Annotated in this window: 48 protein-coding genes and 2 pseudogenes (1 of these 50 running past the window's edge); 28 read left to right on the top strand and 22 right to left on the bottom strand. The window is 44.4% G+C overall.

Annotation, left to right across the window (positions count from 1 at the left end; all coding sequences use genetic code 11):
• The 3 genes from RAH45_RS07880 to RAH45_RS07870 form a co-directional block, all read left to right on the top strand.
• Positions 1 to 800: the 3' portion of a cytochrome c gene (locus RAH45_RS07880; protein WP_305935576.1), read on the top strand. 655 nt of this gene lie to the left of the window's left edge; 800 of the gene's 1,455 nt are visible here — the last part of the coding sequence; its start codon lies off the left edge, out of view; it ends in the stop codon at positions 798 to 800.
• A 209-nt stretch (positions 801 to 1,009) separates the two neighbouring features.
• Positions 1,010 to 2,611 carry a flavin monoamine oxidase family protein gene (locus tag RAH45_RS07875; RefSeq protein WP_102076755.1) on the top strand — a complete coding sequence of 534 codons (1,602 nt, stop codon included), beginning with the start codon at positions 1,010 to 1,012 and terminating at the stop codon, positions 2,609 to 2,611.
• Positions 2,612 to 2,687: 76 nt separating this feature from the next.
• Complete coding sequence (locus RAH45_RS07870; RefSeq protein ID WP_102076762.1) at positions 2,688 to 3,320, top strand: c-type cytochrome; 633 nt, start codon at positions 2,688 to 2,690, stop codon at positions 3,318 to 3,320.
• A gap of 188 nt (positions 3,321 to 3,508) precedes the next feature.
• Here RAH45_RS07870 and RAH45_RS07865 read toward each other — a convergent pair whose 3' ends face one another.
• The 4 genes from RAH45_RS07865 to tolQ form a co-directional block, all read right to left on the bottom strand.
• The gene (locus RAH45_RS07865) at positions 3,509 to 4,801 is read right to left on the bottom strand and encodes a beta-propeller domain-containing protein (RefSeq protein ID WP_306495109.1); all 1,293 of its coding nucleotides are present in this window, start codon (positions 4,799 to 4,801) and stop codon (positions 3,509 to 3,511) included.
• A 133-nt stretch (positions 4,802 to 4,934) separates the two neighbouring features.
• On the bottom strand, positions 4,935 to 5,951 hold the full coding sequence (locus tag RAH45_RS07860; RefSeq protein WP_306495108.1) for a cell envelope integrity protein TolA: 1,017 nt from the start codon (positions 5,949 to 5,951) through the stop codon (positions 4,935 to 4,937).
• A gap of 94 nt (positions 5,952 to 6,045) precedes the next feature.
• Positions 6,046 to 6,504 (bottom strand): protein TolR, encoded by a 459-nt coding sequence (gene tolR / locus RAH45_RS07855; RefSeq protein WP_198328847.1) that lies wholly within the window; start codon positions 6,502 to 6,504, stop codon positions 6,046 to 6,048.
• On the bottom strand, positions 6,501 to 7,250 hold the full coding sequence (gene tolQ / locus RAH45_RS07850) for a protein TolQ (RefSeq protein WP_198328848.1): 750 nt from the start codon (positions 7,248 to 7,250) through the stop codon (positions 6,501 to 6,503). Before tolQ ends, tolR begins: the two co-directional genes overlap by 4 nt.
• Positions 7,251 to 7,769: 519 nt before the next feature.
• On the opposite strand from tolQ, the gene RAH45_RS07845 reads away from it, so the two are divergent.
• The 3 genes from RAH45_RS07845 (at position 7,770) to RAH45_RS07835 (ending at position 13,888) form a co-directional block, all read left to right on the top strand.
• The gene (locus RAH45_RS07845; protein ID WP_191690933.1) at positions 7,770 to 9,065 is read left to right on the top strand and encodes an NCS2 family permease; all 1,296 of its coding nucleotides are present in this window, start codon (positions 7,770 to 7,772) and stop codon (positions 9,063 to 9,065) included.
• Between the two features lie 885 nt (positions 9,066 to 9,950).
• The gene (putA, locus tag RAH45_RS07840; protein ID WP_198328849.1) at positions 9,951 to 13,184 is read left to right on the top strand and encodes a bifunctional proline dehydrogenase/L-glutamate gamma-semialdehyde dehydrogenase PutA; all 3,234 of its coding nucleotides are present in this window, start codon (positions 9,951 to 9,953) and stop codon (positions 13,182 to 13,184) included.
• An 11-nt stretch (positions 13,185 to 13,195) separates the two neighbouring features.
• Positions 13,196 to 13,888 carry a 1-pyrroline-5-carboxylate dehydrogenase gene (locus RAH45_RS07835; protein WP_198328850.1) on the top strand — a complete coding sequence of 231 codons (693 nt, stop codon included), beginning with the start codon at positions 13,196 to 13,198 and terminating at the stop codon, positions 13,886 to 13,888.
• A gap of 200 nt (positions 13,889 to 14,088) precedes the next feature.
• Here the strand turns inward: RAH45_RS07835 and RAH45_RS07830 are convergent, their stop codons facing one another.
• Positions 14,089 to 14,736 (bottom strand): IS256 family transposase, variant Zn-binding type, encoded by a 648-nt coding sequence (locus RAH45_RS07830; RefSeq protein WP_306495107.1) that lies wholly within the window; start codon positions 14,734 to 14,736, stop codon positions 14,089 to 14,091.
• A gap of 928 nt (positions 14,737 to 15,664) precedes the next feature.
• Between RAH45_RS07830 and RAH45_RS07825 the strand changes: the two genes are divergently transcribed.
• The 4 genes from RAH45_RS07825 to guaD all read left to right on the top strand — a co-directional run bounded on the left by RAH45_RS07825 (position 15,665) and on the right by guaD (position 22,432).
• Entirely contained in the window at positions 15,665 to 17,320 is a 1,656-nt protein-coding gene (locus RAH45_RS07825) for a xanthine dehydrogenase small subunit (protein ID WP_198328851.1), read from the top strand.
• A gap of 40 nt (positions 17,321 to 17,360) precedes the next feature.
• Complete coding sequence (gene xdhB / locus RAH45_RS07820) at positions 17,361 to 19,931, top strand: xanthine dehydrogenase molybdopterin binding subunit (protein WP_198328852.1); 2,571 nt, start codon at positions 17,361 to 17,363, stop codon at positions 19,929 to 19,931.
• Positions 19,924 to 20,916 (top strand): XdhC family protein, encoded by a 993-nt coding sequence (locus RAH45_RS07815; RefSeq protein WP_286797744.1) that lies wholly within the window; start codon positions 19,924 to 19,926, stop codon positions 20,914 to 20,916. Before xdhB ends, RAH45_RS07815 begins: the two co-directional genes overlap by 8 nt.
• A 70-nt stretch (positions 20,917 to 20,986) precedes the next feature.
• A complete protein-coding gene (gene guaD / locus RAH45_RS07810) occupies positions 20,987 to 22,432 on the top strand; it encodes a guanine deaminase (protein ID WP_198328853.1) in 1,446 nt (481 codons plus the stop codon).
• A gap of 256 nt (positions 22,433 to 22,688) precedes the next feature.
• Here the strand turns inward: guaD and RAH45_RS07805 are convergent, their stop codons facing one another.
• On the bottom strand, positions 22,689 to 23,861 hold the full coding sequence (locus tag RAH45_RS07805; protein ID WP_198328854.1) for a cupin domain-containing protein: 1,173 nt from the start codon (positions 23,859 to 23,861) through the stop codon (positions 22,689 to 22,691).
• 152 nt (positions 23,862 to 24,013) lie between these two features.
• Here RAH45_RS07805 and RAH45_RS07800 point away from each other — a divergent pair, with 152 nt between their 5' ends.
• A complete protein-coding gene (locus RAH45_RS07800) occupies positions 24,014 to 24,205 on the top strand; it encodes an NF038104 family lipoprotein (protein WP_068408670.1) in 192 nt (63 codons plus the stop codon).
• 145 nt (positions 24,206 to 24,350) lie between these two features.
• On the opposite strand, the gene purB is transcribed toward RAH45_RS07800, so the two are convergent.
• Together purB and mnmA are read right to left on the bottom strand one after the other, a co-directional pair.
• On the bottom strand, positions 24,351 to 25,742 hold the full coding sequence (gene purB / locus RAH45_RS07795) for an adenylosuccinate lyase (RefSeq protein WP_198328855.1): 1,392 nt from the start codon (positions 25,740 to 25,742) through the stop codon (positions 24,351 to 24,353).
• Between the two features lie 88 nt (positions 25,743 to 25,830).
• Positions 25,831 to 26,943: a tRNA 2-thiouridine(34) synthase MnmA gene (gene mnmA, locus RAH45_RS07790; protein ID WP_306495930.1), complete on the bottom strand. Its 1,113-nt coding sequence runs from the start codon at positions 26,941 to 26,943 to the stop codon at positions 25,831 to 25,833.
• Between the two features lie 403 nt (positions 26,944 to 27,346).
• Here mnmA and ispF point away from each other — a divergent pair.
• The 6 genes and pseudogenes from ispF to RAH45_RS07760 form a co-directional block, all read left to right on the top strand.
• A pseudogene (gene ispF, locus RAH45_RS07785) lies at positions 27,347 to 27,823 on the top strand (2-C-methyl-D-erythritol 2,4-cyclodiphosphate synthase); the annotation flags it as partial.
• A 217-nt stretch (positions 27,824 to 28,040) separates the two neighbouring features.
• The gene (gene grxD, locus RAH45_RS07780; RefSeq protein WP_068408679.1) at positions 28,041 to 28,391 is read left to right on the top strand and encodes a Grx4 family monothiol glutaredoxin; all 351 of its coding nucleotides are present in this window, start codon (positions 28,041 to 28,043) and stop codon (positions 28,389 to 28,391) included.
• Between the two features lie 201 nt (positions 28,392 to 28,592).
• On the top strand, positions 28,593 to 29,141 hold the full coding sequence (locus RAH45_RS07775; protein ID WP_102077193.1) for a hypothetical protein: 549 nt from the start codon (positions 28,593 to 28,595) through the stop codon (positions 29,139 to 29,141).
• Positions 29,142 to 29,400: 259 nt separating this feature from the next.
• Positions 29,401 to 31,296, top strand: a complete 1,896-nt coding sequence (gene mnmG / locus RAH45_RS07770) for a tRNA uridine-5-carboxymethylaminomethyl(34) synthesis enzyme MnmG (RefSeq protein ID WP_193029967.1) — start codon at positions 29,401 to 29,403, stop codon at positions 31,294 to 31,296.
• 203 nt (positions 31,297 to 31,499) lie between these two features.
• Positions 31,500 to 31,703, top strand: coding sequence for a ChaB family protein (locus tag RAH45_RS07765; RefSeq protein WP_193029968.1), 204 nt, complete (start codon positions 31,500 to 31,502; stop codon positions 31,701 to 31,703).
• 223 nt (positions 31,704 to 31,926) lie between these two features.
• On the top strand, positions 31,927 to 32,886 hold the full coding sequence (locus RAH45_RS07760) for an AEC family transporter (RefSeq protein ID WP_068408685.1): 960 nt from the start codon (positions 31,927 to 31,929) through the stop codon (positions 32,884 to 32,886).
• Between the two features lie 119 nt (positions 32,887 to 33,005).
• Here RAH45_RS07760 and RAH45_RS07755 read toward each other — a convergent pair whose 3' ends face one another.
• The 3 genes from RAH45_RS07755 to RAH45_RS07745 form a co-directional block, all read right to left on the bottom strand.
• Positions 33,006 to 33,158 carry a hypothetical protein gene (locus RAH45_RS07755; RefSeq protein ID WP_156508559.1) on the bottom strand — a complete coding sequence of 51 codons (153 nt, stop codon included), beginning with the start codon at positions 33,156 to 33,158 and terminating at the stop codon, positions 33,006 to 33,008.
• Positions 33,159 to 33,206: 48 nt separating this feature from the next.
• Entirely contained in the window at positions 33,207 to 34,208 is a 1,002-nt protein-coding gene (locus RAH45_RS07750) for an LLM class flavin-dependent oxidoreductase (RefSeq protein ID WP_068408687.1), read from the bottom strand.
• Between the two features lie 328 nt (positions 34,209 to 34,536).
• Complete coding sequence (locus RAH45_RS07745; protein ID WP_198328858.1) at positions 34,537 to 35,466, bottom strand: LysR substrate-binding domain-containing protein; 930 nt, start codon at positions 35,464 to 35,466, stop codon at positions 34,537 to 34,539.
• Positions 35,467 to 35,940: 474 nt separating this feature from the next.
• On the opposite strand from RAH45_RS07745, the gene RAH45_RS07740 reads away from it, so the two are divergent.
• The 5 genes from RAH45_RS07740 to RAH45_RS07720 all read left to right on the top strand — a co-directional run bounded on the left by RAH45_RS07740 (position 35,941) and on the right by RAH45_RS07720 (position 42,601).
• On the top strand, positions 35,941 to 37,857 hold the full coding sequence (locus RAH45_RS07740; RefSeq protein WP_102077180.1) for an AmpG family muropeptide MFS transporter: 1,917 nt from the start codon (positions 35,941 to 35,943) through the stop codon (positions 37,855 to 37,857).
• A 65-nt stretch (positions 37,858 to 37,922) separates the two neighbouring features.
• On the top strand, positions 37,923 to 38,831 hold the full coding sequence (gene prmC / locus RAH45_RS07735) for a peptide chain release factor N(5)-glutamine methyltransferase (RefSeq protein WP_068408692.1): 909 nt from the start codon (positions 37,923 to 37,925) through the stop codon (positions 38,829 to 38,831).
• A gap of 102 nt (positions 38,832 to 38,933) precedes the next feature.
• Positions 38,934 to 39,728 (top strand): HesA/MoeB/ThiF family protein, encoded by a 795-nt coding sequence (locus RAH45_RS07730; RefSeq protein ID WP_068408693.1) that lies wholly within the window; start codon positions 38,934 to 38,936, stop codon positions 39,726 to 39,728.
• Positions 39,729 to 39,797: 69 nt separating this feature from the next.
• Complete coding sequence (locus RAH45_RS07725; protein ID WP_068408695.1) at positions 39,798 to 41,153, top strand: ABC1 kinase family protein; 1,356 nt, start codon at positions 39,798 to 39,800, stop codon at positions 41,151 to 41,153.
• A gap of 119 nt (positions 41,154 to 41,272) precedes the next feature.
• Positions 41,273 to 42,601, top strand: a complete 1,329-nt coding sequence (locus RAH45_RS07720; protein ID WP_068408765.1) for a YbfB/YjiJ family MFS transporter — start codon at positions 41,273 to 41,275, stop codon at positions 42,599 to 42,601.
• Here the strand turns inward: RAH45_RS07720 and RAH45_RS07715 are convergent.
• Complete coding sequence (locus tag RAH45_RS07715) at positions 42,598 to 43,086, bottom strand: Lrp/AsnC family transcriptional regulator (protein WP_068408697.1); 489 nt, start codon at positions 43,084 to 43,086, stop codon at positions 42,598 to 42,600. The two genes, RAH45_RS07720 and RAH45_RS07715, sit on opposite strands and share 4 nt — an antisense overlap.
• 227 nt (positions 43,087 to 43,313) lie before the next feature.
• Between RAH45_RS07715 and leuA the strand changes: the two genes are divergently transcribed.
• The 4 genes and pseudogenes from leuA to RAH45_RS07695 all read left to right on the top strand — a co-directional run.
• Positions 43,314 to 45,098, top strand: a complete 1,785-nt coding sequence (leuA, locus tag RAH45_RS07710; protein ID WP_201541422.1) for a 2-isopropylmalate synthase — start codon at positions 43,314 to 43,316, stop codon at positions 45,096 to 45,098.
• Between the two features lie 287 nt (positions 45,099 to 45,385).
• Entirely contained in the window at positions 45,386 to 45,997 is a 612-nt protein-coding gene (locus RAH45_RS07705; protein WP_198328862.1) for a hypothetical protein, read from the top strand.
• Positions 45,998 to 46,118: 121 nt separating this feature from the next.
• Positions 46,119 to 46,637 (top strand): helix-turn-helix domain-containing protein, encoded by a 519-nt coding sequence (locus RAH45_RS07700; RefSeq protein ID WP_198328863.1) that lies wholly within the window; start codon positions 46,119 to 46,121, stop codon positions 46,635 to 46,637.
• A pseudogene (locus RAH45_RS07695) lies at positions 46,622 to 47,464 on the top strand (IS3 family transposase); the annotation flags it as partial. The gene RAH45_RS07700 and the pseudogene RAH45_RS07695, both read left to right, overlap by 16 nt.
• Before the next feature lie 85 nt (positions 47,465 to 47,549).
• On the opposite strand, the gene accC reads toward RAH45_RS07695, so the two are convergent.
• From accC to RAH45_RS07670, 5 genes are all read right to left on the bottom strand, one after another.
• Positions 47,550 to 48,917, bottom strand: a complete 1,368-nt coding sequence (gene accC, locus RAH45_RS07690) for an acetyl-CoA carboxylase biotin carboxylase subunit (protein WP_306495106.1) — start codon at positions 48,915 to 48,917, stop codon at positions 47,550 to 47,552.
• Positions 48,918 to 49,075: 158 nt separating this feature from the next.
• Complete coding sequence (gene accB / locus RAH45_RS07685) at positions 49,076 to 49,504, bottom strand: acetyl-CoA carboxylase biotin carboxyl carrier protein (RefSeq protein WP_144296917.1); 429 nt, start codon at positions 49,502 to 49,504, stop codon at positions 49,076 to 49,078.
• Between the two features lie 254 nt (positions 49,505 to 49,758).
• A complete protein-coding gene (locus tag RAH45_RS07680; protein WP_306495105.1) occupies positions 49,759 to 51,126 on the bottom strand; it encodes an MATE family efflux transporter in 1,368 nt (455 codons plus the stop codon).
• 348 nt (positions 51,127 to 51,474) lie between these two features.
• A complete protein-coding gene (locus tag RAH45_RS07675; RefSeq protein WP_289050270.1) occupies positions 51,475 to 52,515 on the bottom strand; it encodes a hypothetical protein in 1,041 nt (346 codons plus the stop codon).
• A gap of 149 nt (positions 52,516 to 52,664) precedes the next feature.
• The gene (locus RAH45_RS07670) at positions 52,665 to 53,156 is read right to left on the bottom strand and encodes an EVE domain-containing protein (protein ID WP_306495104.1); all 492 of its coding nucleotides are present in this window, start codon (positions 53,154 to 53,156) and stop codon (positions 52,665 to 52,667) included.
• Between the two features lie 284 nt (positions 53,157 to 53,440).
• Between RAH45_RS07670 and hemW the strand changes: the two genes are divergently transcribed.
• On the top strand, positions 53,441 to 54,763 hold the full coding sequence (hemW, locus tag RAH45_RS07665; RefSeq protein WP_289050266.1) for a radical SAM family heme chaperone HemW: 1,323 nt from the start codon (positions 53,441 to 53,443) through the stop codon (positions 54,761 to 54,763).
• A gap of 70 nt (positions 54,764 to 54,833) precedes the next feature.
• On the opposite strand, the gene RAH45_RS07660 is transcribed toward hemW, so the two are convergent.
• Positions 54,834 to 54,974, bottom strand: coding sequence for an entericidin A/B family lipoprotein (locus RAH45_RS07660; RefSeq protein WP_289050264.1), 141 nt, complete (start codon positions 54,972 to 54,974; stop codon positions 54,834 to 54,836).
• Between the two features lie 254 nt (positions 54,975 to 55,228).
• Here RAH45_RS07660 and RAH45_RS07655 point away from each other — a divergent pair, with 254 nt between their 5' ends.
• On the top strand, positions 55,229 to 55,801 hold the full coding sequence (locus tag RAH45_RS07655; protein WP_306495103.1) for a tRNA (cytidine(34)-2'-O)-methyltransferase: 573 nt from the start codon (positions 55,229 to 55,231) through the stop codon (positions 55,799 to 55,801).
• A 110-nt stretch (positions 55,802 to 55,911) separates the two neighbouring features.
• Here RAH45_RS07655 and RAH45_RS07650 read toward each other — a convergent pair whose 3' ends face one another.
• The 4 genes from RAH45_RS07650 to tusD all read right to left on the bottom strand — a co-directional run bounded on the left by RAH45_RS07650 (position 55,912) and on the right by tusD (position 57,583).
• Entirely contained in the window at positions 55,912 to 56,268 is a 357-nt protein-coding gene (locus RAH45_RS07650) for a TusE/DsrC/DsvC family sulfur relay protein (RefSeq protein ID WP_369811270.1), read from the bottom strand.
• The gene (locus RAH45_RS07645) at positions 56,265 to 56,618 is read right to left on the bottom strand and encodes a hypothetical protein (protein ID WP_068408717.1); all 354 of its coding nucleotides are present in this window, start codon (positions 56,616 to 56,618) and stop codon (positions 56,265 to 56,267) included. The genes RAH45_RS07650 and RAH45_RS07645 overlap by 4 nt, the downstream gene beginning before the upstream one ends.
• An 86-nt stretch (positions 56,619 to 56,704) precedes the next feature.
• On the bottom strand, positions 56,705 to 57,028 hold the full coding sequence (locus RAH45_RS07640) for a hypothetical protein (RefSeq protein ID WP_068408719.1): 324 nt from the start codon (positions 57,026 to 57,028) through the stop codon (positions 56,705 to 56,707).
• Positions 57,029 to 57,124: 96 nt separating this feature from the next.
• The gene (tusD, locus tag RAH45_RS07635; RefSeq protein WP_068408721.1) at positions 57,125 to 57,583 is read right to left on the bottom strand and encodes a sulfurtransferase complex subunit TusD; all 459 of its coding nucleotides are present in this window, start codon (positions 57,581 to 57,583) and stop codon (positions 57,125 to 57,127) included.
• Positions 57,584 to 57,671 lie beyond the last annotated feature (88 nt).

Raw genomic sequence — 57,671 nt, 5'->3', positions numbered from 1 at the left:
TATCAGGCGCACCACTTGGTAATTGGCATTCGCCAAACATCACCCCTGACGAGTCGAGCGGTATCGGCAGTTGGAGCGAGCAGGATATTATCACGTATCTACGCACCGGTGAACTTGACCAGCGCGCTTATGCAGGTGGACCGATGGGTGAAGCGGTCGCGCACAGTACGCGTTATCTTAAAAATGAAGATTTGAGCGCGATTGCCTCTTATCTAAAAGCCATCCCTGCTATCCAAACAGAAGACAAGGTCAATAGCGTCAATGTGGCGCGCTTGCCAACGCCTGTGAACGAATCAATCACGCATGACTTACTGGCGCAAAAAGACTACTTGGCGCAAGCAAAGTCAGAAGTAAGTAACGGTAGTAACTCACCAGAAGCGTTATATTTAGCCGTTTGTGGTAGCTGTCATGGGGTTGATGGTTATGGCCAACCTGACGCGCGTTATGCGCCTATCGTTGGACTGAGCAGTCTGCGCCGCGAAAAGCCTGACGCTCTCGTTAATATGATTTTGCATGGGGTAGAGAGTGCAACCAATACTTCGCCTATCATGCCAGGGTTTTCAGAAGAGCTCAGCAGTGAGCAGATTGCGGGTATCACTAACTACGTCCGTACCAGCTTTGGCGGTCATGCAAACAGTGAGGTCAGTGCCGCTGATATTGAGCGCATCGCGTCTACAGGTGTCGAAAAGCCTTTTTTAATTAAGTACGCAGGCTTACTGGCGATTGTCGGCATCATTGTGGCGATATTGATTATTATCTTTATCGTGCGCGCCATTTTACGTTCTAGACGCCGCCGTTAATCATAGTTTATCAGTTGCAACGGGTTTAGAATTTATTACCAGACAAGGATTAACGGCAAAACGGTAGGGCATGACAGCTTGGCAAATAAGCGCAGAGTTAAGCCAAGCTGATCAAATTACAAAGACTTATAAATGATATAAGCGTTTATTACTAGAAATAGAACAAGTGCCTACGGTTATGTACGAACGTCTACTTTAAGGATATTATTATGAAAGACATGCTTCAATCACCAACGCGGCGCCAACTGCTCTCGATGATTGGTAAAACAGCGGGCGCGACCGCCATGTATCAGGCGATGACGACGTTAGGATTTGCCTCAGAATCAAGCTTTAAAGAAACGATGGACTTAAAAGGGGCGCCTCCCGGTGCTAGCATCATCGTTTTAGGTGCCGGTCTTGGCGGACTGACCGCGGCGTATGAGCTGCGTAAAGCTGGCTATGACGTCAAAGTGCTGGAGTTTCAAAATCGTGGCGGCGGTCGTAGTTGGACGCTGAATAGTGGCGATAGGTATACCGAGCTTGGCGGCGAAGAAGTTACTTGTGATTTTGAAGAGGGCAACTATTTTAATGGTGGGCCGTGGCGTCTACCAAGTCATCACTATGCCGTTTTCCATTATTGCAAACAGTTTGGCGTTGAGATGCAGCCCTTTATTCAAACCAATGACCGTGCTTATCTGCACCGTAGTACTCATTTCAATGGTGTGCCGCAGCGCTTAGGTGATGTAAAAAACGACATCCAAGGACACGTAGCAGAATTATTGTCAAAAGCGGTGAATGTTGGCGGTTTGGATCGTTCTGTGAATAAGGAAGACAAAGAAAAGCTACTTGAAGGCTTAAAAGGTTGGGGCGTGCTCGATAAAGACTACCGCTACCGCGCCAGCAATGCGACCAGTAAGCATCGTGGTTATAGTGTCTTGCCAGGTGGTGGCTTGATGCCTGATGAAACTCCATCAAAGCCTTTACCGGTCAGCGAAATATTAGATTCGGGCATGTGGGCCGATATTTATGGTAATCATATGACCTATGCGCATCAGCCAACGATGTTTCAACCGGTTGGCGGTATGGGTAAAATCGGTGATGCCTTCACCCGTGAATGCCGCGATATGATTGAGTTTAATGCCAAAGTGACTAAGATTCATCAAGATGAAAGCGGCGTTACGGTCAATTATGTCGACAGCAACAGTCCAGATGGCGCGACTAAGACCATCCGTGCCGATTGGTGTGTCTGTAATATTCCACTAACTGTACTGACCCAGCTTGATATTAATGTTTCAAAGCCGATGAAACAAGCGATGGCAGCGGTACCTTATGAGACTTCTTATAAAGTAGGTTTAGAGTTTAATCGCCGCTTTTGGGAAGAAGACGAGTGGATCTATGGCGGCTTGACCTATACCGATATGCCGATAGCCCAAATTGCTTATCCTTCAGAAAATATGTTTAAAGACGGTACTGGGGTATTATTAGGGGCCTATGGTTATGGACCGACCTCATATAAATTTAATACGTTAACCCCGCAAGAGCGAATTAATGTCGCACTTGCCTACGGTAAATATATTCACCCGCAGTATCCAAAAGAGTTCCGCGCTGGTACGTCAGTGGTCTGGCACCGCATTCCTTGGACACTGGGTTGTTATGGTATTTGGAATGAGTCTACCCGCCGTCAGCATTATGACACCTTATGCAGTATCGATAACCGTATTGTACTGACGGGCGAGCATTGCTCACACATTCCAGCATGGCAAGAAGGCGCTATTTTATCTGGCATGGATGCCGCCAAGCGCCTACATAAAAAAGCAAAAATGCTGGGTTAATATGAATAACTATAAAAATTCAGAGGCTATCATGGACAATGCAATCGTAAAGAAGGCAATCGTGAAGAAAAAAGTCATGAGAGAAATGACCCCTAAACTGCTGACTGTGATGTTGCTGGGTGCGATGAGTAGTGCAGCACTTTTAGGCTGTAGTCAACAATCAGACGATGTACAAACGGTGGCAACTCTACATGAGCAAGACCCCATCGTAACGGACGATTATCAAGCAAGCCGTAATACCGGTAGCTGGGGCGGCGTTTACATGAGTCGTGAGGAGCTTACTGCACCAGCCGTCAATGTCGTTGATCACAGCTCGCTTCCTACTATGGATAATGATCCAAGTATTGCTGAATGGGAAACCAAGTTTGAAGGGACAAATGCCTTTGTGACAACAGATGGCAAAAAACTCTACCATGACTCTTGCGCAGCTTGTCATATGCACAAAGGCGAGGGTGCTTATGGTGCCGGCTATTATCCACCACTTGCCAATAACAGCAAAATGCAGTCAAAGTATTACATCATTGATATCTTAATTAATGGCTTTCGCGGTATGCCATCGTTCCATCACATGATGAACGATGAACAGATGGCCGCGGTCACGCAGTACGTGGTCACTGATTTAAATGGTTATACGGATACGGTCACCGCCGCAGATGTTGAACAATTGAGACACGCGGTGCCGCCGGCTAGTGATCCAAGTGATGAATAGGGATGAGTTATGTCACTTAGGATGTTAGCTCATAACTTTTAAAAGTGGATGGCTGATATAAGAATCAAGTTATCATTCTTGGTAAAATAAAAAAGCGCCCGATATGTTTATCGAGCGCTTTTTTATTTGTGATCATTTAGTATAGCATAACCCTATTTTACGCAATAAAGATGGCTAAATTATCTAAGTTATCTAGGGCTAGATGACCAAACTGGGGAGCGGATAGTACCTTGACCAGATTTACCGAACGCTTCGCCGCCGTTTAAGGACTTAATAGTCAGTACGCCTTTACCGCCCTGCTTTGAAGCAAAAACCACGCGCTTACCGTTCGGTGAAAAACTTGGTGCTTCATCGATACCTGTCGCGCCTAAGTTCGCAGTGATGGCGCCGCTACTGTTCATGATGGCAGCTGAACGACCACTTAAAAAGGCGATTTGCGAGCCATCGCTACTAAACTGCGGGCTGGTTGCATAGCCACTATTCGATACTTGCGTGGTACGGCCTGAACCAAACTCATAACGATAAATGCGTGGTTTGTTAAACCCTGCACGGTCACTAACAAAGACAAAAGATTTGCCATCAGGGGCATAACTTGGTTGTACTTCACTGCTTGGCCAATTGGTCAGACGTCGTGGTTGACCGCCACTAGCGCTCATCTCATAAATATCGGCGCTACCCTCAAAGCTACTAGAAAACAATATCTTGCTACCATCGGGCGAAAATGACGGACTAAGGTTGCTACCTGGGAATGGCGTCAATGGCGTAGCCCCGCCGCCGCTTACGCTTTGAATATAGATAACAGGGTGAGACTTATCGCGCTGGACTGAATAAGCAATGCGATTGCCATCAGGGGACCAAGTCGGCGAGAAGATAGAGCCTGCCACTTCTGTGATGGTTTTGGCGTTTTCGCCGTCCGCATCCATGACCTTTAAGCGCGAGATTTTCTCTTTGCCGGTGCCGATTTCTTCGATATAAGCAATACGCCCTGAGAAGTCGCCGGGAATGCCGGTGATCAGCTCATATACTTTGTCCGCAATCACGTGGGCGGCGTAACGCATACTTTCCTTATTATTATCAGCGGTTAACGTTTGCTTGCCTTCGATCACGCGTCCGGTTTTAACCTCAATGACTTCATAATCGGTGACCACTTTACCGCGATTGCTGCGCGTGCTACCGATGACAAGATAAGGGATGCCCATGCTTTGCCAAACGGGTAGGGTACCGGCTAACTCGCTACTGCTATGCGGCTGCTGCGGTAGGTTTTGACTGGTTACTTTTAGCTCAGTTTTGCTCAAATCATTTAAGATAATCGGTGATAAGGTAGAATCGCCAGCAAAGGAGACAAAAGCCACTTGGCTTTGTTGTACCGGAATCTCATAATCCAATTCTAAAACGACAGGCGCCGCCAAGACGCTAGGAGCAAGCAATAAGCTTGAGGCAGTGGCAAGTAAAGAAAGGCATAGTTTTTTATGAATGCGCATAACCAAGTCAAACTCCTAGATGGGGATAATTGTTTTTATAAATGCTAAATCAATGATAACGTTAAAATAATATCGCCGCGGGTGCAAGTTGCTTAAAGTAACGTTAGCAATAATATCGTGTGTGGGCAACTGCTTAATTGCGGCCCTTAAACTGTATGGTAAAAGTGGGGTATTTGGGGTCATCAGCATCAATCGGTAAGCTGCCGGTATTGAGCACCGCTTGTTTGGCGGCTTCATTGACCGCGCTATCAGGGCCTGACGCTGAGACATTCACGACAGCGCCACTGGAATTGACTGTGATGGCCAAGGTGGCACGCTGCGTTGAGCCTTTTGCCGCTGTCGGCGGATTATAGTTGCGTTTGATTAAATTGATGATTTCACTATTACTGGCGCCGCGACTACCGCTTGATGCCGAGCGACTGCTACCCTTTGCAGTACTGGAAGTGGTGGTGTCACCAGATAGTGTTGATTGACCATCATCTCCTAAACTAAGGGTCTGTCCTGCGCTACCTGAGCCGCCCGTATTGATTTCTATATTTCTATCATTGGCGGTAGGACGTTTAATCTTAGGAGGGTTATTTTGTTTATTACGAAAATCTCGCAGCCTTTTTTGCTCTTCTATCAGCTGCGCTCTTCTTTCTTGTTCAACCTGATCATGCTCATCTAGTACAGATTCATCCAACTGCGCTGCCCACTCAGCCATATTGCGCTCATATTCTTGATTTTGCGCAAGTAGGCGCTGGTGTTGCTCTTCGCTCATCAGCATTGGGCGAGGGTTCACCGCCTCGTCAGAACGAGTAAAAACAGGCACGCGCTGCGAAGTCGGCTCGCTTGGATTGTCGTAGCTGACGCTGTCATCAAAGCTGGTCTCTGGCATGCTGGTTGATGAGCCACTTGCACCACTATCGGCTGGCATCGCGCTCGCCGCTGCGGCACGATTGGCCAGTATCTCTCCTTGCATCTCAGCCAATTGCTCAGGAGATATCATCACGGTTTCGATGCTACCTGCGGTCTCGACTTCCATGTTTTGATACGTATAAGCTAGTATGCCAATCACAAGACCGTGTGCCAACAAGCTTAAAAGTGTCGGTAAAGTCAGCCCGTTACCTTCAGGTTCGGTCGGTACATAAACGGTGGGCGCATTACGCATAGTTGGGATACTCAAATACGATATTTATCAAATGAACGACTTTATTATAACCACTTGAGCCAATCAAGGTTAATCTAAGAGCAGGGTAGATAGATTATAAAGAAGGCGCGGGTAACGGTGCACCCGTCAATAGTCCTACCTTTTGGATGCCTGCTTGTTGCAAGGTTGCCATCAGTGTCATGATAGCGCCGTACTGATTGTTTTTATCAGCGTTAATCATCACTTGTAAAGGCTGAGCGCCGACGTCCGTATTTTGATTTTGCAAGTTGGTTAAGGTATCAATCAGTTCCGGCTCACTAATCGGCAGGTCGATATTGTTCTCATAACTGATAAAAATCTCGCCGCTATCGGTCAAGGAAACAATCACAGGCAGCTGACTTTGACTGATGGTATTGGTTTGCTCTTTTGGCAAATCAACATCGACGCCCGTTATCAGCATTGGCGCGGTGACCATAAATATCACCAGCAGCACGAGCATAACGTCGATATAAGGAACGACGTTCATCTCCGCATTTAGCGCTTTTTTCTCACGGCGATAAGGGCTTTGTTTCATAGACCAGTTACCTGAGTACTTTGGCTATTTTGAATGCTTTGATTGGTTTGGCTTACTTGCGTACCTGCTTGCGGAATCTCAATACTGGTCTCGCGTTGTAGCATGCCTGTCATCTCGTCACAAAACAAGGCGCGAGAGTCGTATAAGCGGCTCGCTTTGGCGGTAAAATGGTTATACGCCAATACCGCAGGGATCGCGGCGAATAAACCCATAGCCGTAGCAATCAAGGCTTCGGCAATACCCGGTGCGACAGTCGCTAAGGTCGCTTGCTCGCTTTGCGATAGCCCCAAAAAGGCATTCATAATACCCCAAACGGTACCGAATAAACCGACATAAGGCGCCACCGAACCAATACTTGCCAGCGTCGTTAGCCCCGACTCTAATAATTGCTGCTGACGACCCAATCCAACCCGCAGCTTACGCTCAACGCCGTCGATAATGTCATCTTTAGGCTGACGTTTTTTATGCATTCTTAGGTATTCAGAGAACCCAACATAAAAAATTTGCTCAAGCCCTTGGCGCTCAGGTGAGCCTTGGACGCCTTGATACAGCTTTGCCAAATCTTCCCCTGACCAAAACCAGGTTTCAAACTGCTGGTCAAAATTTCTGGCGGTACCAAGACGCGCACTCATACGAAAAATAATCACCCAGCTGAGCAATGACGCCAATAATAACAATGCCATCACAATCTGTACCAATAAACTGGCTTGGGTGATTAGGTCGATAATATTTAAGGATTCAGGCATGTAAGCGGCTCATGGATAATGAATAATAGTTAATCTAATAAGGGATTTTATATCAACCCGTTAGTGTACTGCTAAATCACGCAAATATCATTAATAATATGTTAATAGCAGTGCATAAATCGCTCTCAATAAATATATGAAAAAAATAATGACAGCACGAGTATTTTATAATATTGTCCATATGGTCAACTAATTTGCACTCTTATACTAAGAAGATGCGCCATTCATTGAAATTTTGAGCGAATTTCACTAGAATGTTATGGTTTGTTGCTGTCATTTTTCATGATGGTTCGTATTTACCAAATTATGTGTGGCTAACGGATTAAAAACATTGTCTCTAACCTTAGTGTATCAGCGTCATTTACAGTCGCAATCTGGAAGCGTCATTTATCGTCGCAATTTGGGTGTATTTTATATGTTTGTTTTAAACGCAGTATCGAGCGTCGCAATTTGGAAGCGACACTTATCAATACAGTTAAATAATGATAATTTACTTACTGCAATTTGGAAGCGACTCTTATGAACGCAATCGAACGCTATTTTGGTATCAATGGTCAAAACACCACGATCAAAACCGAGATTTTAGCCGGTGTAACCACGTTTTTGACGATGGCTTACATTATTTTTGTCAACCCTAACGTCCTTGCTGACGCTGGTATGGATAAAGGTGCGGTGTTTGTCGCTACCTGTCTTGCCGCCGCAGTTGGGTGTTTTATTATGGGGATTTATGCTCGCCTGCCAGTCGCGCTAGCCCCCGGTATGGGACTCAACGCCTTTTTTACGTACGGCGTGGTTTTAGGAATGGGCTACGCGTGGCAAACGGCACTTGGCGCCGTATTTTTGTCCGGTTGTATATTTATATTATTAAGCCTTTTTAAAATTCGTGAATTGATTATCAACTCTATTCCGGACAGTATTAAACAAGGCGTAGTTGCTGGTATCGGTGCATTTTTGGCCTTTATCTCCTTACAAACCGCAGGCGTCATCGTCAATAATGATGCGACGTTAGTGGGACTGGGCGATATGACCGCGTTCTCACCTGCGATGGCGGCATTGGGCTTTATTGTTATCGTTGGCTTGTCGCATAAAAAAATACCCGGCGCGGTAACGATAGGGATTTTATTGGTAGCGCTTATCAGCTTAATTACTGGTAACACACAATTCACTGGCATTATATCGGCACCGCCACCGATAGCGCCAACGCTGATGCAGCTTGATATTGCTGGCGCATTTGACGTAGCGATGATTAGTGTTATTTTTGCCTTTTTATTCGTCGATTTATTCGATACCGCCGGTACCTTGATTGCAACGACCAGTCAAGCAGGCTTAATTGGTAAGGATGGCAAAATACCTAATATGGGCAAAGCGCTACTGGCAGATTCGAGCGCCACGGTTGCGGGTACGCTACTAGGTACCTCATCGACCACCAGCTTTGTTGAGAGTGTGTCAGGTATTGCAGCCGGAGGACGTACTGGATTAGTCGCTGTGACGGTCGGGGTGCTATTCTTATTAAGTATGTTTTTTGCTCCACTTGCTGGTATGATTCCAGGCTATGCAACAGCAGGCGCTATTTTTTATGTCGCTGTACTGATGATGGGTACTCTAAAAGATGTTGATTGGTTAGATCTAACAGAGGCGGCGCCCGTTGTCGTTGTGTTGTTGTTTACACCATTAACCTACTCAATCGCTGATGGTATCGCGCTTGGATTTATTACCTTTGCTGCTATTAAAGTCGTCGCCGGTAAGTTCTCTGACGTGAGCATTCCCGTTTGGATATTAACGGCCGTGTTACTTGCGAAGATTGTGTTTATCTAAGATTGCAATTTAAATTACAATCATTTTCAGTCATTTTTAGTCATTTGATAAATGCTCAGCTTTACGCATAAAAAACCCTTCTTATTTTAAATGAGAAGGGTTTTTTATGCGTAAAGAAAAATACTATAAACGGCTATCTTCGGCACGAAATAAAATGATTACGTTATTAATTCGCTCATACTCTGTATGGGTTTAAGTTAAATGGATGAGATAAATAAAGACAAGTCATTGATTCAAAAACGATTAATTAGCCATAGTAAATATAAATTTATAACTAAAGCGTCATTTCTAATAAGTGGTTAATAACCATTTGTTTTTAAACAGTATTTTGTTTGGTTAAAATAGGTAAATTCGTTAGTTGGAAATTTTTTTTCATGCTACCATGTCGAGGTTAAGCGCATCACCTCAATCAACGCCGTAGAGGTTTTTCTTACAGTGAATTAGTATTCTATAAGATGACAGATAAGTGTTTATTAGAACGTAAGATTGTATAAACTTAGGCTTCTATAAAACGTGCTTGCCTCTGAGCATCACCTCCTTTCACTACTAACAAGAAGAAGGCACTAATGCCGCTTAGCTGTTTGTTGTTGCCTTTATATTGTTAACGTAGCCCGTTTAACACTAAAACGACCTACTTGACCGTTTCCAGCCTATGCTGGATTTTCTCGTTTTATAATGGCGCTGTTTGGTCTTTTGTATATTGCTAATTGGCTTATTTCTATAGTTATTATTTATCCCCTATTCGATATCAAAGATGTTTGTTATCAAGAATAGTAGGGATGAAATTTTAAGAATGTTTAACAATAGTTGCCGCTATATCTTTAGCAATCAAAGCTCCCACCGCACCATTTATTATGGTTTTTAAACGATAGTTATGGAGTTGTTATGAACCCAGTAGACCAATTTACCCCGCAAGAGCCGATTTTATTTAATCCGCTCGATATATTAAAGCCAGCTTATCTCAGTCAATCGTCGAACGAGCTGTTCTCCCGTATTTCACCTTTATATAGTGTGGACGAGGAGCACTGGTTGACGGACTTGTTGCCGCTCGCTAAGCCAACGGATGCCGAGCGTGAAGGGGCTGCTACGCAAACTCGTCAATTGGTCGAACATGTACGTAATGATGGCAAAGCCGTAAAAATGGTTGATTCATTATTGCTTGAATATAGCCTTGATACCCAAGAAGGTATCTTGCTCATGAGTTTGGCAGAAGCCTTGATTCGGGTGCCAGACAATTACACCGCTGATGCGCTTATCCACGATAAAATGAGCGTCGCTGACTGGAAAAAACACATCAAAAATGACAATGGTTTTATGGTCAATGCCTCGACGTGGGGCATGATGATGACTGGCCGCGTTGTCAGTATTGATCGTGATACTACCGCTGCTGGGTTTTTGGACCGTATGACCAAAAAAATGGGCGAGCCGGTCATTCGTAGTGCCATGCAAAAAGCCATGCGCATTATGGGGCATCAGTTTGTGCTTGGCGAAACCATTGAGGGCGCCAACAAAAACAGCCAGCCTTATCGTAATAAAGGCTATACCTATTCGTTTGATATGTTAGGTGAGGCGGCGATTACCCATAAAGATGCGGAAAAATACTTTAACGATTACCTGCATGCGATTAAAGCGACGGCCAGCATCAAGGTAAAAGAAGGTATGCCAAAGCCGTCAGTGTCTATTAAGCTATCAGCATTGCACCCGCGTTATGAAGCGACGCAAGAAGCGCAAGTGATGGGGCTACTGCGTCAGCGTTGCTTGTTATTGATTGAAGCGGCTCGTGAGGTCAATGTCGATATCAGTATCGATGCCGAAGAAGCAGACCGGCTTGAGATTTCTTTAAAGCTGTTTGAATCTCTTTACCGTGATAATTTAACCGCCGGTTGGGATGGCTTAGGGTTGGTGGTACAAGGTTACTCTAAACGTGCGATTGCCGTTCTTACGTGGCTTGCGCGTTTGGCAACTGAAGTCGGTGACCGTATTCCGGTGCGTTTGGTAAAAGGCGCATACTGGGATACTGAAATCAAACTGGCGCAGCAAAAGGGACTGTCCGGCTATCCGGTCTGGACCCGTAAAGAAGGCACGGACACCGCTTATCTTGCCTGTGCGCGCTTCTTATTATCAGAGCATTTGCGCGGTTTGATTTGGCCCCAGTTTGCTACCCATAATGCGCACACGCTTGCTTCAGTGATGACCATGAGCGCGCACCGAGAGTTTGAGTTCCAGCGTCTTCATGGCATGGGCGATGCACTTTATGACCATATTCTGCAAGCTTATAAAATCCCTGTTCGTATCTATGCACCCGTTGGCGCTCATAAAGACTTGCTACCGTACTTGGTACGCCGTTTACTAGAAAACGGTGCCAATAGCTCGTTTGTGCATCAGTTATTAGATAAGTCTTATCCGATTGATAAGCTAACGGTACACCCGTACGATAAGTTATTGAGCAATGCTACTTTGCATAATCCTGATATTCCGTTGCCATTAGATATCTATGGCGCGCGCCGAGCCAGCTTTGGCCCTAATATCTTTGTAGAGTCGCAGTGGCTACTATTTAAAGCCGCTATTGATAGCCATTTGCATAAAACCTGGTCGGCAACTTCTATCATTAACGGCAACGCAGTTGATGCACATAAAGTCGATGGCAATTCTGAAAAACTTGAGTCGCAAACCGTACGCGCGCCTTGGAACCATGAAGTCATCGCCGGTGAAGTCGCCTACGCCAATGCTGATATTGCGCAGCAAGCCATTGATGCTGCCATTGCAGGTCAAAGCGTATGGCGAGCCGTACCTGCTGCCAAGCGCGCGGCTATTTTGCGTAAAGTGGCGGACTTGTATGAAGAAAATTATGCCGAATTGATGGCGCTTTGCCAAATCGAAGCGGGTAAAACCATGCAAGACGGCATTGATGAAATCAAAGAAGCGGTTGATTTTTGCCGTTTTTATGCCGATGAAGCAGAACGTCTCGACGCCAAGGTTTATGAGTTTACCGACTTAGCAGGCAAGCAATCACGTCAAGTGTATAAGCCGCGGGGCACCTTTGTTTGTATCAGCCCGTGGAATTTTCCTTTGGCAATTTATACTGGTCAAATCATGGCGGCGCTTGCCGCAGGTAATACTGTAGTCGCCAAGCCTGCCGAGCAAACCAGCTTAATCGCGCATTTTGCTGTGCAGCTGATGTATCAAGCTGGCGTGCCGGTAGACGCTTTGCAGTTTGTTGTTGGCGCTGGCGAAGTTGGCGGCACGTTGACCGCTGCCGATAATATTGCAGGCGTTATTTTCACCGGTTCAACCCAAACGGCGCAGCATATCAATCAGAGCCTGCATCAGCAAATCAGTGGTGAGTTGCCAGTATTGATAGCCGAAACCGGCGGTCAGAATGCCATGGTTGTCGATTCAACCGCATTGCCCGAGCAAGTGGTTAAAGATGCGGTATTATCTGCCTTTGGTTCGGCAGGTCAACGCTGTTCTGCGTGTCGTATTTTATGTGTGCAAGAAGAAGTAGCGGACAATTTAATCGAGCTGTTACAAGGAACGATGGCAGAATTGGTCGTCGGCAATCCATTGTATGCCGCAACCGACGTCGGTCCAGTAATTGATGCTGATGCCAAGCAAAGTCTGGACGCGCATATCGAACGTATGGCGGCTGAACCAACGGCGACGATCTTGGCGCAGACGCCGATGAGCGCAAGCTCAGTGGTTAGCGAAGAGCGCTCTACCTTTGTTTTGCCAACCGCGATTGAGGTGAAAAGTATCGATGTGATTGGCGGTGAGCACTTTGGTCCGATATTGCATGTGCTACGTTATCAAGCGCGCGACTTGAATAAGCTTATTGATGCGATTAATAGCACAGGTTTTGGTTTGACCTTGGGTATCCACAGCCGTATTGAAAATATCGCCGAGCATATCGAGCGCCGTGCCTTTGTCGGCAACACTTACATTAACCGCAACCAAATCGGTGCCGTCGTTAACGTGCAGCCGTTTGGTGGTTGTGGTCTGTCTGGTACGGGTCCAAAAGCTGGCGGGCCGCATTACGTTGCGCGTCTGATGCAGCTGTGTACTGAGTCGAACACGGCGGTAGAAAATAATAGCACTGAAACCCAAACCCAAATCGCATAAGGAGTAGCAAGATGGCGAATGAATTTAAAAAGAATCATGCCCAAGTTTGTGAAGCTTGGCGGTTATTAAGCGCGGTAGAGCGAGCAACTTATCTACAAGCAGCTGTTGCTAAATTGGCCTTACTTACTGGTGACGCCAATAAAGCCCAGCGTTTATTTACCCATCTATTAAATGCCGCGCCGATGCTCGATGACGTGCAGCGTATGACGGGCGCAACAGGTGAGTCCAATGATTTGTACGTGACTGCTCGCGGCAAAACCATGGTTATCGGCGGCGAATCTGCTCGCGCGATGGCGGTACTTGGGCAATTGGTTGCAGCTTTACTGACTGGCAACGAGGTGATATTGCATTGCCCAAGTCAGAGCGAGATGTGTGTTGAAGCGGCAAAAATATTGCATGACACTGGCATCAGCGATGATGTCTTAAGCGTTGCCAATGATTCGCAAACCATTACACTGCTATATATCGATCGATTAGCGCAAGTTGCGGTCGCAGGCAACCAAAGCGAAGTGCAAGCCATCAGCCAAGAGCTTGCTAAGACCGATGGTATCTTGACGCAGGTCATTGCGGTCACTGATATGGAGGGGATGTCAGAGATGCTAACGCCCGATTATCTGTACCGCTTTGTCACTGAGCGGGTGAGGACCATTAATACCACAGCGATTGGCGGTAATGCCAGCTTGCTCGAGCTTGGCACCGAGTAAGTGCTGTAAAGCTAAATAAAAAAACTAGGATTGTATAAGCGGCGGTCAGTAGCCATTTTCCAAGCAATTTGGGAAATGATTACTGACCGTTTTTTTATTGTTTTATGAAAAATTAAGGATAAAATTAATCAAAAAGGTGGTGTAATGGACAAAATTCATGCTAAAAAGTAGAAGGTAGTCGCTAATGGACATAATTCATGCTATTTGAGTGACTTCGACCCTAAAAAGTCTTTAATAAACCGCAACTTACGCTGCTCACTTAGACCGTGATGACTGTGTAATTGTCGCTTTAACTCACTGAATAAACCTTCAAGAGAATTGGTGGTATTTGGTATGTCTAAATGCCCATATTCTTGGTAAGTAAATAGCCAATCGCTATTGGTTCTGAGGCTGCGATAAGCACTTCTAAGACGTTTGTGAGTGTACCAACTTCTACCAGTATCTTCATTGGTACTACGCTCACTCAGATAGACTTCATGGGTTAAATACCATTGATCTAAGCATTTTGTGAACGTGGCTTTATCAAGCTTAGTTAAGTCTAAAGTGAGCCGTCTAAGCTCAATACTTGCGATATTCTTAGGTCGACGAGTGAGATAGCGAGTTACTATTTGTACCTGATGGAACTGGCACATCTGGCAAGGGGTGTAGGTAAATAACGTACGCAGTCCTCGTCTACCATCACAGGTAATGCTTTGTACATCAACGCCTAACGATGCTAGATGATCAATTCCTTGCTTGTAGGCACTGTTGGTTTCATGACTAACTATCGCGTAGTAAAGAACGGCTTTAGTGGTATTGTCCATAAAAACCATTAAACCGAACTTACGACCGAAGTAAGTGGTATCCATGATGATGTTAGCAGTATTCGGTCGTTTAACTTGATACTGGGTACTGACTTTGTCTAAGCGTCTTTGAAGGGTTTTAAGACTACAGCTATACTTGTCAGCCAGTTGTTTGTAGGTCTGTTTCCCTTGGGTGTATTCAGTCCAAAGGGTCTGGTTATTGAGTCTTTTGCCACCTAAAAACTGCCGTCTGCAAGCTAGACATTGATACTGTTGTTTGCCTAGCTTGCGTCCATTCTTCTTGGTGTGTTTATCATGACAAAAAGGGCAGTTTTTCGATTCATGGCTTTGATTCCTTGCAAATATAGACAGTATATAGCGTTAGACACTACGCCAGCATGAATAATGTCCATTACACCAAAAAGGTTAGCTAAAAATATATAGTATTAAAAAGTTTTTGAATTATTAAACAAAATAATGTGCTTTTTTGAGTTGTAAGTTAAATAAAGTTAGTGCTAGTATAAGTTAACCGTTTAGTCAGCATTTATTCATTGAATGCTAATAGACAGCTTCAACACGGAATGTTGAGGTACTTTAAGCTAAAAAGGAGTGTGACCCATGCTTATATTCTCCGTTTTTTCGATAGGGTAGTTAGCTTTACCTTTACCTATACCCGACCTTTATGACCGCTTTTTAATTGACGCATAGATGATTGGTGAATTAAAAAGTTCAAACCGCAAACCGATTAAGCCTGAGCAAGTCAGTAGTCAGATAGGCAGTCAGCTTATTCAATACCCGTATAACTATCAGTATTGATGTAGGTATGATGATCGTCATCGTATAAACTTTATTAACATGATAATTGAATACTACCTTAGGGCGGTGTCGTAATCACGCCTAACCTTTGCAGATATTGATTGTTAACATTTTATATTCGATTTCAGATAAAACTATAGTTTTTATCTGCCTTTTATTCTGACAGCCGAGCGTTGCTATGATTCGTTTTTATTTGAACGGTCAGTACAAACAAGTCACTGATCTAAACCCGAACACCACCGTTCTTGAGTATCTACGCCTGCATGAAAAGCAAACCGATACCAAGGAAGGCTGCGCGAGTGGCGACTGCGGCGCGTGTACCATCATGGCACAGCGCTTGCCTGCTCATGACGCAGACCAATCTATGCAAGCACCTTTTTATACCCTTAATGCTTGTATCACGCTACTGTCATTGATGGATGATCATCATCTGATGACTGCCGCTTATATCGCCGATAATGCCGCCAATCACCCAGATCGCGCCTTATTGCACCCAGCTCAGCAAGCCATGGTCGATTGCCATGGCTCGCAGTGCGGTTTTTGTACGCCTGGATTTGTCATGACGCTGGCGAGTACTTATGAAAACCAACGTTTGCAAGTGGCAGCAGGACTGGCATCGGACGATCTTAGTTACAATGATATTGTCGCTGCTATATCCGGAAATCTGTGCCGCTGTACCGGTTATCGTCCTATTATCGATGCGGGTTTAGCGATGGGTAAGATTGGCAAGCAGCGCGATGCTGGGCAAATCATTGCTAAAGATTTAACGATAAAACTGGCAACCGATGCAATGGCAAACCGTAAACATGCTGCTAGCAATACTATTGAGCCTGCACTCACTCAAGCATCACGCAAACTTTTTATTCCGCAGTCCATTGACGAGCTCAATCAGGTGTTAGCCGCGTATCCAAACGCAACCATTTGGGCAGGTGGTACTGATTTGGGGTTAAGCGTGACCCAGCACCTGGTCGATCATGAAGTGATTGTGCAACTGTCAGCGGTTGAGGCGCTAAAAACTTGGTCGCTACAAGACTTACATCAACATACTGATGAGAAATCTAGAGTTAATGCCGATAAAGTTAACAGCGACAAGGTTAATAGCGAAATGAAATCGGCAGTACCATCTTTAATATTGGGCGCGGGCATGAGTTATCAGCAACTGCTACCTGTCCTTGAAGAGTATTTTCCAAGTTTTGCTCATTTATTTGAACGCATTGCCTCGCCGCAAATTCGCAATATGGGCACCATTGGCGGTAACGTCGCTAATGCTTCACCGATTGGCGATTTGCCCCCGGTTTTATTGGCACTAGATGCGCAAATTCACTTGCGTCATTGCGCAGCTATTGATGGTAGCGATGCTAATAAAAATGGTTATATTGATGAGATTATACCTTTGCAGGCATTTTTCTTGGATTATAAAAAGACCAAACTGCGCGCTGGTAGTTATATCGTCGCCCTGCATATTCCGCTGTTGCAAGACCATCAGTATTTATATGTTCATAAGGTAAGTAAGCGTTATGAAGACGATATTTCTGCTTGTTTATTGGCAGCAAGAATCGATTTGGTAGCAGATGGGTTGACGATTAAAGATGCAAAATTCGGTCTTGGCGGTATGGCGGCGATTCCTTTATTGGCGACAAATTGTCAGGAAATGCTGGTTGGGCAATCTGTTGAGGTTGCCAGTTTTGAAGCAGCGGCGCAAAATCTGGCGTTAGATGTCTCGCCCATGACGGACGTTAGAGCCAGTCGTGAGTATCGTATGCATGTCGTGCAGCGCTTAATGATTAAATGCGGTAAGCAATTGGTCGCGGATATACAACCTGCGAGCGCTTAACGTTTATCGCCATTTATAAAGAATACAAGGAAGAGACACTATGAGCCATCATTCTTCACTATTTGACAGTTATAGTATACGCCGACAGCGCCCGCCAAAAAATAAAATCGGTACGGGAGTCAAACATGACAGTGCTATCAGCCATGTGATGGGAACGGCTACCTACGTCGATGACATGCTAAAACCGCAAAACACCCTGCATGTAGCGATTGGTAAAAGCGCCCATGCCCATGCCCGTATCTTACATATGGATTTGAGTGCAGTATGGGCGGCCGATGGGGTGGTCGATGTCATTACGTTTCAGGATTTGCCTGCTAAGACTGATATCGGGCCCGTGTTCGATGGCGATCCATTAATGGCAGATAAAGTCACCGAATACGTCGGTCAAACCTTGTTTGCGGTTGTCGCAACCAGTCATCGCGCCGCCAAAAAGGCAGTGCTGAATGCGCTGATAGAATATGAGCCTTTAGCCGCTATTTTGACTATCGATGACGCATTAGAGCAAGCGCAGTTTGTACGGCCGAGCCACTTTATGCAGCGCGGTGATACGCAAGCTGAGCTAAAATCAGCACCGACGCGTATTGCAGGGCATATTCATATGCTTGGGCAAGAGCATTTTTATCTTGAGGGGCAGGTATCTTACGTTGTGCCTTGTGACGATGGCGGTCTTGAAGTTTATACGTCGTCGCAGCATCCAAGCGAAGTGCAGCAACTGGTCGCTGAAGTAGTCGATTTACCCTTTCATGCGGTGACTACCATTGTCCGTAGAATGGGCGGCGGCTTTGGCGGTAAAGAAACGCAAGCTGCGGCGTGGGCGTGTCTGTGCGCTATCGTGGCTAAGCGCCAAAATATGCCAGTCAGTATGCGCTTAGATCGACAAGATGACATGGTGGTGACTGGTAAACGGCACGAGTTTTCCAATCGCTATGAGGTCGGCGTCAATGAAGACGGACAGATACTTGGCGTCGATATGCAGCTAGCAGGACTATGTGGCTATTCGCCTGATTTGTCCGATGCTATTGTCGATCGGGCGATGTTTCATTGTGATAATGCTTACTATTATCCGGCCGCGCAGATAGCAGGTCACCGCTGCAAGACCCATACGGTATCTAACACTGCTTATCGCGGTTTTGGTGGGCCACAAGGTTTGCTAACCGCTGAATATATGATGGATCACATTGCTTATACGTTAGGTAGAGATCCGTTGCAGGTACGTCTAGCAAACTTATATCAAAACGGTCAAAGCACCCATTACGGTCAGCCGATTGAGCATTTTGATTTGGGGACTATCATGCGGACGCTCGCACAGGATAGCGATTACGATAAGCGCCGTCAGCAAATTATCGAAGCAAATAAAAAGGCTGAAGCTGAAGGCAATGATAAACGCTGGGGTCTAGCGTTAACGCCAGTGAAATTCGGTATCTCATTTACCGTGCAAACCCTCAATCAAGCTGGCGCTTTGGTACTTATTTATACCGATGGCACGATTCAAGTCAATCATGGCGGCACCGAGATGGGTCAAGGGTTATATATTAAAATTGCCCAAATCGTTGCTAATGAATTTGATGTCGATTTAGATACGGTAAAAGCCACTGCTACTCGCACCGATAAAGTGCCAAATACCTCGCCGACGGCTGCCTCATCGGGTACGGATATGAATGGTAAAGCGGCGCAAAATGCCTGTATCACCATTAAAAATCGTTTGCTTGAGTTTGCTGCCGAGCATTTTCAAGTCAATGCCGAAGATGTCCGTTTTGAGCGCAATCACGTTTATATCGGTGCTAAAGAGGTGCTTACGTTTGCAGATTTTGTCTTGCTCGCTTATCAGCACCGTATTAGCTTGTCTTCGACTGGCCATTACAAAACGCCCAAGATATTTTACGACCGCTCAAAAGCGTGGGGGCGACCCTTCTTTTACTTTGCTTTAGGTGCAGCCTGCGCAGAAGTTGAGATTGACACTTTAACAGGAGAGTACAAAGTGCTGCGCTGCGATATCTTGCACGATGTCGGACAATCGATTAATCCTGCAGTTGATATTGGTCAGATTGAAGGAGGCTTTGTGCAAGGTATGGGCTGGCTGACCACTGAGGAGCTTATTTGGGATAAAAAAGGCAAGCTTGCTTCTAACAGCCCCGCTAATTATAAAATTCCTACCGCACATGATTTGCCTAAACAATGGCGCGTCAAACTGTTTGATCGTAAAAATGAAGAGCAGACCATTTATAATTCTAAAGCCGTTGGTGAGCCACCGTTTATGTTAGCAGCGAGCGTTTGGTGTGCGATTAATAATGCCATCGCAAGCTTGGGTGATTATAAGAAAAACCCAGAGCTAACCATGCCTGCGACGCCAGAGGCCGTACTAAAAGCCGTCATGCGTCTACAAGGTCAAGCGTGGGAAATCGCTTCTAAACCAGACACCGAAACCATTGAAAGCTTAACACCAGCTGACGATGACTGCGGCATTGATGACGATCGCGTACTGCCGCAGCAAGTAGCGCATGGTAAAGATATCGAACCGCCTACGTCTGAAGGTCAATTGTTTGATGAAGAGCCTGAGGCGATAGAAAACCCCAACGTCTCAACGGCTCGTGGACCTGCGCACAGTGAATAAGTCACTTATCACGCCAATGCCACCAACGAAATGGTATGAGGGACTGGCGCAATATCAGCAGCAGGGGGTTGCCCATGTTTTAGCGACGGTCGTTGCCGTCAATGGTTCGGCACCTCGCGAACTACAGTCTAAAATGATTGTCACGCTCGATGACTGCTGCGATACATTGGGCGGTGGGAGTTTAGAGCATGATGTAACGCTAACAGCGCGGCAACTATTAAATGGCGAGCTTGAGCCAAATAATTCGAAAGCTTCCTCTCAACCATTAAAAGCAGGCAGGTCTGCAAAAGCACAAGCGGTACGCCGTGAAGCAGTTTACAGCAAACATTATCCATTGGGCGCTAAGTTAGCACAATGCTGCGGTGGTAGCGTGACGGTGATGTTTGAATGCTTTCACTTAACACCACCGATGTCGCTATTGGTTTTTGGGGGCGGACACGTAGCTACCGCATTAATGAGCATATTGGCTGAGCTGCCTTGCCAAGTGGACTGGATAGACAGTCGTCCTGAGATGTTTGAGCGTTATCTGAGCGCTGAATCTGGCACAGTGGACGGACAGGTAAATGACCAATTACCAGCGCATATTCGTGTGCATATTGACGACGATCCGGTTGATTTTATCCGTCCATTTTTGACCAATGGCGCTCGCAGACTATCTACAAATAAAGGTACGCAATATTTTATTTTAGTCATGACTCATGATCACAGTCTTGATTTTGACTTGGTGCGCGCGGCTTTAGATTGTTTGCTAGCTACTGATTCAAAGACTGCATTAAAGGAAAGCAGTGCGCGGCCTTATGTCGGCTGTATCAGCTCGGCAACCAAAGCCAAGCGCTTTAAAGAAAAGTTGCTACAGCGCGGTTATAGCGAAAAAGTCGTTGATAAGGTAACGATGCCAATTGGCCTTGAGATTGGCGGTAAAGAACCAATGGCCGTTGCGGTATCTATCGCCAGTCAAATTTTGCAGCTGTATCATCAAGCATAAATATTATTTCTAATTAACATTTATCAGTAAAACTTTATTGCCTTTTACTCTATTTAGGTGAGACGCCTTTATGACCATACATATTTATCAAGCACGACTGCTGCATTATCTAACCGAAGACAATCTGGCTAAAAGAGAAAAAAGCACCAACAGCAGTGATACAAGCACTAACGATATACATGCCAATGATGCCACACTACCAGTGGTTGATAAAAACGTCATATTGCGCCCTGTAATCGCAGGTATTAATGTTTATCCTGAGTATATTGCCGAAGGTGCTTTGGTCGTCGATGATGTGAGCGGTCGCGTGCTAGACTATGGCAGTAAAAATGTGATTATGGCGCGATATGCTAGTAGTAGCGCACAACAGAGCAAAGCGCCCGTACAGATTCACGATTATCAAGACAAGCTAATCATGCCAGGCTTTATTGACACTCATGTGCATTATCCGCAGATAGATATGATTGCCGCCTTTGGTGAGCAATTGCTTGATTGGCTCAACAATTACACCTTTGTCACCGAAGCCAATTTTGGTGATCTAAAAGTTGCGCACGATACCTCAAAGTTCTTTTTAAACCAGCTGCTTGCCAATGGTACGACCAGCGCTTTGGTGTTTTCGACCAGTCATCCTGAGTCTGTTGAAGCGTTTTTTGAAGAAAGTACTCGCCTAAATACGCGCATGATTACCGGTAATGTACTGATGGATCAAAATGCGCCCGAGCATTTGTGTGTACCGACTGAGAAAGGTATCCGCGATTCGCAAAATATTATTGACAAATGGCACGAGCACGGGCGTCAACATGTGGCGATTACGCCAAGATTTGCCATCACATCGACGCCAAAACAGCTGCAAATGGCTGGTGAGTTATATCGCAGCTATGAGAGTGTATATCTGCAAACGCATCTGGCCGAAAACCTGGCTGAAATTGCCTTTGTACGTGAGCTTTATCCCAAACATACGGGCTATCTCGACGTTTATCATGATTTGGGGTTACTGGGAAGGCGAACTACTTTAGCTCATGGTATTTATCTTGAAGCATCAGAGTATGAGGTGCTGCGTGATACTGGGACGCAAATTGCCCATTGTCCAACGTCCAATTTATTTTTGGGTAGTGGTTTGTTTAATTTATCTAAGACTTTACGTTATACCGGCGTTAGTATCGCCACCGATGTAGGGGCAGGAACCAGTTTGTCGATGCTGACGACGTTATCGGAAGCTTATAAAGTGCAACAATTACAAAACAACCCATTATCCGCGCATCAAGGCTTGTATCAGATTACTTTGGGTAACGCGCAGTCGCTATTATTAGACGATAAAATCGGTAACTTTATGCCTGATAAAGAAGCGGATTTTGTAATAATAGACATGGGCGCGACAGAGTTACTTACGCGCCGTATGAGGCAGACAAAATCACTCGATGAGCAGTTATTTGTGCTGATGATGCTTGGCGACGATAGAGTGATTGAAGAAACAGTCATTGCTGGCATGAGCCGTTATAAAAAAGGGGTGATATAAAATAAGCTGACAAATAGCCAGCTTATTTCAAGGTAAGTTATTCTAAATAACATTCATAATTAGTGAGGGGTTCTAGCTAGGGCGTGTTCTCATTTTAAAAATGGTAATAAAAATGAGATAAATTGCAGCCAAACAAGGAAAATAGCGCCGTTAATATCGGGATATTAGCCAGCTATTTGACAAAGTTTGGCAAAATTTAGCCATTTTTAGTCTATTTAGATATACATCGATTGAATTGAGGACACGCCCTAATATATTACTCAGGATAATCTAGCCATACCCAACCATTCTCTAACCATTCGCTTAAATCATCTGGGTCAATATTTTTAACATCTTGAGTTTGTAAATGCTTACCATTGGCTAAACGCATTAGCACAGCGGCCGCTTCCGCATCCAAACCATCAAGGCGCTGACCGTTGGCATATAGCGTCACGCCATCATTGGTTTGGCTATACAGCAAACGATTGCTATAGTCGGCTTGTAGCGTTGCGCCATCTGATAGGGCCTGCATCAACTCATCAGTATCTAGCGTTTCTTCTGGCACCAGCGCATCATACTGGCGTTTACTAACAACTTCGGATACTGCTTGACGAATGATATCGTTGCCGCGCTCAGATTGGAGCATTTGTAAGAGCTGGTCTTTAATCGCCTCGATACTGCTTGCTGTTAATTCACCCGACGCTTGTAGTGTTTGTGGCAGTAGCATTGGAATAAATAAATCGCTGTCGTTGGTAGCAATATCAGCCAGACTGTCGATGATTTGCATCAAATTCGGACGACGACAACCAAAAGAGAAGGTTAGGCAATCATCTTGCGCGACGCCAAAGTGTGATAATTTCGGCGGCACATAAAGTACGTCGCCCGCTTCTAATATCTCATCAAAAATAATCTCGCCCATATCATCGAACAAGCGGATAGGCTCATCGGCGACAAACTCAGTGTTTTTATCACAAAATTTGCCAAGCTGCCAACGACGCTGACCGTAGCCTTGCGCTAAAAACACATCGTAATCATCATAATGCTTGCCGACTGAGCCGCCTTTTGGCGCATAAGACACCATGATATCGTCGCGTTGCCACTGCGGGATAAAATCAAACGCTTGCCACAACTGTCCGAGCTCAGGCGACCATTGTTCAAGGTTTTGTACCAGTACCGTCCATTGTTCAGGCAAATTGTCAAAATCGCTTTCAGTTAAGGGACTTTTTTTAAGTTGCCATTGCGCTAGGCCGTCTTGCTTAGTAGCGGCTTGGGTGAGCAGGCGTGCAGCCGCGTCTTCTTCAATAGCAAGACCAAGCATATCGTCTGGCTCAAACATGTCAATTAGCTGCGGTAAGCCTTGCTTAATAAGGAGCGGTTTTTTTTGCCAATATTCACTTAAAAATTGCTCAGGCGTGATAGAGTCGGGCAAGCAAAGAGGAATTGTGGTCATTGATAAATCCATGTCTAAAAATGGGTATAAGAGAAATAACAAGAGATGCTTTATAGGAAAGTTTTAATAGTTTATGATTATCGCCTAGCTGATAGCGAGTATTACCGTATGAATAGTTGCTGTCAGAACACCTCATCAATCGTAGGAAGTTTATGAAAAAATTACATTTTATCGTTATTATCGCCAGCGTATTTTTATTACAAGCTTGTGTGCACAAGGTTGTGACCGTGCCAGCTAAAATCGCTTATAAAACCACCAAAGGCGTGGTCAAAGGCACAGTGGCGGTCGGTAAAGCCATCATACCGGGCGACAGTGATGACGATGATAAAAAAGATAAAAAATAAAACCTTACCCATTAACTAACTGTCTTTTAAGACAAGTAATAGTAGGTAAGGTTAATGTTTTTCTTAATATAAATGAATAGGCAGTCCTACTCATTTATATCTATTTCAAAATATGTCCGCTAGCTACTTCAAGCTTGATCAGAGATTAAAGCTTAGCAATCCAGTCTTTAATCGTGCGAGCTTGCTCAGTGGCATTACCAGTATAAGTCGCAGGCGTCAGCTCACGTAGGCGCGCTTTATCGCTATCTGAAACCGCAGATAATTCATCGCTTTCTACGAAAGTCAGCATGGCCTCACGTGTCATGGCATTGCCACGGGTCAAGGCTTTAAGTTTCTCGTACGGGTTCTCAACGCGGTAGCGACGCATGACCGTTTGAATCGGCTCTGCCAACACTTCTTGCGCATTATCTAAGTCGTCATTTAAACGCTGTGCATTCAATTCAAGTTTACCAACGCCTTTTAAGCACGCATCAAAAGCAATCATACTTTGCGCTAAGCCAACACCGATATTACGCAGTACAGTCGAGTCTGATAAATCGCGCTGCATACGTGAAATCGGTAGCTTTTCGCCCAAATGTGCAAGCATCGCGTTCGCCACGCCTAAGTTACCTTCTGAGTTTTCAAAATCAATGGGGTTGACTTTATGCGGCATGGTTGAAGAGCCCACTTCACCGTCTTTTAGGCGCTGTTTAAAATAGCCTAAGCTAATATATTGCCAAATATCACGGTTAAAATCGATTAATATAGTATTAAAACGTTTGACCGCATCGAACAATTCAGCGATATAGTCATGCGGCTCGATTTGAGTGGTGTAAGGGTTAAAGGTTAGCTCTAGGTGCTGGTCAATAAACTGCTCAGCGTGTGCTTGCCAATCAACATCAGGATAGGCTGAAAAGTGCGCGTTATAGTTACCAACCGCGCCATTAATTTTGCCGAGTAGCTCAACTTGACCGATTTGTTTGATTTGGCGGGCTAAGCGATAAGCGACGTTTGCCATCTCTTTACCAAGCGTCGTTGGACTTGCAGTTTGACCGTGCGTGCGTGATAGCATTGGCTGGTCAGCATGAGTAATCGCCAAATCAACAATGCTATCGGTCACTTGCTGCATTTTTGCAACCACAATCTCGCGGCTGTCTTTTAGCATCAATGCGTATGACAAGTTGTTGATATCTTCACTGGTACAAGCGAAATGAATAAACTCCAAGCTGTCTTCTAACTGCTGATTACCACGGAATTTGTCTTTGATAAAGTATTCAACCGCTTTGACATCATGGTTGGTCGTCGCTTCGATATCTTTAATCGTTTGCGCGTCCGCTTCGCTAAAGTCGTCAACGATGCTGTTTAAAAAGGCATTGGTATCGGCATCAAACGCTGCCAACTCACCAATTGCGCTATTATCTGCCAATGACTGTAACCAGCGAATCTCGACGGTAACGCGAGCTTTAATCAGACCAAATTCAGATAGATAAGGACGCAAGCTGTCGGCTTTAGATGCGTAACGGCCATCGATTGGAGAGAGTGCGGTAAGTGGAGTCATAGTGATGCCTCAAATAGTTGTCAAAAGTAACAGGAGTAAAAGTGTTAAAAATAAGCAAAAATGAAGAAAGGTTGAAAGTTATTTAAAATCAAAACCCACAAGGCGCATCGATAGCGGCAATCACACCGCCACCAAGACACACCTCATCGATATAAAATACCGCTGATTGACCAGGCGTAACGGCTCGTTGCGGCTCATCAAATACCACACGGACTTCACTGCCATCATCATTTAGCGCGTAAACACGGCAGGCCTGATCGGGCTGACGATAGCGAGATTTTGCCATACAGCGTAAGCCTTCCGTGCTAAAAATATCGGCAGGCGGCAAGCCTTCGACCCAGTCAAGCTTATAAGCTTGCAGCTCATTACTCATTAGCATCGGATGCTCATGACCTTGACCGACGATCAAACGGTTTTTAGCCAAATCTTTTGCTAGTACAAACCAAGGCTCTTCTGGACGGTCTTTGACGCCGCCGATACCGATGCCGCCGCGCTGACCTAAAGTATAATACATCAAGCCATCATGCTGACCTATCACATGACCGTCGTCGGTGACGATATCGCCTTTTTGTGCTGGCAAGTACTGTTGTAAAAAGTCTTTAAAACGGCGCTCACCAATGAAGCAAATACCAGTAGAATCTTTCTTTTTAGCCGTCGCCAAGTCATGTTCTTCAGCGATTTGACGCACGACTGGTTTTTCAAGCTCGCCTACCGGGAACAGCGTTTTAGCGATTTTATCGCCGCCGACCGCATGTAAGAAGTAGCTTTGGTCTTTATTGTTATCCAGTCCACACAAGAGCTGGGCGACGGTTTCGCCGTTGTTATTTTTATAGTTCAGGCTGCGGCGCGTATAATGACCGGTGGCAATATAGTCAGCACCAAGGGTCAATGCATAATCTAAAAACGCTTTAAATTTGATTTCTTTATTGCATAAAATATCTGGATTTGGGGTGCGTCCAGCTTTGTACTCTGCTAAGAAATGCTCAAAAACGCGATCCCAATATTCCATTGCAAAGTTGGCGGTGTGCAGCTTGATACCGATTTTGTCACATACCGCTTGCGCATCTGCTAGGTCGTCCATCGCCGTACAGTATTCGGTGCCGTCATCTTCTTCCCAATTCTTCATAAACAGACCTTCCACTTTAAAGCCTGCTTGCTGGAGCAAAACGGCAGATACGGAAGAGTCGACGCCGCCTGACATACCAACGATGACGTGCTTACTGCTAGGATTGACAATATCGGCAAGCGTCAAAGGACGATGGATGCTAAAAGCGTCTGAAACGGGTAGACTTGAGGTGTTTGGCGTGGCTGACATAGAATTGCTCAACAATTTATACCTTATCCAAAGTGTGACATGACGCTATTCATCAATAAAACGACTAAGAGTGATAAACTTAGGCAACTGATGAAGTCATTTCGTTTTTTGGACAGGGTATTTTGGTCTGGGTATTGTGATAAAATAAGCGTCATATTATAGCAGTTAATCGTAAGCGGTGGCGAGCTATGCACGCTCATGTTGGCTAAAAGCGCTTTAGAAATTTAGATAGCGGTTCTAAATTATTTTAATCACTCTTCATTCACTTAGTAATTCACTTGGAATAATAATGATAAAAATTGGTCAAGGTATCGATGTCCATGCGTTTCATAATACGGGCGAGCAGCAGCAATATGTGATATTAGCAGGCGTGCCGATAGAGCATACCCATAGTTTGCTGGCGCATTCTGATGGCGATGTGGTGCTCCATGCGCTTGCTGACGCGCTGCTTGGTGCATTGGCACTTGGGGATATTGGGCAACATTTCCCAGATACCGATGCCGCGCACGCTGGTTTGGATTCGCGCGTACTACTCCGTTATGTGTATGGTAAAGTCCAAGCTGCCGGTTATACTTTAGGGAATGCTGATATTACTGTGATGTGTGAGCGCCCAAAATTGGCACCCTATAATTTGGCAATGCGCGAAAATATCGCCAGTGACTTGCAAACAGCTGTGAGTAATGTCAGCATTAAAGCCACAACGACTGAAAAACTGGGCTTTACTGGTCGCCAAGAGGGTATTATGGCCAATGCCGTGGTATTATTGGTACCAAATATGATGATGTCTGACGACAATATGGCTAGCAATACTATTTCTGATGTTAACGTTTCAGATGTTAATATGCCTGATGTTTAATCCCTAATGGCTTAGTAGTCAGTGATGAGGGTTGCAATAAACGGCAATCGCCCCATGTAGCAGCCACAGGCCAAATTTAGCGTGACATATCTCTTTTTGATAATAGTTTTAATAAATAGGAGCTTTTATGAGTGAGCAAACCCCAAATACTGCTGCAAACGATGTTGAACAGCTGATTCGTGATCAAATCAAAGACAATAAAGTCATCCTTTATATGAAAGGCACGCCGCAGTTTCCACAGTGTGGTTTTTCTGCTAAGTCGATTGAGGTTTTGACCCAAATTGGCCGTCCGTTTGCCTATGTTAATATTCTAGAAAACCCAGAAATTCGTGCTACGTTACCGAAGATTGCTAATTGGCCAACGTTCCCGCAATTATGGATTGACGGTGAATTGATGGGTGGTTCAGACATCATTTTACAGATGTACCAATCAGGCGAGCTAAAACCTTTGGTTGAAGCCAATAGTCCTGCTGCTTAATGATTAAGCGTTTTTATTGGGCAGTTAATAAGCCTCAATAAATCATTTAGAAATTGCAGCAAAGTAAACCTGAATAGCCATTCTACTTTATGAAGAAAGGCTATTCGGGTTTTTTATTGTCTATGCAATTTATTGTTTTTATCGCTTTTAGCCCCATATAGTGTCCAAGATAAATATATTTTGCCTAAAAGCGAGAGTTATATGAGTAATCACTTAGCAAACACGGAATTGCCAAACACAGAATTAACGGAGCAGCAGGAGGCGGCTGAACAAGCGGCTATCGAAAAACGCCGCGAGTATCTAAAAAACGAATCAACCCGTTTAATCGATATGGCGGGCAGTGAGCCAAATTCTGCCCTTAAATGTATCCATCAGCTTAGCGTAGCAGGCGGCGCAACCGAAGCGACTTATATTGCCATTGAGCAGCGTATCGTCGCGGATCAAGATGCAGCTGGTGCTTATCATTTGGCATTATTGGCACAAAACACCCCTGATTTACCCATCGATGCGCGGCAACTTATTGAGATGGTTGTGCTAAAGGGTGATAACGCTCAGCGTTTGGCTTTGCTAAAAAACTTGCCATTGCCGCCTGTTGAGATGATTAAAGAGCAAATCTTGGCGACCAATGACGGCGACGCTATTGGGCAGATGAATGCCTATTTGCAGATTAACCCAGAAGCTTACGGCAGCCACCATATGCTGGCCAGTGGGCAGGCTGACCGCATTGTACCACTCAGTCCTGGTAAATAAATCCATTCGAGGTTTATCAAGCTTTTATTGATGCACCTTTATGATTAATGGCAATAGCAGTTAATTTAAATAGTTTTTCGTATAACGTTTTTTAAACGGTAAAAAATTGTTATAATTACCGGCTATTTTACCTATCTTTAATGGCTCATCTGAGTCGTTATCTCTTTTTTAAATTCGACTGACGCTTATTGACCAGCAGCCATGCTATGCAGCGATAGCCTCTGGCTCACGGTTGCGTCGAGAGTCAAGTGAGGCATACATGCAATACCCAAAAAATTACGACGTGATAGTGATCGGCGGCGGTCATGCTGGCACAGAAGCAGCTTTGGCGGCCGCACGTATGGGTGCGCAAACGTTACTCTTGACGCATAATATCGAGACGCTAGGGCAGATGAGCTGTAACCCTGCGATTGGTGGTATTGGTAAATCGCATTTGGTACGTGAGATTGATGCGCTTGGCGGCGCGATGGCATTAGCGACGGACAAATCTGGCATCCAGTTTCGAGTGCTTAATAGTCGTAAAGGTGCTGCCGTGCGTGCCACGCGTGCGCAAGCGGATCGCATCCTTTATAAAGCCGCTATTCGTCATACGCTTGAGAACCAGCCAAACCTTGATATATTCCAACAAGCAGCTGATGATATCTTAGTCGAAAATGGTCGCGCGACCGCTGTTGTGACGGCAACGGGTATTATTTTTAACACCCAAACTGTGGTGCTGACTTCAGGAACGTTTTTAGGCGGTGTCATTCATATCGGTTTGGAGAATTCAAAAGGCGGACGCGCAGGCGATCAGCCTTCTATCAAGCTTGCTGACCGTTTACGCGAATTGAAATTACCCGTTGGTCGCTTAAAGACCGGGACGCCAGCACGTATTGATGCACGTAGCGTTGACTTTAGTGTCATGATGGTACAGCCAGGCGATACACCGCTGCCGGTGATGAGCTATATGGGCGATGTGTCCATGCATCCTGAACAGGTCAATTGCTATATCACCCATACCAATGCGCGCACCCATGACATTATCCGTGAAAACCTAGACCGCTCACCGATGTTCTCAGGCAAAATCGAAGGCGTAGGGCCACGTTATTGTCCGTCTATTGAAGATAAGATTCACCGTTTTGCCGATAAAGACAGTCATCAAATCTTTATTGAGCCAGAAGGTTTGACCACGCATGAGCTATATCCAAATGGTATCTCAACCAGCTTGCCGTTTGATGTGCAATTAGACTTTATCCATAGTATGAAAGGTCTTGAGAACGCACACATCACCCGTCCCGGTTATGCGATTGAGTATGATTATTTTGATCCGCAGAACCTAAAACCAACGCTTGAGACCAAATCAATCGATCGTTTGTACTTTGCTGGTCAAATCAATGGTACGACCGGTTACGAAGAAGCGGGCGTACAAGGTTTATTAGCCGGCACCAATGCGGCATTGGTCACCTGTGAAAACAGTGAGTTTGACGTTTGGACGCCGCGCCGCGATGAAGCATATCTTGGCGTACTGGTCGATGACTTGATTACGCATGGTACCACTGAGCCATATCGTATGTTTACCAGCCGCGCCGAATATCGTTTGCTACTGCGTGAAGACAATGCTGATCAGCGTTTGACTGAGACTGGTCGCAAGCTTGGTTTGGTAGATGATGTGCGCTGGCAAGCTTATCAAGAAAAAATGGAAGCCATTGCTACCGAAACCTCGCGCCTTAAAGACATCTGGGCAACCCCTGCTAATGCTTTAGGTCAGCAAGTCACGGCGCAGACAGGCGAGGTGCTGTCTAAAGAATCGACTGCGTATGATTTATTAAAACGTCCGCAAATACATTTTACTGATATCGCTGCTATCACCGGCTCAGAGGTTGATAGCCAAGTCGGTGAGCAGATTGAGATTTCTGTTAAATACGCCGGCTACATTGACCGTCAGCAAGAAGATATCGATCAGATGAAGCGTTTGGAAAATACTGCCTTGCCAATGGATTTTGACTATAGTGTGGTATCAGGATTGTCCAATGAGATTGTGCAAAAGCTGGCGCAAATTCGTCCTGCCACGCTTGCTCAAGCGGGACGTATCAGCGGGGTCACGCCTGCTGCCATTCAGCTATTGGCGATGACCGTCAAGAAGCAGAAAAAAGCCCAAGCGGCGTTAAACTCGTAATAATGGTTTAGCAAATCTTGAAGCTTTAACCTATGATTATAAAAGAAGCCCGTAATGACAAAGCGTTATGGGCTTTTTTATGGCAAATACCTTAACAATTTCAAAACAGTTTGCCGATGTAAAACTTGATAATTTAAGACGTGCTGGTTTAAAAAATAGAAAGCTTTAAAAATAATTAAAAGTGAATAACAAGGAGAAAATCTATGCCTTACGATAAATTGTCTGAATTACCCGATTCGGTAAAAGATGATCTGCCAAAGCATGCGCAAGAAATCTTTTTGGCCGCATTCAATAGCGCCAGTAAACAATATGACGATGAATCACGCTGGTTTGCTACCGCATGGGCCGCTGTCGAAAACAGTTATGAGAAAAACTCGGACGGCAAGTGGGTGAAAAAGTCTGATTAGGGCGTGTTTTCATTTTAAAATTTTAACCATTTTTAGCCCATTTAGATATACATCGATTGAATTGAGAACACGCCCTCGTATTCAAATCAGCAATAGCGGCGTTATATACACTATAATAAAATAGCTTTCCGTTATCCAAGCTAACCCATTTTAAAATACCTACTCACCATTGCTGTTTATTTAACAATATAGCTTTGGATATATTCATAACCTGAGCTTATTTATGACCGCTGCTATTATTTTTGCCATTACCATCGTATTGCCCAACCTTGTTTTGATGGGGTTGGGTTTTTTTATGCAAAGGCGCGGCGAGGCAAGCCAAGCTTTTATCGATCAAGCATCCAGCTTTGTCTTTAATTACTGTTTGCCGTGCTTACTGTTTTTTAGCGTGGTTGATAGTGAGGTCGATTATGCCAAACAAATGACTTTAATCATTGCTGGTATTGTCGTGACCTTTATTTTGTTTATAGGCGCAGAAATTTATGCCAAGGCTTTTGTCGATAAGCCTGCCGACCAAGGGGTGTTTGTACAAGGTATCTTTCGCAGTAATATGGCGATTATCGGTCTGGCAACCGTCGCTAATGCCTACGGCGAGCAGGGTTTAAGTATTGGTGCCGTCTATATGGGGGTGGTGACGATATTATTTAATATCTTAGCGGTCATTACCTTAAGCCGGGTGTCTAAAAGCGCGGACGATACGTGGATCAGTCGCAGCATAATGATTGTCAAAAAGCTGTTTACCAATCCGCTAATTATCGCCTTGGTCGCAGCTTTTGCTTATAAAGCCCTGCCGTTACCGCCTATTAGCGGAGTTATTCATACGACTGGCGACTTATTGGCAGCGGTGGCATTGCCGTTGGCACTGATTTGCGCGGGTGCAAGTATCGATTTAAAGTCGATGTTGCATCCATCTGGCCTGTCTATGCAAGCTAGTATTGGACGTATTGTGATTGCGCCTATAATCGCTATTGCAGTCGGATTGGGTTTTGGCTTATCAGGCGTGCATATGGGCGTGCTGTTTTTGATGGTGGCGTCACCGACGGCGGCGGCCAGTTATGTGATGGCGAAAGCCATGGGCGGTAATGATATATTGGCGGCCAATATTTTAGCATTTACCACCGTGGTGGCAATGTTTGGTATGGCGATTGGCGCGGCGATATTACGCGGATTAGGGTGGATATAGCATCGATAATAATGTTAGGTATATGAGAAATGCTTTCGCTTTTAATAAAAATAAAAACAGTCGTTATAAAAAAGTCCCCTTTTCCAATTGGAAAAGGGGACTTTTAACATTTATTGTCGTTATCTCATATTGTCTTTATCATGCTTATTCACGCGGCGATGTTTGCGTTTAGGGCTAACACGATACGTCAAATAACCGCCAATAATCAAGACCACAATAAAAGCGACGATGTATAAAAATATTGATGAGCCGATAAAGGCAGAAGGTTCCATGACCATAATCTCCTTAAGGTTTATCAATAATTATGCAAGCGGCGCAGGTTATTGTAAAGTAAACAAGTTTAACTCAGATGTAAGTTCAAGTGAACGCAGACGCGCTGCTTGATCGTAAACGTTGGCAGTGACAATCAGCTCATCTGGTTGATACTTTGCGATAAATTCTGCCAGTTTTGGTTTGACCGTTTCGACAGAACCAACAAATGACACCGATAAAGCGTTGTCTACCATCATTTTTTCCGCCGGGCTCCAGATGTTATCCATATCATGAGTTGGCATTGGCATTTGTCCACGCTCACCGCGGCGCAAGCGGACAAAGCTTTGCTGTGCTGAAGTAAAGTGATAATGAGCAGTTGCGTCGTCGTCAGCCAGTAGCAGGTTAGCCGCCAGCATCACATAAGGCTTATCTAGATGCGCCGATGGTTTAAACTGTTCGCGATAGGCATTAATCGCTTGTGTCATCATCTGCGGCGCAAAATGCGAGGCAAAAACGTATGGTAGGCCCAAATGCGCCGCTAGAGTGGCACCAAACAGTGACGAGCCCAATATCCAAATAGGAATGTTTGATTTCGCCCCTGGGAATGACTGCACAGGACTGTCATCGGTGCCATCACCTAAGAAATACATGAGCTCTTGGACGTCTTGCGGGAAACGATCAGCATCTTGCATTTGACGGCGCAGCGCCTGAAATGTTGCACCATCGGTACCTGGCGCGCGGCCTAGACCTAAATCGACACGATCACCGTATAACGCTTGTAAAGTGCCAAACTGCTCAGCGATGATAAGCGGTGCATGATTGGGCAGCATGACGCCACCAGCCCCGATACGTATGCGCTTGGTTTGGCTACCGATGTGCGATAATAGCACCGATGTCGCTGCACTAGCGATACCCGGCATATTGTGATGCTCGGCCATCCAATAGCGGTTGAAACCAGATTTTTCTGCTTGCTGCGCGATAGCAACGGTTTGGGCAATGCCTTCAGCGATGGTTTTGCCTTCGGGTACGGGTGCTAAATCTAAAAATGATAATGGAATTGTGTTGCTCATGATTCACCTATTTTTAAGTTGTCGCCTTGTAACGACGTTTTTATAGTTAGTTTTTAAATATCAGGAATGAAAAGCAGGCTGATGATTCAATAGCTCATATGATGGGGCAGTTATAGAGAATATAAAGGTCAGCACTTAAGATAGTAACAAATCATAATAATTTGCGGCGTATATAAGAGCAAAAAAGCACCGCTATCTATTGAGAACGGTGCCGTTTGTATTTATGAGAAAAACGATGATTAAGCTAAGTGCTTGAAGTTATTACGAATTGCTTAAGCGCTGAGTTTTAAAAAGCTACTCCTTAAAAAGCTACTGGCTCAGTTAATAACTACTGACTAAATTGCTTTTGGCATAGCTCCATAAAGGCGCGTCCGTATTGACGGATTTCTGCATCATCACGTACCGCCATCCAACTGGTAAAACGCCCAAAATGATTGACAGGAATGGCGGTTAAATTATGATAATGGCTTGGCTCAAATGCCATTTCAGCGATAATACCAATACCCAATCCTAATCCAACATAAGTGCTAATCACATCGGCATCAAGGGCGGCGAGTACGATATCAGGCTCAAGGCCTGCATCGCTAAAGGTTTTATCAATCGCGCCGCGTCCCGTAAAGCCGCCGTGATAAGTCACAATCGGGTAGCTAGCAAGGGTTGGTAAATCAATCGATTCTAAACCCGCCAGCTCATGGTCGCTCGGTACAATAACCCGATGCGTCCAGTCGTAATAACGGTAGCAGCGTAGATAATCATTGTGCAACAAAGATTCGGTCGCAATGCCAATATCCGCCTGCCCACGAATAACCATCTGGGCGATGGTCTCGGGATCTGCTTGTTGCAGAATTAAATTAACTTTAGGGAAACGATCTTTAAATTCTTTGACCACTTTTGGCAATACATAACGCGCTTGCGTGTGCGTGGTCGCAATGGTCAGTGTGCCAATATTGGGATTATTAAAATCCAAACTGAGGTTTTCGATGGTCCGGATTTCAGCAAAGATAGATTCGATATGCGGCATGAGTGCCGTGCCCATGGTCGTCAGCCCTGTCAGGCGTTTGCCTTGGCGCACGAACACTTCGGTTTTAAGCTGGTTCTCAAGTGCCGCGATATGCTTTGATAGACTCGATTGGCTGGTATGCAGCACGGTAGCTGCTTGACTCAAATTATAGCCATTGATTACCGTATGCCACACTGTTTCCAACTGTTTGAGCTGGATTTGTAGATGCCGCTGATTGACCACTACGTCGATTGCCATCATTTAACCCTATATATAAATATACAAACCTCGTCTGTATATAAAAGTAAAAAACTACAAGTATTCAATAAGTCGCTAGTGTAAATCAAAGTTATTATTCTCGTATATAATAAATGGCTATGAATTTATACTAATTTGGAATATAGAGTAATTTATTTTTCTTAAATTGACAATAGATGTTTAAAGCAATAAACAACGAGAGAAAGATTGTTTTAATGTTTAGGTGAGCTACTGATACACGACGTTACCGTATTGAAATAAATGGTGTTGCCAAATGCTATGGTTATTAAGTTAATGCAAAAACATCTAGTCAAGGTTAGCGTTCTCAAGTACCATAATTCAATTTTGTGCTAACGATGGTTTTTGTGCAACGCTGAGCAATTTTTATCGATCCTTTTTATCCGTATTACTGAGAAATGATTGATAAAAATTGTGCGCAGTTGTGTTTTTTATCTCAATTTTTGGTGAGTGATTATGTCTGCTGTCCAACCTGTAACGCCTGAACAACCGATTGCCGAAAAATCATGGGCAGAAGCCGCCAAGGCTTATTTAGATTCGCGCGTTATTATCATGCTGTTTTTAGGGTTTTCGGCCGGTATTCCCATTTTGCTGATTTTTTCCAGTCTGTCGTTATGGTTAAGAGAAGCAGGCATTGACCGCGGTGTCGTCACCATGTTCAGCTGGGCAGCATTGGGATACTCATTTAAGTTTATTTGGGCGCCATTAATCGACGCGCTACCGGTCCCTTTTTTGACCAAATGGTTAGGTCGCCGCCGTAGCTGGATGGTGGTATCGCAGCTGCTGATTGTATTGGCCATTTTTTTGATAGCGACGGTCAACCCTATCAGCGAAGACGTGTTGGTTTATATGGCGGGCGCGGCAGTTTTGTTGGGATTTTCTTCTGCCACCCAAGATATCGTTATTGATGCTTACCGCATTGAGCTGGCACCGCCATCGATGCAGTCTATTTTGTCCTCTATTTATGTGTCAGGTTACCGCATTGGTATGATTGTCGCTGGGGCAGGTGCGCTGTATTTAGCAGATTATTTTGGTTCAACGGAAAGCTTTTATAGTTATGAAGCGTGGCGTAATACCTATTATATTATGGCCGGAGTGATGACTTTAGGCATATTGACCACCTTTGCCAGTTATGAGCCAACCGCTGAGATTCTGCAAAATAATAAGCAAAGAAACAACCTCAAAGTTTTCTTAATTTACTCAGCGTTACTATTAATACCGGCGTTGTTGTTTAGCGCTATATATCTTGTCAATATTCTGATTAATAAAGTTTTTGATAGTAGCATTGCGCTGATACCGCTGATAGCCATGCCGAGCATTAAGTTCTACTTTTTAGCATTGGTTGCTTGTGCGCCATTGCTGCTGCTTTATTTTATGATTAATCAACCTAAAATTATTAATAAAGCGCCATTAGTGGCTGAAACCCGCGAAGACTATGTCAGATTGGTTTTATTGTTTGTGTTTGCCGTCGTCGCATTTATCGCCGCCTATGTTTTGATAGGACAAGGATTGCCTGAGTTTGAAGGCGTGTTTGTCAGCTTTATCAGTGAGACGCTGCATTTGCTAACAAGCTTAGCCGTAGCGCTGGCAGCGGGTTATGCCTTGGTAAAAGTCGGTCTGGTGAAAAAAGAAATTGCGATGGCAACCTGGATTGAGCCTATCTTAGATTTCTTTAGACGCTATGGTAAAAAGGCGTTATTGTTATTGGCCTTGATTGGTTTGTATCGTATCTCAGACATCGTGGCAGGGGTGATATCAAACGTCTTTTATCAAGACATGGGCTTTAGTAAAACCGATATTGCCAATGCGGTCAAACTGGTTGGCGTCATTATGGCGATTGCTGGTGGTTTCTTAGGTGGGCTGTTGGCGCAGCGTTTTCGTATCATGCACGCCATGATGATTGGCGCTATTCTCGCTTGTGCGACCAATTTATTATTTGTGGTGCTGACTTACAACCCTGGCAGCTTGCCGATCATGTATATGGCGGTGATATTTGATAATTTAGCCGCTGGTCTTGCCAGCGCCGTATTTATTGCTTTCTTATCGGCATTGACCTCTATACGTTTTACCGCGGTACAATACGCTATTTTTTCTTCATTGATGACTTTGATACCTAAAGTCATGGGTGGCTATTCGGGCTCTATCGTTGATAGTATGGGCTATCCGTTCTTCTTTATTTTTACCTTTGCGATTGGTATTCCAATTTTAGCGCTGATTTACTTTGTTGATAAATATATCGTTATTGGTGATAACGACGATATTTATGGCGATAGCGATAGCGATGGTGAAGGCGGCAGCGGTATTGGCGATAAGTTAACCAAAGCCAATCCAAACCTAACGGATACCAAAGAGCCGCCCCGCGCTTCAGAGTAGTTAATGCATGACATATAGCCAGTTCAACAGGCTTATTTAGTAAACAGTAATTTTACGAGTTATCTATGAAAGCAGCTACCATTGGGCAAATAAAACAAAAAATTCAGCAATTGACGAATGCAGCTGCAAGCAGTCATTTGCCCTCGTTTTGGCTCACTGATTGGTTGTTGTTTGTCATTGAGCAGCCAAGCTCTTTTTTAATCACGGATGAAAACTATCAACTGACCGATAGCGAGCTTACGCAATTTCATGCGGGTGTGACTAAGATGCAGCAGGGCACGCCCTTGGCGTATTTAACGGGACAGCAAGAATTTTGGTCGCTGAATTTTAAAGTCAATGAGCATACATTGATACCGAGGCCCGATACTGAAGTATTGATCGAACAAGTATTAGCTTGGATAAACTCTCAACCAAAAAGTGCCGATGGCAATAATAAACCAAATCGCCTCTTAGATTTGGGCACTGGCTCTGGCTGTATAGCGATTAGCCTCGCGCATGAGTTAGATAAGCGTCAGCCAAACAATAAGGCTGAGAAATGGCAAGTGGTTGCCGTTGATTTATCGCTAGAAGCGTTAAAAGTCGCTAGGCATAATGCAATGGTAAATGAGGTTGCTGCTGATATTAAGTTTATCCAAAGCAGTTGGTATGAAGTGCTGTCTGCTCAGGATGAGCCATTATTTGATGTGATTGTGTCTAATCCGCCTTATATTGATGAAGAAGATGAGCATTTAGCAAGACTGGTCGCCGAGCCGATTAGCGCCTTAAGCGCCCCCAATCATGGACTTGCCGATATAGCGCATATTGTTAAGCAGGCGCCGCAACACTTACGTAAAGGTGGGCTTTTAGCAATTGAGCATGGTTTTGATCAAGGTGCGAAAGTTCGTCAGCTATTTTTGGACAATCGTTTTGAGTCTGTTCATACTGTGCAGGACTTTGGCGGTAATGACAGGGTGACTTTAGGTCAGCTGTTATAATTGGTTTTTAAGAGTACGTTTTTAAAGGTGAGTCTTTAAGAATAGGTTTTTAATAATGGATATTTTGCTTATAACTTGTGGTGAAAAATAGTGGTAGAAAGTATGACGCACTCCAAAGAAACAGGACAGCTAACAGATGCAGAGCTGCTGCGTTATGCGCGGCAGATATTACTTGATGGCTGGGATATCGATGCGCAGCTACGTTTAAAAGCCTCGCGAGTCGTGATGATTGGCGCAGGCGGTCTCGGTTGTCCTGCTTCTGAGATGTTAGTGCGGGCAGGGCTTGGGCAAGTGCAGCTGATTGATGATGATGTGATTGAAGCCAGTAATCTACAACGGCAAACGCTATTTTTACCTGAAGATATTGGCAAACCTAAGGCGCTGACAGCGGCTCATATGCTGAACAAAATTAACCCTTTGGTTAGGGCGCGTGGGACCGTGGCCAGATTGAGTGAAGACAATGCTTATGAGCTGCTTGAGATGGCATCTGGTAAGCCTGACTTACTTTTAGACTGCACGGATAATTTTGCCACTCGCGATATCATCAACCGCATTAGTGTGCGTTACCAGATTCCGTTATTATCAGCTTCAGCGATAGCCACGCAAGGACAATTGGCACTATATGAGCCGCACTTAAATACCGGCTGCTATCATTGCGTCTTTGGTTCGGTAACAGTCGATGCAGCAGCGGATGAACGTACTTGTGCCAATTCAGGGGTACTCGCCACTACGCCCGCTATTATGGGTAACTTGCAAGCCAATGCAGCGCTACAATATCTAGGATTAACCAAAAATCCACTGACAAATAAGCTGTTAATATGGGATGGTAGCCAGATGCAGCAACGACTGATGGGCTATCGCAAAGATGTGCATTGTCCGATTTGTGCCAAACATTAGCAAGTTGCTCAAGCTTTTTAACTCTTCCTATCCTCATAACCTCCTTTTTATTACCATAGTTGTTTTTTTATGAAAATTCATCGTCCGCATTTATTAAAGCATACCTTTAATGTCGTTAATCGTGTGCGCCAAACCGCAAGCGTTGCTGGTTTGTCAGCACTGAGAGTGGCAAAGGGTGAAAAACCCGATGCGATGCTGTTAAAAGAAACCTTTGAGCAATTGGGCACGACTTATATTAAAATCGGGCAGTTTATCGCCAGTACGCCGTCATTATTTCCGCGCGAATATGTAGAGGCGTTTCAAAGCTGTTTAGATCAAACGACGCCCTTATCCTATGCCTATATTGAACAGGTATTAAAAGAAGAGCTGGCCGCCGCTGGCCTGTCGCTTGAAGAGATTTTTGCTTATATTGACGAAAAACCACTCGCTTCAGCGTCTATTGCCCAAGTGCATGCCGCGCGTTTACATAATGGCGATGAAGTAGTGCTAAAGGTACAAAAACCAGGCGTTGAAACGATTATGCAAACCGATTTGGGCGTCTTGCACGCTATGACCAAGTTGGTTGAGCTACTAATGCCTTCGATGCGCTTTGCCAGTATTGCGCCAATCATCGATGAGATTCGTCTGCGGATGCTTGCCGAAACCGATTTTATTGCTGAGGCGCAAAATATCCGTGATTTTCAGCAGTTTTTAGCGATATCAGGAAATACACGCGTCGTTGCGCCAACTGTCTATGAGGAGCTGACCACCAAGCGCGTGCTGACTATGAGCCGCTTATACGGCGTTTCTATGGTAGATGAAGCCGCCATGCGTCAGTATTGTAATGATCCGGCGCAAGTGATGGCAGATACCCTTAATACTTGGTTTGCCAGTTTGATGCTGTGTAATAGTTTCCATGCAGATTTGCACGCGGGTAACTTGATGCTATTAACCGATGGGCGTATTGGTTTCTTAGACTTCGGTATCGTTGGTAAATTAAAAGCGGAAAGCTGGCGCGCCTGTATGGGTATGATGCAAGCAATGCAAGACAGTGATTATCAAGCAATGGCGCGCCATATGGTTGATATGGAAATGACTCATGGCGGCAATCAGGTTGACGTCGCGGCATTGGGCAATGATTTGCAGCGTATGATGAAAACCATCATGGCAGAAGACAAAGCCTTTACCAGCGGTGTGCCTTTTAATAGTAAAGAGCAAGCTGATGAGCTCAATAAAATGATGCTAGAGATTGTTGAGGTCGGCAAGCGTCATGGTATTCATTTCCCACGTGACTTTGCCTTATTGACCAAGCAAATGCTCTATTTTGATCGCTTTATGCGCACGCTTGCCCCTGACATGGATATGTTTAGCGATCAGCGCGTGCAAATGCTAGGGCAGACAAAAGCAGCTGAACAAGCAAGCAATCCAATTCGCAATATTTCTTAGTAGTAAGCACGTGATAGCAGTAAGTGTTGTATTGAGACGTTTTTCTATTTTTAATTGGTTAGGTATGGCTTTTTTTAACACAAAGGATTGTGGGCGTTTTGCCACAAAATGGCTCTGTCATGATGACTGCTCTTAAAAGCCGTGCTGCTACTATTATTACCCATCAAACGGCGATTGCTTGCATAGGGTTGTATTGTCTGGCAGTAGTGATGGGGTTTGGGCGCTTTTTATTTACCGCCACCTTACCTGATATCATGACGCAATTATCGTTATCGACGGTCATTGCAGGTTGGCTGGCTTCGGTCAATTATAGTGGTTATTTTATTGGGGCGCTGATTGCGATGTTTGTGCCCCAGCGTTTGACATGGCAAATGCTCATAACATGGACAGCCGTCAGCATCGTGACCACCATGCTATTGGTGGTGCCAAATCTGTCGTTAAATAGCTGGTATGTTATTCGGTTACTATCGGGTATCGCCAGCGGTGTGGCCATGATTTTAAGCTCATCGCTGGTTATTCAAAACTTTAGCAATGAGCGCCGCTCAGTGCTCTCAGCTTTGCACTATGCGGGGATTGGCGTCGGTATCAGTGCCTCTGCCGTCTTGACATGGTGGCTATTAACGCTCGGTTATCATTTTGATATTATTTGGCTGGTAGCAGGAGTTATCAGTCTGCCGTTATTATGGCTACTTTATGCTATCAGACCACAAAGCTTGATTTCGTCCGCTTCACACTCATCTCAATCCACGTCCTCTAATTTACAATCCTTTCAGCAAAAGGCTCTCAAATCGAAGCCTGCCGAATTAAACCATAACAATCAAAACCTATCTGTACCGCAAGCTTATCGTAATTTTAAACGTTCGTTATATGAAGCGGCCGCTGGTCATAGCAAGGCGATTGCATTACTGTCGGCAAGTTATGTGCTGGCGGGGTTTGGTTATATTACGTCGGCGACTTTTTTGCCAGTCATGGCAACGCAGCGCCTGACAGCACAAAGCTATGCAGGGCTACTGATTTGGTTGGTGGTTGGTATCTTTGCCATGCTATCGAACCCTATTTGGGGCGCGCTTGCCAAGCGTATTGGCGAAAGCAGAACCTTGATGGGGTTGACGTTATTACAAGCGTTTGGCATGTGTTTACCGCTATGGTTTGATGGCGCTATTGGCTTGTACGGTAATGCGGTGATTTTAGGATTAACCTTTGTCGGTATGGTGTCAATGACGCTAAATTTAATTAAAAATATCAATCCCGCTTACTCAAATTTGCTGATTGGACTGGCAACTTTGGCCTATGCCATAGGGCAGTTCATAGGGCCGCTGGTCACGGTAGCGCTGGCAGGGAAACAGGATAATTTTAACGCGGGTTTATTGGTCGCAGCGAGCGGTTTATTAGTGGGATTGGTTTTAGTCTTCTTTTTTCAGCGTCAAGCTCAAAAGCAGTCAAACTAGACCACGCTACGGCTAAAGACTTCTCGTAGCTCAAAACTGGTATGCACTTGAGCGACGCCTTCGATGCGATTGAGCCTATGTAATAAAAATTCTTCATAATGTGCCATATCACGCACCCGTACTTTGATTAGATAATCTTCGGTGCGACCGGTGACAATACTACAGCTCACCACTTCATCGAAACTTTGAATTTTCTCTTCAAAATGCTCAAAGCGATCTGCAGTATGGCGATCCATGCTAATCGCAATAAAAACGGCTAAAGGATAGCCAAGTTTTTGCGCATCGGTCTGGGTATGGTAGCCGGTGATAATACCTGCTTCTTCCAAGCGTTTGATACGGCGCGCGCAAGGGGTCGCCGATAAATTCACCTGCTCGGCAAGCTCGGTAATACTCATACGTGCTTGGGTTTGTAGTAAGCGTAATAACTGTTTGTCGGTAGCATCAATATCTATAGGTAAAACATTGTTCGTATGATTATTTAACATCGGATATCACCTATCTAGTGGAATAATCTAATTATAGGTGAGACAGTGGTCTATTTCACTAAAATTTTATAAATAGTAGCTAAATAAAGCTGATTTCTAGCACAGAAACTTTGTTATTATAATGGCATAAACTTTTATTATCTCGTATGATAAAGAGTGCTTGGTCATTAGTTGCCCAGTTAAAACTATACTTCAACTCAGCTCTTTATGTTATCTAAGGATTGATTATGCCTAATCAAGCAACACGCAATGCAGACCGCGCGCCTGCAAAAGTCACCCCAAAAAATGCCGCTTTTGATTTCCGTAAATATCGTCCATTTGCGTTTGCTCCTGTGCTAGCAGATCGTACATGGCCGAGCAAGACGATTGAGAAATCACCAATTTGGGCAAGCGTGGACCTGCGTGATGGCAATCAGGCGCTGATTGATCCGATGACCATTGAACAAAAAATGCGCTTTTTTAAAACCTTGGTCGATGTGGGTTTTAAAGAGATTGAAATTGGTTTTCCGTCGGCGGCGCAAGTAGAGTTTGATTTTGCTCGCAAGTTGATTGAAGAAAATCATGTCCCTCACGATGTGACCTTGCAAGTATTGGTGCAGGCGCGTGAGCATTTGATTGCCCGTACTTTTGAGTCATTAAAAGGCGCGAAGCGTGCTATCGTCCACGTTTATAACTCAACCAGCCGCGTACAACGCGAAAAAGTATACGCTAAGGATAAAGCAGAAATTAAAGAAATAGCCATTGCTGGCGCTAATTTATTGGTTGAATACGCAGCCAAATATCCTGAAACAGAATGGGTATTTCAGTATTCGCCTGAAAGCTTTAGCCAAACAGAAACGGAATATGCGGTCGAAGTCTGTGACGCGGTGTGTGAGGTTTGGCAGCCTGAAAACGGCCAAGAAGTGATTTTAAACTTGCCGGCGACGGTTGAAGCATCAACGCCAAACGTATTTGCCGACCAAGTTGAGTATTTTTGTCGTCATATTGCCAAGCGTGAGCATGTCACGGTAAGCTTACATACACATAACGACCGTGGCTGTGCGGTAGCTGCTGCCGAGCTTGGCGTGCTTGCTGGTGCCGATCGTATCGAGGGCACTTTGCTTGGCAATGGCGAGCGTACGGGTAATATGGATATCATGGTGATGGCGATGAACTTGTTTAGTCAAGGTATTGACCCCGAGCTTGATTTTAGTAATATGAGCGAGATTGTACAAGTGGTGAGCGAGTGTAATAACTTGCCCCTACATCCGCGCCATCCGTACGTTGGTGAGCTTGTGTTTACCGCCTTCAGCGGCTCGCATCAGGATGCTATTAAAAAATCTCTTGATTACAATGAAAAACATCAAGATGAAACCAATAACGTTTGGGACGTTGCTTATCTGCCGATTGATCCGGCGCACATCGGTCGCAGCTATCAAGATGTGGTGCGTATCAATAGCCAATCTGGTAAAGGTGGCGTTGCTTATATCTTGCAGCGCAATTATGGCTTTAATTTACCGCGCTGGATGCAAATTGACTTTAGCGGCGTGGTCCAAAAACAAGCGGAAAGCGCTGCTCGTGAATTGCAAAACGATGAAATCTTACAAGCCTTTGAAGAGACATATCTACAGCAAGGCAGCTTCGAGCTTCTAGATTATAGTGTCAATAACAAAGGCGGCGAGGTCTACTTTAACGGTCAAGTACAGATGAATGGCGACACCATTACTATTGACGGAACCGGTAATGGTCCTTTGTCATCGTTTATTGATGGGCTTGCGCAGCACACAGGTAAATCTATCCATGTCATCAACTACGCTGAGCATGCGATTAATCCGCAGCACAACAGCGGTAATGGTATCGATGATGATACCAATAATGACAATAAAACCAACGCCAATGCCGCGGCTTACATTCAACTAAATGTTGACGGTGATGTTTACTCAGGCATCGGCACTTGTAGTAGCACGGTATCAGCGATGCTGAAAGGCGCGTTATCTGCTTTTGCTCAAGCGGCTAGTCCAGTTGCTGCTTAATATCGCCTTTAGCCGATAATAAAATAGTTCGATTTACGATGTTAGTCTATAACGCCATGGCTTTTGCAAATTAGCCATGGCGTTATTTTTGTGTATATACACTTAATATTTGGTAGGTGAGTTTTAAAAACAATATTGGGCATGAATTTATTGATGAAGGGTTACGTTGAGGTCATGGTTGATCAAAGTCGTACGACTAATAGCATAATGTTACTTGTGTTTTTGGTGTCTAAGACTTACGCTAATGTACGTCTTATTTATTATTATAATATTAAAAAAGGTTAATTATGGAACCTATATCTTTTGCTTCATTTTCATTGGCTTCTATTTTAGCGTCACTGCCAGTGAACGGTGAAGCGGTTAGTAAACCTACCATTACCACCCATATCAGTCCCGCTATCGCCGGACAGTGGGAGATAGATTTAGACAGTGGCATCACGATGACCAAAGAAGCGCAAGCTAAGCAGGCGGCGTCAAAGATGGAGCTGGGCAAAATTGATGAACCAAAAGTAGGCACTGGCGCTGAGGGTGGCGTGTTGATCCAAAATGAAAAGCGTATCGTCAAGGTGCAGCCAACTAGCAGTAAAAACCTGCTAACCGCTAAGTCTACTCAATGTCGGGAAATTTATAATTTTGCGGCCGATAATGAGATGTGGGCAGTCAGTGGTAAAGAGTGGACTTACGGGCGTTACTTAGTCACCCATCGTGATGAAGGCTTACCTATTATTGCGCTAAAAACGGTTTATGATAATAACGAAGTCGATTGCTCGGGTAATCAGGTAGATCAAACTGGCGAGGCATTAATAGCGTTTTTGAACCATGAAGGCAATAAAATGCAGTGGTGCGCCGATCCTGAGGGTACAGAATGCTTTATGAATTTCACCAGAATATTACCTTAGCATTCTTTTAGCGTTATTTATAAAATTTAAGCAGCACTTTATAAAATTTAGACATATAAAAAAACCGCTATCTTTTTGAACTGACCCCCATAAGTTGGACACAACTTTTGGGGGTTATTTTATGAAATACGACATAGACTTTAAGATAAGAGTGATCGTCTATTATCAGCAAGGTCATTCCGCTTATGCTACCGCAAAGCATTTTAATATTAATGATAAAGATGTTTTTAAGTGGGTCAACCAGTACTTAAAAGACGGTATACTTGCAATCAAACCTAAAACTGGCAAAGCCATCTACAGTCGTGAGTTCAAGCTTCAAGTCCTGACCACAATGGCAGGTGAAAGTTTAAGTCAATCACAAGCCGCTTTGAGGTTTAACATTAGCTCACCTGCTTTAATCAGTGCTTGGCGTAGCTCCTATGCCCGTCATGGTATGCTAGGCTTAACTGCTAAAGCTAAAGGACGACCCACTGTGAAGCATCCTTATCTCACTGACAAACCTGACCATGAAAAGAGTATAGAAGAGATCAAACGCGAGAATGAGTATTTGCGTGCGGAGAATGCTTATTTAAAAAAGCTCGATGCCTTGCTCAAAGAGAGGAAAGCCAACCAGACAAAGCAAGGCTCATCGAAGGATTAAGAGAGCATCATCCATTATCTGATCTACTCGCCATAGCAAAGCTTGCGCGGAGCAGCTTCTACTACCATAGAGCGAGTCTTACTAGTAAAGATAAATACGCCGATCTTAAACAGCGTATCCGTGATATCTACCATCACCATAAAGGTCGATATGGCTACCGTAGAATCACCCAGACACTTAAAAATGAAGGTTTGATTTATAATCATAAACTTATCGCACGGCTTATGGGACAGCTTAAGCTTAGTGCAAGAATTAGAAGGCAGAAGTATCGATCTTATAAAGGACAGTGCGGCGTCATTGCCAAGAATAGAATCAAACGCAGGTTCAGAGCGAAAGCGCCCAATCGCAGGTGGTTTACTGACATTACAGAGTTTAAAGTCGGTGAGGACAAGTTGTATCTGTCTCCTATACTAGACTGCTTCAACAATGAGATCATCAGTTATACGCTCTCAAGACGACCGGTGTATGATTTGGTGAAACAGATGCTAGATAGTGCAATTAAGGGCATACCTACAAAGCGCAAGGAGGAGCTAACACTGCACTCAGATCAAGGGTGGCATTATCAGATGAAGACGTTTGCGAATACGCTTAAAGAGAATGACATTAAGCAAAGTATGAGCCGAAAAGGCAACTGCTTAGACAATGCATTGATGGAAGGCTTCTTTGGCACGCTAAAATGTGAGACTATTTATCTTGAAAAGCCGACCTCGATTGAGGCTTTAGAGAAACAGATTCACAGATTTATGCAGTATTATAATCATGAGAGAATTCAGCTGAAACTAAAAGGACTGAGTCCTGTTAAGTACAGAACTCAGTCCTTATTGTAAACTTAAACCGTCCAAGTTTAGGGGGGCAGTTCATTTAGGTAGCGGTTTTTTTTAATTTCTGCTTAAACAAAAAGACTAAGACTAACTAAGAAGCAGAATCAGATTTATCTTTATTAGACGTTAATAACTCTCTTTCTAGATAATGAATGTTTTGCGCTTCATTAACAAATTTATCATCCGCTAAAATCACATCACGATGCAAGGATATATTGGTTTTGATACCTTCAATCACCAATTCGTCAAGCGCATGCAGGGTTTTAGATATCGCTTGCTGACGTGTTTGACCGTGACAGATCAGCTTGCCAATCAAGGAATCATAATAGCTTGGAATCTCATAACCTGGGTAGAGGTGCGAGTCAAAACGCACGCCCGCGCCACTTGGGGCAAACAACTGATTGACCGTACCTGGACAAGGCATAAAGGTCGCTGGATCTTCGGCATTGATACGGCATTCTATGGCGTGGCCTTGAATTTCAATCTCGCTTTGACGATAAGATAAACCGTAGCCGGCGGCGATTTTAAGCTGTTCAACGACGACATCGATGCCGGTAATCATCTCAGTCACTGGATGCTCAACCTGCACGCGAGTATTCATCTCAATAAAAAAGTATTCATTATTTTCAAATAAAAACTCAAACGTACCCGCGCCGCGATATTTGACCAGCTCACAAGCTTTGACGCAAGCATCTAAAATAGGCTGACGCACATCGTCAGGGATATCTGGGGCAGGTGCTTCTTCTAAGACTTTTTGGTGACGACGTTGTAATGAACAATCGCGGTCATACAGATGAATGGCATTGCCATTACCATCGCCCAGTACTTGCACTTCTACATGACGCGGATTTTGGAGATAACGCTCCATATAAACGGTATCATCACCAAACCACAGCTCAGCCTCTTGTTTGGCAGCTTGTACTTGGCCAATAAGCTCATCAAAACGCTCAACAACGCGCATACCGCGGCCACCGCCACCAGAAGCAGCTTTAATCAAGAGGGGAAAGCCGATATTGCGCGCTTGCTCTTCAGCGTTATGCAAAGTGACGGCACCCACTGAACCGGGGACTGTTGGTACGCCCGCTTTTTTCATGGCATTAATGGCTGATACTTTATTGCCCATTAAGCGAATGTGGTCAGCATTGGGACCGACAAAGGTCAAACCAGCTTCTTCAACACGTTCAGCAAACTCAGCATTTTCTGCCAAAAAACCATAACCGGGGTGAATAGCATCAGCACCCGTGATTTCAGCGGCGGTCAAAATGGTGCTAATATCGAGATAGCTTTGGTTGGCGTTGGGTTTGCCAATACAGATGGCTTCATCAACAAAGCGCAGATGCATTAAATTGGCATCCGCCGTTGAATAAACACCAACGGTCTCTATGCCAAGCGCCTTGCAAGCTCGAACGATACGTAGGGCAATCTCACCTCTATTGGCGATGAGCAGTTTTTTTATCATGGGGTCATCCTTGTCAAAGCGGCAGTCATTGATAGCCTCGCTATTTTGGACATCGTAACAGCAAACTGCGCTACATCAAATTTAGACAAATCGAGCGCTGATGTCGATGAATAATAACGAGGTCTCAATCATTACAAAGTAAAGGTTGGTAGATAGCGTTACGCTTTATAGCGTATGACTGGCTGACCAAACTGTACCACTTCAGAATTATCCACTAAGATTTCATCAATGACGCCGCTTTGAGTCGCTTCAAGAGGATTCATGATTTTCATGGCTTCAATGATACCAAGCGTATCGCCTGCTTGTACTTTTTGACCGACCTTTACAAATGGCGGGTCATTAGGACTTGGGGCTGAATAATAAACACCCACCATTGGCGAGGTTTCAACGCTGCCAGCTTTGACAGCGGCTTTTGCGGCGGCAGCGACAGGTGCAGCACCTGCGGCAGGCGCAGCCATCATCGTCGGTGCTGGCGCATCATAGTGACGAGTCAAACTGATGTGTTCGTCATCTGAGCTGATTTCTAAATTAACCAGTTCACTTTCTTCCATGAGTGCGATCAGGGTGCGTATTTTTTCAATATCCATAATTTTAATTTTGCCTTGTACTAATTTCTAGAAAAAAAATAGTGTAACTAAATATTGTATTGGTAATTGCTAATGATACCTATATTCACGCCAATGAGCAATCGATGTACAGTTGTTAACTGAGTTTTTTTACATATTATGACGTAAGCGTGCTTAAGCGTAAGAAATATTCAATGATTTATCATAGTCGATGTCATAAGGTAGCGCCAGTCATGGTTACTAGACGCTACGTTCGAACCAAGCGTATGAGCGCATCAAGCCCATAATGTTGTCAAGCGTTTTTGCTGATAGCGCAGACGCAAACTTAATAATATAGACGATAAGAATAAGCCTGTGATGAGCGCCATCCAAAAACCCTGCGCGCCAACGTCGGTGAAGCGCACCAGATAAACGCCAAGCGGTAAAGCAACCAACCAATAACAAAATAGCGTCACCCACATCGGCACAGTGGTATCTTGCATACCGCGTAATATACCAGCGACATTGACTTGCCAGCCATCAAATAATTGATAAGCGAGGGCAAAAATGAGTAAGTGCATGGCTTGCGCGCGTACCACAGGATTATCGGTGAATGCCGCCGCCAATTGCGGTCTAAACAACCAAACGCCAAGCATAGAAACCAGCGCAATGATAACCGTCCATACAAGCCCTGTGGCTAATACTTGACGCAGCGCCATCAGATTTTTTTCACCAAAGCGGTTGGATATCATAATGGTCAGCGCCATCGCCACCGAGATGGGTATCATAAACAGCTGCGACGTCACTGATAGCGCCACTTGATGCGAGGCGGTCGCAATCTCACCGAGCGGACTGATAACTAGTGCCCCTAAACTAAATAAACTGGCTTCAAAAAAGATAGAGATACCAATCGGAATACCAAGTTTTAGTAATTTTTTAATTTGCGTGCGGTTAGGACGGGCAAAAGCATAAAAGAAGCGCGTACTGGCAAATTGCTGACGTTTGGTAAAGCTCGTATATGTCGCTAACAGCAAGACATTAATCCAAAGTACGATGGCCGTTGCTACCCCGCAACCAGCGCCGCCCATTTCGGGCATACCAAATAAACCGTGGATAAAAATATAGTTAAGCGGAATATCGGCAAGTAGCCCGATGATACTAATAACCGTCACCGGCTCTGGTCGGCCGAGCGCCTCACAGTAACTGCGCAGCACGGCATAGACCGCGATTGCCGGAAAACCGAACGATACCCCATGTAAATATTGCGCAGCGATGGGTTGGATGTTTTCAGGTACGCCCATCACCCCAAGTATATTGGGCGCTAGATTGACAATGATAAAGCCGAGAATACCAATGACGCCGGCCGTCCATAACGATTGCTGGGTAATATGCGGCACTTGGCTATGATTGTTTTGGCCGATGGCTTCGCCGATAAGCGGCGTGGTGGCAATCAAAATACCCGTTGCCAATAAAAACAGCGGCAGCCAAATACCGGAGCCGACAGCCACGGCCGCCAAATCAAGGGCAGAAACTCTGCCCGCCATAATGGCGTCGACGACACCGAGCGCAGCTTGGCAAAACTGGGTAATTAAGATGGGGAGGGCGAGTACGCCTAAGCGTAAGCTGTAACTTTTAAAATCTCTAAAGGATAATGGGAAAACCATAATGAGCAACTTTTTATTCTTTGCAGTAATTATTGTGGATGAGCAAATGCTGCCATCAACAAGTTAATAGCGAAACAGTGAAATAGGATTGGTGCGACGATAATACTCCGATAAATAATATGAGCAAGTCCATTTTTAATGAATATTAATATCAACATGCCGACAGAGTAAAAAATTAAACAGGTAAGACCAAAATGAAAAATGACCCGTCAATCTGTAAGTAGAATTGACAGGTCATCATCAGAAAAAATAGTAAATAAGCTAAAGCATGAGGTTAGTGGTTTAACAGTGTTCGTTCATACTTGGCTCTTCTTTAGCTAGGGTAGCAGTACAGACAAAAGCAACTATTTATAACGATTCAGGTAAATCTTGCACCAGCGCTTGATAGCCAATCAAGCTGTTATTGGCATCGAATGCTTGTACGACAATCGCATAATTGGTTGAGCGATCGGGAATAACAGGCGCAAACTGAGTTTCAAGATTGCTCAATAGCAGATTCTGAACATAACCGTTAGCGCCTGATTCTGCTTTATTAACATCAATTTGACTGACTAAGACGTGCTTAGTATTGCTAGAATTTTGCCAGATGACGGTTCTTTGACTACCATTACCGGTAATATCTAGGTTTAGCTCGCCAAGTTGATAATCAAGTGGGTAAGTCTTAAAGTTAGAGCGGTCGCTGATGGTATAGCTGACATTACAATTATCTTGCCCGCTTGATAATTTCTTGCCGCCCAGACCGTCTTGGTACTCAAAACTGCCTTTCCAAGGCGCACCTGCTTCATTTTTTGCAAAGTTGCCAGCAAAAGTTGTTAATAGGTTTGGTGTCTCTATGCCTAAATCGCTGACATACTTAATATCTAAAAATTTTAATGTATCAAGGCTACCCGTTACTTTACCCGCGATATAGTTGTCGACTTTAATTGCTGAATTGATACCTAACACATTGTTTTCTTGGCAAGCTTGCTGCTGATAACTAAAGCTACCATCAACTCTACCAGCGCCATCTTTACTGATATCAAAGTATACCGCACCGATATCGATATCGCTGTCGTCACCATCATCAATCTCGACAAAGTGACCCACATAAAGACCGCCGCGACCGCCTTCTGGCGTTAACTTATCCAAGAACTTATCAAGCGATTCTTCTGGTAAAAAGACCGACTCCAAAATCTCAGCCATGGATTTTTCATCATCGCTTAACTTATCTTCGACCTCTTTATATTTCTCTTTGACTTTATCTTCTACGCGATCGTATTCGTCTTTTACCTGATCTTCTACACGATCATATTCTTTCTTAACTTTATCGCCATCACTGCCGCAGGCGCTGAGAGTTAGACTGAGGATACTGGCGGTTAACACAGATAATAGTAGCTTGGGTGCGCTCATAAATGAGTCCTGATGGTCGATTGCTATAACAATAAGAGAGAAGCGTAAATAAAAAATAATTTCTGTGCATAAATATAGCAAAATCTATCAGGTATGTGCGTGGATAAATGTGCACTCATACCATAAAAATTCTTACGCCATCGTTACCGTCAAATCCTATCATTCTCTGGCAACAGATTCAGCTCTTCTGCCATATCCATAATCGTGTTCCAATGCTTGGGTTCAAGCGGCAGAATGGTCAGCTGCTCACAGCCTTTTCTTAGCAATAAAGAATCCTCAAGCGCCGGCAAAAATTTAAGCTGCGCTAATGGCAATATATCGATAAAGGCTTGCTCAAAAGTCACATCTACCATGTACCAGCGCGGCTCATCTTCAGTTGCTTTAGGATCATAATGGCGATGTTCGGGGTGAAACTGGGTTGGGTCGGGATAACCAGCTTTGCTGATAGTTACGATACCAGCGACGCCAGAAGGTTTGGCGCTAGAGTGATAAAAAAATGCTGTATCGCCGACTCTCATATCGTCACGCATAAAGTTGCGGGCGCGATAATTACGTACCCCATCCCACATCTCCGTGCCCGCACGTTGTAAATCTTCTATATTAAAACAGCGAGGATTGGATTTGATAAGCCAATATGCCATGGTTTTTATCCTTGTAAAATTATTAGTGTAATCATAACGATTTAATAGTGATGGCTTTAAAAGCTGCTCATCATTTATTTTCATTGTGTGTTCATTTCTATTCTTTGTAGTTATCGAGCTTATCTAGCATTACCACTATCAGCTATTGCTGCAAACGCCGATTGTTCCCAATACTTTTATGGCCAATTTATGCTGATTAGGCTTTTCTTTAGCGCGCCCAGCCGTTATCCTAGCGCTACTTTCTGCTGATGACCGCAGCTACTCCTTTATAGATAAGTCCGCTTATGTCAAATATCAAATCCGCTCATTTTTCGAATAATCTTGACGCTACTAATCGGAACGAAACAAGTGCGCTTATAGTGAAAGATATTCCGTTAGCACTTTATATCCATATTCCTTGGTGTGTGAAAAAGTGCCCTTATTGTGATTTTAATTCGCATGAGCTGCCGATGGACAGTCAGCTATCTATGTATGATGAATACGTCGATACGCTATTACTTGATGCAGCGTCACAGCAAGCGTTAACCCAAGGGCGAGAAATCAGCTCAATATTTATCGGTGGCGGTACACCGTCGCTACTGCCCATTGCCCAGTATCAGCGTTTATTTAACGGTTTGCGTGAGATTTTTCAGTTTGCAGGTGACATTGAAGTGACGATGGAGGCCAATCCAGGCACCCTTGAGCATGCACCATTTGCACAGTATTTAGATGTAGGCATCAATCGTTTGTCGATTGGCGTACAAAGCTTTGCTGCTGGCCAGCTCACCACGCTGGGGCGTATTCACAATCCCACCCAAGCATTATCAGCTATTAAAGCCGCTCGTCGCGCTGGATTTGAACGTGTCAACGTCGATTTGATGCATGGGCTACCGCAGCAAACGATGAGTGAAGCCCTGAACGATATTCAAATGGCGCATGAGGCAGGTGCTACACATATTTCTTGGTATCAGCTAACGATTGAGCCAAATACGGTGTTTTATCGCAGTCAGCCGATTTTACCCGATGAAGATAGTTTGGCAGATATTGAGCAAGCGGGGCAGACATTGCTTGAGCGTTTGGGCTATGACAACTATGAAGTGTCGGCCTGGGCAGGTGCGTCCGATAAACCTTGCCGTCACAACGTCAATTATTGGCAATTTGGTGATTATTTAGCGATTGGTGCTGGTGCGCACGGTAAAGTCACCATTGATGATAGATATGGAAATCAAACATTAACGGCTGATAGAGTGTCTGATGAGGTATTAAAAAAGGTATCAACAGAGACGGGTATTTATCGCTTTAGCAAATCTCGTATGCCAAAAGACTATATGACTTTTGATATCGACACGAGGAATAATATAAAAAAAGAGGGCGCGCCAAAAATGGTCGGCTGGCAGGCAATTGCGAGTGATGAGCTGGTCAGTGAGTTTATGCTTAATGCCTTACGTTTACGTGAAGGCGTGACATGGTCTTTGTTTGAAGCTCGAACAGGGCTGAGCTATGACAATATTGCTCTAGAAGTAAATCAACTTATTCAACAAGGGTTATTGGTAGATGAACATGAACACTTACAGCCAACGGCGCTGGGGAGAAGATATCTTAATCAGATCTTAAGAGTGTTTTTGTAAAATTCGCAGATAAAAAAAGAAGCTTACCAAATGATAAGCTTCTTTAACATAAGTCTAAAAAGGCTCAGACTTAGATTTTGTTTTGTACGTCTTGTGCAGTACCAGTTACAGCGCCACCAGCACTTGATACGTCTTGGCCTAGACCTTTAAACGTGTTGCAACCAGTTAGTACAAACATAGCAGTCAAAGAAGCGATAACTAATTTTTTCATAATTTTTTCCTCAAAAAAGACAGGGTTTATAAGTAATAACAGTAAACTATAGCGTTTTGCTTAAGTTTCACTGAGGGGTTACAGGATACAAGGACAATGTTTTTAAATTATCTCGTTATCCATTAGGGTCATGATAATCAAAGTTAAAATCAGTGCCCAGTATCAAAATGTAATTATTGGCAGTAAACTGTAACTTTTGATTACGTCTGCCATATAAGTTTAGACAATACGCTTAAATCATTTACGGAGTTTGTATGACCATTCATATCGTGTTGGTAGCGCCAAAGATGCCTAGCAATACTGGCAATATTATACGCTTATGTGCCAATAGTGGGGCGCAGCTACATTTGGTTAGGCCGTTAGGGTTTGAGCTCAACGATAAGAAGCTACGCCGTGCAGGTCTCGATTATCATGAATACGCTCATCTGCAAGTACATGACGATTGGGCAATGACCAAGCAAGCGCTACAAGCGACTGGTTGCGAGATTATCACCGCGCTGACGACTAAGCTGAGTAAACCGTTTTATGACTATGATTTTAGTGGACAAACGACTCAGCATTTAGACAGCAGTGCGTCTAATAGCCCATCATCACATCATGTGGCGCTGGTCTTTGGTTCTGAAACGGCAGGGCTGCCAGAGGATATCCGTACCGATATCGGCGCTGATAACTGGCTACGCTTACCAATGCTTGCGGATTCGCGCAGTTTAAATCTTTCTAATAGCGTGGCAATATGCTTGTATGAAGTTTGGCGACAGCAAGGATTTGACGGCGATGAAGGTCGCAGTATCGGTTATGACACCTTGACCGTTTATGACCCAAAATAGAGTAGAGATAGAGAAGCTAGCAGGGTGATTGGGTAAAAAGCGATTAAAGAAAATCAGTCGTTTAATTTTCTTTAACCGCTTTTTTGCTACTTTTTTATAAACCACGTGTTTTATAAACAATTTGGCGGTTTTGGCAAGCCAGCAAGACGATTGACATGACGGGCAACCAAACCCGTATTAAATAACTGCTGGAGCTTTTGATTGCTGATGTCATGCTCAGGCAAGGTTTGCTGTAGCCATTTAATCAGCGGGCGGGTCGCTGGCGCGTGATTAAATTTGGTAAAAAATGCGCGTACCTGCTGTAAGATGGCTAAATGTTCAGCATTTAAAGTTACATCTAGAGTATTCGCGAGCTGCTGCGCAATCGCAGGCGTCCAAACTGTATGGTCGCATAAATGCCCGTCTTGGTCTAAGTCCACTGCAGTCATCTTCTCAGCAGGTGTAATATCATCTTTAGGATTCATCATAGAGCAATTGTTACCACTTTATCAAAGGTAGCGCCATTCGCATAAGTATTTTGAGTTAAGGCGACCCATTCATCATCGCTCAAAACAGCCGTTAATTTGGCGGATAAATTGAGCTTTGCCGCCGTATTATCATTCAGCTGCGCTACGTCCTCAGCGAGAGCATAAATAGCCGCTACATCTTTTGTTTCAATGTACTCAAGGTCTTCCAAATAAGCATTAAACCAGTCAATAAAAGCGACCGTTGTGCCCAATAATATAATGCTATCACCCGCACGCCACGTCGATGTCATTTGTTCTGTGCTGCGTCTGAGCGTATCCATACTGCTATGTAATTGATATAAAGTTGCCATAATCGTGTCCGCTTACTTACTATATTTGTTGTCATATTAAAATAAATATTAACAATGTAAATTCGTCCTAGCCCAAAAAGTTGCTACTAAAAGACTAAGATCTGGTCAAATTCTTGCGAATTTACCACCTCTGGTATCAAGGTCAGCTGCGTCGCCAAATCTGCCGGTAACATGCCCGCAATCCAACCGCTAAACACATCGTCCGGTAACCAAGCGGCTGGCATATCATATAACTCAAGCGACTGAATCATGCCATGCAAACGTGATTCAGGCTGCATTAAAAAACCAAAGACCGGCGCATCCAAATACAGCTGCACCTCATGACCAAAAGTCGCTAAGGTTAAAGCCAGCGCGCAGCCTTCATAACTTACCATCTCGGTAGGCGTATGCAAGCGAATGAGTAATTTCATGATGTATTCCTAATCTGATTATCGCCAACCACTATTATTCATCTGGTTATTATTAAGTTGGCTGTTTTGACAGCGAGTTGTCATGTAAAACGCTGTTTAAAACTGGAGTAAACGACAGTTACCTTGCATCATCATCGCAAGCTCACTCAGTCCTACCAGCTTAAAACTAGCTGCCAGATTTTCGCTATCTAACTGATGGCGAGTGCTATTTTCGCTATCTGAAATACCGCGGCTAAGCGCCGTACTGACACAAACAGGCAGCGTCAACTGATATTGCTCAGCAAGCTTTTGCCACTCTTGAGTGATATTCATCTGGTCTGCTGACTGCCAGCGCAAGCGATTGGCGGTATTGGCGGCATCGGCATAGAAAAAAATATTCAATGGCGCAGGTACGTTTTCATTATTATCGCTGTTATCGGTCTCATCATTATTGTTCGTGTCATTATTATTTGTATCAGTGTTTGCTAGATAGGTACGCGCATAGCGTAGCGCAAGATATGCCAGCGGATGGCTGGGATCAGCAGTAATTAATAATAGCGGGGTTGTGGTCGTCATAATCGCGGTGTCACTTATGATGAATGAGAATAAAGAAAAAAGCACAGCGTCTCAAGATTTTTAAGACCCAAAGTGTTTAAAACTCAAG

Origin of the sequence: Psychrobacter sp. van23A, from assembly GCF_030845275.1 — a bacterium.
Lineage (GTDB): Bacteria > Pseudomonadota > Gammaproteobacteria > Pseudomonadales > Moraxellaceae > Psychrobacter > Psychrobacter faecalis.
This window is presented reverse-complemented; position numbering and strand designations above follow the sequence as displayed.

What these genes read in the sequence shown, in the direction of transcription:
- putA (WP_198328849.1), top strand. Translation starts at nt 9,951, where the DNA reads ATGAACCCAGTAGACCAATTTACCCCGCAAGAGCCGATTTTATTTAAT.
- guaD (WP_198328853.1), top strand. Translation starts at nt 20,987, where the DNA reads ATGACCATACATATTTATCAAGCACGACTGCTGCATTATCTAACCGAA.
- RAH45_RS07740 (WP_102077180.1), top strand. Translation starts at nt 35,941, where the DNA reads ATGTCTGCTGTCCAACCTGTAACGCCTGAACAACCGATTGCCGAAAAA.
- prmC (WP_068408692.1), top strand. Translation starts at nt 37,923, where the DNA reads ATGAAAGCAGCTACCATTGGGCAAATAAAACAAAAAATTCAGCAATTG.
- RAH45_RS07650 (WP_369811270.1), bottom strand. Translation starts at nt 56,268, where the DNA reads ATGATGAATCCTAAAGATGATATTACACCTGCTGAGAAGATGACTGCA.
- tolQ (WP_198328848.1), bottom strand. Translation starts at nt 7,250, where the DNA reads ATGCCTGAATCCTTAAATATTATCGACCTAATCACCCAAGCCAGTTTA.
- RAH45_RS07675 (WP_289050270.1), bottom strand. Translation starts at nt 52,515, where the DNA reads ATGAGCGCACCCAAGCTACTATTATCTGTGTTAACCGCCAGTATCCTC.
- RAH45_RS07700 (WP_198328863.1), top strand. Translation starts at nt 46,119, where the DNA reads ATGAAATACGACATAGACTTTAAGATAAGAGTGATCGTCTATTATCAG.
- RAH45_RS07645 (WP_068408717.1), bottom strand. Translation starts at nt 56,618, where the DNA reads ATGGCAACTTTATATCAATTACATAGCAGTATGGATACGCTCAGACGC.
- RAH45_RS07765 (WP_193029968.1), top strand. Translation starts at nt 31,500, where the DNA reads ATGCCTTACGATAAATTGTCTGAATTACCCGATTCGGTAAAAGATGAT.
- RAH45_RS07640 (WP_068408719.1), bottom strand. Translation starts at nt 57,028, where the DNA reads ATGAAATTACTCATTCGCTTGCATACGCCTACCGAGATGGTAAGTTAT.
- RAH45_RS07860 (WP_306495108.1), bottom strand. Translation starts at nt 5,951, where the DNA reads ATGCGTAATGCGCCCACCGTTTATGTACCGACCGAACCTGAAGGTAAC.
- RAH45_RS07715 (WP_068408697.1), bottom strand. Translation starts at nt 43,086, where the DNA reads ATGTTAAATAATCATACGAACAATGTTTTACCTATAGATATTGATGCT.
- RAH45_RS07745 (WP_198328858.1), bottom strand. Translation starts at nt 35,466, where the DNA reads ATGGCAATCGACGTAGTGGTCAATCAGCGGCATCTACAAATCCAGCTC.
- RAH45_RS07755 (WP_156508559.1), bottom strand. Translation starts at nt 33,158, where the DNA reads ATGGAACCTTCTGCCTTTATCGGCTCATCAATATTTTTATACATCGTC.
- tolR (WP_198328847.1), bottom strand. Translation starts at nt 6,504, where the DNA reads ATGAAACAAAGCCCTTATCGCCGTGAGAAAAAAGCGCTAAATGCGGAG.
- RAH45_RS07845 (WP_191690933.1), top strand. Translation starts at nt 7,770, where the DNA reads ATGAACGCAATCGAACGCTATTTTGGTATCAATGGTCAAAACACCACG.
- RAH45_RS07875 (WP_102076755.1), top strand. Translation starts at nt 1,010, where the DNA reads ATGAAAGACATGCTTCAATCACCAACGCGGCGCCAACTGCTCTCGATG.
- tusD (WP_068408721.1), bottom strand. Translation starts at nt 57,583, where the DNA reads ATGACGACCACAACCCCGCTATTATTAATTACTGCTGATCCCAGCCAT.
- RAH45_RS07805 (WP_198328854.1), bottom strand. Translation starts at nt 23,861, where the DNA reads ATGACCACAATTCCTCTTTGCTTGCCCGACTCTATCACGCCTGAGCAA.
- RAH45_RS07725 (WP_068408695.1), top strand. Translation starts at nt 39,798, where the DNA reads ATGAAAATTCATCGTCCGCATTTATTAAAGCATACCTTTAATGTCGTT.
- RAH45_RS07775 (WP_102077193.1), top strand. Translation starts at nt 28,593, where the DNA reads ATGAGTAATCACTTAGCAAACACGGAATTGCCAAACACAGAATTAACG.
- mnmA (WP_306495930.1), bottom strand. Translation starts at nt 26,943, where the DNA reads ATGTCAGGCGGCGTCGACTCTTCCGTATCTGCCGTTTTGCTCCAGCAA.
- RAH45_RS07670 (WP_306495104.1), bottom strand. Translation starts at nt 53,156, where the DNA reads ATGGCATATTGGCTTATCAAATCCAATCCTCGCTGTTTTAATATAGAA.
- RAH45_RS07720 (WP_068408765.1), top strand. Translation starts at nt 41,273, where the DNA reads ATGATGACTGCTCTTAAAAGCCGTGCTGCTACTATTATTACCCATCAA.
- accC (WP_306495106.1), bottom strand. Translation starts at nt 48,917, where the DNA reads ATGATAAAAAAACTGCTCATCGCCAATAGAGGTGAGATTGCCCTACGT.
- accB (WP_144296917.1), bottom strand. Translation starts at nt 49,504, where the DNA reads ATGGATATTGAAAAAATACGCACCCTGATCGCACTCATGGAAGAAAGT.
- RAH45_RS07705 (WP_198328862.1), top strand. Translation starts at nt 45,386, where the DNA reads ATGGAACCTATATCTTTTGCTTCATTTTCATTGGCTTCTATTTTAGCG.
- RAH45_RS07660 (WP_289050264.1), bottom strand. Translation starts at nt 54,974, where the DNA reads ATGAAAAAATTAGTTATCGCTTCTTTGACTGCTATGTTTGTACTAACT.
- RAH45_RS07730 (WP_068408693.1), top strand. Translation starts at nt 38,934, where the DNA reads ATGACGCACTCCAAAGAAACAGGACAGCTAACAGATGCAGAGCTGCTG.
- RAH45_RS07835 (WP_198328850.1), top strand. Translation starts at nt 13,196, where the DNA reads ATGGCGAATGAATTTAAAAAGAATCATGCCCAAGTTTGTGAAGCTTGG.
- RAH45_RS07830 (WP_306495107.1), bottom strand. Translation starts at nt 14,736, where the DNA reads ATGGATACCACTTACTTCGGTCGTAAGTTCGGTTTAATGGTTTTTATG.
- xdhB (WP_198328852.1), top strand. Translation starts at nt 17,361, where the DNA reads ATGAGCCATCATTCTTCACTATTTGACAGTTATAGTATACGCCGACAG.
- hemW (WP_289050266.1), top strand. Translation starts at nt 53,441, where the DNA reads ATGTCAAATATCAAATCCGCTCATTTTTCGAATAATCTTGACGCTACT.
- RAH45_RS07680 (WP_306495105.1), bottom strand. Translation starts at nt 51,126, where the DNA reads ATGGTTTTCCCATTATCCTTTAGAGATTTTAAAAGTTACAGCTTACGC.
- RAH45_RS07865 (WP_306495109.1), bottom strand. Translation starts at nt 4,801, where the DNA reads ATGCGCATTCATAAAAAACTATGCCTTTCTTTACTTGCCACTGCCTCA.
- purB (WP_198328855.1), bottom strand. Translation starts at nt 25,742, where the DNA reads ATGACTCCACTTACCGCACTCTCTCCAATCGATGGCCGTTACGCATCT.
- RAH45_RS07760 (WP_068408685.1), top strand. Translation starts at nt 31,927, where the DNA reads ATGACCGCTGCTATTATTTTTGCCATTACCATCGTATTGCCCAACCTT.
- RAH45_RS07825 (WP_198328851.1), top strand. Translation starts at nt 15,665, where the DNA reads ATGATTCGTTTTTATTTGAACGGTCAGTACAAACAAGTCACTGATCTA.
- RAH45_RS07655 (WP_306495103.1), top strand. Translation starts at nt 55,229, where the DNA reads ATGACCATTCATATCGTGTTGGTAGCGCCAAAGATGCCTAGCAATACT.
- RAH45_RS07870 (WP_102076762.1), top strand. Translation starts at nt 2,688, where the DNA reads ATGAGAGAAATGACCCCTAAACTGCTGACTGTGATGTTGCTGGGTGCG.
- grxD (WP_068408679.1), top strand. Translation starts at nt 28,041, where the DNA reads ATGAGTGAGCAAACCCCAAATACTGCTGCAAACGATGTTGAACAGCTG.
- RAH45_RS07800 (WP_068408670.1), top strand. Translation starts at nt 24,014, where the DNA reads ATGAAAAAATTACATTTTATCGTTATTATCGCCAGCGTATTTTTATTA.
- mnmG (WP_193029967.1), top strand. Translation starts at nt 29,401, where the DNA reads ATGCAATACCCAAAAAATTACGACGTGATAGTGATCGGCGGCGGTCAT.
- leuA (WP_201541422.1), top strand. Translation starts at nt 43,314, where the DNA reads ATGCCTAATCAAGCAACACGCAATGCAGACCGCGCGCCTGCAAAAGTC.
- RAH45_RS07750 (WP_068408687.1), bottom strand. Translation starts at nt 34,208, where the DNA reads ATGAGCAACACAATTCCATTATCATTTTTAGATTTAGCACCCGTACCC.